Origin of the sequence: Stenotrophomonas mexicanensis, from assembly GCF_032911605.1 — a bacterium.
Lineage (GTDB): Bacteria > Pseudomonadota > Gammaproteobacteria > Xanthomonadales > Xanthomonadaceae > Stenotrophomonas > Stenotrophomonas maltophilia_A.
Map to the genome: position 1 here is coordinate 1 of NZ_JAWJTG010000038.1, position 45,739 is coordinate 45,739.

The window sequence follows — 45,739 nt, forward strand, 5'->3', positions numbered from 1 at the left end:
CACGCAAAAGCCCCTCCATGGTGCTCGATGGCGCCATCCATGGCGCCAACGGTCCCGTCCAGGGTGACCACGCCCCCTCTGGACGATTTCCGTGTGCGCGGCCGACGTGCGCCTGGCAGAGCAAGAAGCAGGCCCATGACTTCCGGGGTTCGGGCCGGGGCAGGGCGGCGGGCTACAATCGAAGGTTCCACTACCAGGGGCCGCTCCATGCGCTCGAACCTGCTTGCATTCTCCATCGTCGCCAGCCTCGGGCTGGCCCAGGTCGCCCATGCCGCTGAAGGCATGTGGGTGCCGCAGCAGCTGCCGGAAATCGCCGGCCCGCTGCAGAAGGCCGGCCTGAAGCTGTCCCCGGAACAGCTGGCCAACCTGACCGGCGACCCGATGGGCGCCGTCGTTGCCCTCGGCGGCTGCACCGCCAGCTTCGTCTCGCCGCAGGGCCTGGTGGTCACCAACCACCACTGCGCCTACGGCGCCATCCAGCTGAATTCGACCGCGCAGAAGAACCTGATCAAGGACGGCTTCAATGCGCCGACCCTGAAGGACGAACTGAGTGCCGGCCCGAACGCCCGCGTGTTCGTGCTCGACCAGATCACCGACGTCACCGCCCAGGCCAAGGCCGCCATTGCTGGCGCCGGCAACGATCCGCTGGCCCGCAGCCGCGCGCTGGACGCCTTCGACAAGGCCCAGGTCGCCGCCTGTGAAGCCGATGCCGGCTTCCGCTGCCGCCTGTACAGCTTCTCCGGCGGCAATACCTACCGCCTGTTCCGCAACATGGAAATCAAGGATGTGCGCCTGGTCTACGCGCCCCCGGGCAGCGTCGGCAAGTTCGGTGGCGACGTCGACAACTGGATGTGGCCGCGCCACACCGGCGACTTCTCGTTCTACCGGGCCTATGTGGGCAAGGACGGCAAGCCGGCCGCCTTCGCTGCCGACAACGTGCCGTACCAGCCCAAGCACTTCCTGAAGTTCGCCGACCAGCCGCTGGGCGCCGACGACTTCGTGATGGTGGCCGGCTACCCGGGCCGCACCAACCGCTATGCACTGGCCGGTGAGTTCAACGAAACCGCCAGCTTCACCTACCCGACCATCGCCAAGCACTACAACGCAGTGCTGAAAATGATCGCCGACGCCGGCAAGGCCGACGCCGACGTCAAGGTGAAGTACGCAGCGACCGCCGCCAGCATGAACAACGTGGCCAAGAACTACCTGGGCCAGCTGGAAGGCTTCAAGCGCATCGACGCCGCCGGCCAGAAGCAGGCTGAAGAAGCCGCCGTGCTGGCCTGGCTGAAGAAGCAGGGTGCTGCCGGCAAGCCGGCCCTGGCCGCCCACGCGCAGCTGCTCAAGCATCTGGATACCAGCAAGTCGACCCGCGAACGCGACCTGTTCGTCGGCCAGTTCAACAACACCTCGGCCGTCGGCGCGGCGATCACCCTGTATCGCCTGTCGATCGAGCGCAGCAAGCCGGATGCCGAACGCGAAGCCGGTTACCAGGAACGCGACCTGACCACCATCGAAGGTGGCCTGAAGCAGATGGACCGTCGCTACGTGGCAAAGATGGACCAGCAGCTGCAGACCTACTGGCTGGACCAGTACGTGGCCCTGCCGGCCGCGCAGCGCGACAACGAAGTGCTGAACAAGTGGCTGGCCGGCAGCGATGCCGCTGCGGTCAAGTCGCTGGTGAACAAGCTGGGCGGCACCGAGCTGGGCAGCCTGGACAATCGCCTGAAGTGGTTCAAGGCCGACCGTGCCGCGTTTGAAGCCAGCAGCGATCCGGCCATCCAGTACGCCGTGGCCGTCATGCCGGCACTGCTGAAGCAGGAAGAGCAGAAGAAGATCCGCGAAGGCGAATCACTGACCGCCCGCCCGCTGTACCTGCAGGCCGTGGCCGACTACAAGAAGAGCCAGGGCGAGTTCGTCTATCCGGATGCCAACCTGTCGCTGCGCATCACCTTCGGCAACGTCATGGGCTATGGCAAGGACGGTGTGAAGTACACCCCGTTCACCACCCTGGAAGGCGTGGCGGCGAAGGAAACCGGTGAAGATCCGTTCGATTCGCCGAAGGCGCTGCTCGATGCGGTCAAGGCCAAGCGTTACGGCGGCCTGGAAGACAAGCGCCTTGGTTCGGTGCCGGTGAACTTCCTGTCCAACCTGGACATCACCGGCGGCAACTCCGGTTCGCCGGTGCTGGATGCCAACGGCAAGCTGGTCGGCCTGGCCTTCGATGGCAACTGGGAATCGGTCAGCTCCAACTGGGTGTTCGACCCGGTGATGACCCGCATGATCGCCGTCGACAGCCGCTACATGCAGTGGATCATGCAGGAAGTGGCGCCGGCGCCGCAGCTGCTGAAGGAACTGAACCTGGTCAAGTAAGGTTCGCGGTTCCGGGCGGTCCCTCCACGCATGGCGTGGATCTACTGCCTGTACCGAGGGTAGTGCCGGCCGCTGGCCGGCAACCTCGACCAGATAGCCGGAGTTTCCGAAACCCCGCGACCCACGTCGCGGGGTTTTTTCATGCCCGGCCCGGCCCGGTGCGCCGAACAGGTATCATCCCTGTTCCGCGTACTTCACAGGATGTGAACGAAACGCGGAAACCTCCTCCCCCCAGGACCCCTTGCACGCATGCGCATCCTGCTTGCCCGCCACGGCGAAACGCCGTGGAACGCCGAAGGCCGCTACCAGGGCCAGATCGATATTCCGCTTTCGCCGATCGGTGAAGCCCAGGCCCAGGCACTGGGTGCCCGCCTGGCCTCGGTGGACATCACCCGTGCCGTCGCCTCGCCGCTGTCGCGCGCCCAGCGCACCGCGCAGCTGGCGCTTGGCGCCGCGCGTGCCGACATGCTGCTGACCGAGCCGGAGCTGCAGGAAATCGCCCACGGTGAGTGGGAAGGCCTGCTCGCCAGCGAGATCAACGAAAAGGATCCGTCGCGCCTGCAGGCCTGGCGCGAGGAGCCCGATACCGTGCTGATGCCCGGTGGCGAATCGCTGCGCCTGGTGCTGGAACGCAGCTGGCGTGGCCTGGCCCGTGCCACCGAAGGCCTCGGCGAGCACGACACCCTGCTGGTGGTTGCGCACGATGCGGTCAACCGCGTGATCCTGTGCAAGGTGCTGGGCCTGCCGATTTCCCGCCTGTGGACCTTCCGCCAGGCGCCGACCACGCTCAACCTGCTCGAAGGCGCCGACCTGGACAGCCTGGAAGTGGTGCGCCTGAACGACTGCGCCCACCACACGCCGTTCTTCGGCGAAGCCAAGCACCGCGCACTCTGACCCGCCACACCGAACCACCTGTACCTGCTGGAAGCACTGCCGTGACGAACACCCCGACCACCCTGGCCGATTGGCTGGATTACATTGAACGCCAGCACCCGGCGACCATCGACATGGGCCTGGAGCGCTTGCGCGCCGTGGCCACGGCGATGGGTCTTGGCGCGCCGGCCGGGCGCACCATCGTGGTCGGTGGCACCAACGGCAAAGGCTCCACCGTGGCCTTCATCGAGGCCATCGGCCGTGCTGCCGGTTGGAAGGTGGGTGCCTACACCTCGCCGCATCTGCTGCGCTACAACGAACGTGTGCGCATCGATGGCCAGGATGTCGACGATGCGGCGCTGGTTGCTGCGTTCAATGCCGTCGAAGCGGCACGCGGCGACACCACGCTGACCTATTTCGAGTACGGCACGCTCGCTGCTTTGCAGCTGTTCGCCGACGCCGGGCTGGACCTGGCGGTTCTGGAAGTGGGCCTGGGTGGCCGCCTCGATGCGGTCAACATCGTCGACGCCGACGTGGCAGTGATCACCACCGTGGACATCGACCATGCCGAGTGGCTGGGCGAGGACCGCGAAGCGATCGGCGCCGAGAAGGCCGGCATCATCCGCGGCTGGAAGCCGGTGATCCTGGGCGAGACCGATCCGCCGTCCAGCGTGCTGGCGCGTGCCTATCTGGTCGGTGCCAACGCGATCCGCGGCGGCAGCGATTACTTCTACGAGCCGATCGACGCCCAGCGCTGGCGCTGGCGCGACGTCGGCCTGCGCATGGAGCTGCCGACCCCGGCGCTGGCCGGCCCGATCCAGCTGGCCAATGCCGGTGCTGCCATCGCCGCCCTGCGCGCGCTGGACAAGCCGGTGCCGCGTGCGGCGTGGGCTGCCGGTATCGCAGCAGCGCGTATCTCCGGCCGCATGCAGGCATTGGAGCGCGACGGCGTGCAGATCCGCGTGGACGTGGGCCACAACCCACAGGCGGCGGGCCAGCTGGCGCGTGCGCTGAAGGCCGAAGTGTCAGCCGGCCGCACCCTGGCGGTGTACGCCGCGTTGCAGGACAAGGACGCGGCGGGTGTGGTGCAGGCCCTGCAGGACGTGGTGGGCGAGTGGACCCTGGCCGGGCTGGACGGTCCGCGTGGGCAGAGCGCCGCTCAGCTGCAGGCACGCCTGAGCGGTACGGTGGCGGCCAAGGCACCGCTGGCCGATAGCGTCGAACAGGCCCTGGCGCAGGTGCTGGCCCAGGCTGAGCGGGGTGATCGGGTGCTGGTGTTCGGCTCCTTCCATACCGCCGCTGCGGCCCTGCAGTGGCTGCGGGGCGACGCCTGATCCGCGTTCAGCCAACGCCGACGCCGGCCGGTCCGGCACCCGTATAATCGACGGCAATCTCCGGACAGTTGCCTGCCTCACGTGGATACGCCTCTGAAACAGCGTCTGATTGGTGCCATCGTGCTGGTGGCACTGGCCGTGATTTTCCTGCCGATGCTGGTCAAGGGACCCGCACCCGACAGCGGTGTCGCCAATGTGCCGATCGCCGCGCCGGATGCGCCGGCCGATGGCCAGTTCGAAACCCGTGAGCTGCCTCTGGTCGCCCCGGCCGGTGGTGCCACCGGCCTGCAGACCGGGCAGGCCAAGCCGCTGCAGGAGGCTGCCACGCCGGCTACGCCGCCGACCGTGGACACCTCGCCGGCAGTCGCCGCCGGCAACTATGCGGTCACCTTCGGTGCCTACGGCAGCAAGGCCGACGCCGATGCGGTGATCGCCTACCTGAAGCGCTCGCAGCTGCCGGGCTTCGCTGAAACGGCCACCATCAACGGCCGCCAGGCATGGCGCGTGCGCGTTGGACCTTACGCCGACCGTGCCCAGGCCGAAGCGGCCCGCCTGCAGGCGGTGAAGATCCGTGCGGATGTGAAGGCCGAAGTGATCACCCTGGACGCGGCGGCCGGCAGCAGTGCCCCGGTTGCGGCCACCCCGGCACCGGCTGCGCCGAGCGCCAGCACCCCGTCCGCAGCTGTTGCGCCCTCGGCCAGCGGCAACCCGGTCCGCAGCGAAAGCCTGCCGCCGAGCACGCCAACGGCGACCGCGCCGCCGGCCGCCAAGCCGGAACCGCCGAAGCCGGCGCCGAAGCCCGAACCGAAGCCGGAGGCCACCGCCAGCAAGCCGGCGACGGCGCCGACCACACCGGCAGCACCAGCTGCCAGCGGCGTCGGCTTTGCCGTGCAGCTGGGCGCGTTCGGTCAGGCCAACGATGCCAATGCCCTGCGCGACAAGGTTCGTGCCGCTGGTTTCAGCGCTTTCGTCGAGCAGGTGCGCACGGACAAGGGCACCCTGCATCGCGTCCGCGTCGGGCCGGTGGCCAACCGCGCTGACGCCGAGCAGCTGAAGGCGCAGGTCGCCGCCAAGGTCGGCGTGGCCGGCATGGTCCGACCGCACCCATGACCCACGCGCAGCCCCGTTGCCAGCGCCGCCGAAGGAGCGGGGCGCCATGATCGACGTGGTGCTGCTGATCGTGATCGCCGCCTCGACCCTGCTGGGGATGCTGCGCGGCTTCGTCGGAATCGTCATCGGCACCCTGTCGTGGCTGCTGGCCGCGTGGGCGGCCTTCGCCTTCGGCAATGATGCCGCCCACTGGTGGGCCGCTCCGGCGGCCCCCGGTGGCGAACACTTCGTCGGTGGCTACCTGGGGGTCGGCATCGGCGTGATGATCGTGGTCGCGGTCATCGGCATGGTCATCAAGGCCCTGGTCCACCGCAGCATGCTGACCAGCCTGGACCGCCTGCTGGGCGGGGTGCTGGGCGCGGTGCGAGGCGGCCTGATCGCCGCGGTCCTGCTGCTGCTGGGCAGCTTCACCCCGCTGACCGCCGAACCCTCGTGGCAGCGCTCGGCGGTGCGTCCGTTGCTGAACCCGACCGTGGCCTGGATGAACAGCAAACTGCCGCACTGGGAGGTTCCCGGGGCCGATCTGCTGCCCAAGGCCTTGCCGACCGACGCGCTGTCCCCATCTGCATTGATGGAGTTGGGCAAGAACGCAGGCGCCGGGTTGGGAAAGCCGGGCGCGGCAGGTGATAATGGCATCCTCAACCAGGTAGTGGCAGGCAGCGGATGGCTGCGGCCTGCGAAAGCGGAACAGGGCGATTCCTACGATCCGGCCGAAGTGCGCCCGGACGCTCCTGCACTGCCGGACAGTATCGAGCCGGGCGATCCGGCCAACGTCGACCGCGCGCGCGGCGACCACCGCGGCCAGGTACGGCCACCTTCCTTGTAACTGGGCACAGCCCAGCGGAGACCTCGCACCATGTGTGGCATCGTCGGAATCGTCGGCAACCAGAACGTCGCCGGGCAGTTGTATGACGGCTTGACCGTTCTCCAGCACCGTGGCCAGGATGCGGCGGGCATCGCCACCGCCAGCGGCAGCCGCCTGCGCGTGCAGAAGGCCACCGGCCTGGTCCGCGATGTGTTCGATGCCCGCACCATGTCCACCCTGGAAGGCAGCGTCGGCATCGCCCATGTGCGTTACCCGACCGCCGGTTCGGAAGGCATGGACGAGGCACAGCCCTTCTACGTCAATTCGCCGTACGGCATCGCGCTGGCCCACAACGGCAACCTGATCAACACCGAAGCGCTGCGCCAGCAGGTGTTCGAACAGGACCGCCGCAACGTCAACACCGATTCGGACAGCGAAGTGCTGCTGAACGTATTTGCCTATGAACTGGAGCAGCAGCGCCAGCTCAGCCCGGAAGCCGCGATCCGCGCGGTGGCTGGCGTGCACCGCCGCTGCAAGGGCGGCTATGCGGTGGTCAGCGTGGTGCTGGGCCTGGGCCTGGTCGCCTTCCGCGACCCGCATGGGATCCGTCCGCTGGTACTGGGCAAGCGCAGCCACGCCGAAGGTGACGAGTACATCGTCGCCTCCGAGTCGGCCGCGCTGGACGTGCTGGGCTTCCAGCGCGTGCGCGACGTGCAGCCGGGCGAAGCGCTGGTGATCACCGCGCGTGGCGAGCTGTTCTCGGAGATCTGCGCCGAGCCGGCCGAGCACACCCCGTGCATCTTCGAATACGTGTACTTCGCGCGCCCGGATTCGATGATCGACAACGTCTCGGTGCACAAGGCGCGCATGCGCATGGGCATCAAGCTGGGCGAGAAGATCCTGCGCCTGCGCCCGGACCACGACATCGACACCATCATCCCGATCCCGGATACCTCGCGCGATGCCGCGCTGGAGATCTCCAACGTGCTCGGGGTGAAGTACCGCGAAGGCTTCATCAAGAACCGCTACATCGGCCGCACCTTCATCATGCCGGGCCAGGGCGAACGCGTGAAGTCGGTGCGCCGCAAGCTCAACCCGATCCACCTGGAGTTCCGCAACCGCGTGGTGCTGCTGGTGGACGATTCGATCGTGCGCGGCACCACCAGCCAGCAGATCGTGCAGATGGCCCGTGATGCGGGCGCGCGCAAGGTCTACCTGGCCAGCGCGGCACCGCCGGTGCGCTACCCGAACATCTACGGCATCGACATGCCGGCGGCCGAAGAGCTGGTCGCGCACAACCGCACCGTGGAAGAGATCGAAGCCCACCTGGGCTGCGACTGGCTGATCTACCAGGACCTGGAAGACATGGAAGCGGCGGTGAGCGAGGGCAACCCGGCGCTGCGCAACTTCGATTCGTCCTGCTTCAACGGCCACTACCCGACGGGTATCGAGCCGGGCTACTTCGAGCGCATCCAGCAGCTGCGTTCGGACGACGCCAAGCACAAGCGCCGCGCCTGAGGTCCAGGCGTGGTCGATGTACCCGACGTTGGTGGCGACCTGCTGCGCGCTGCGCAGCAGTGCCTGGCCGAAGCCGACCCGCTGCGCAAGGTGGCGCTGACCCAGGCCTATGCCGCCGCGTTCCGTGCTGGCCGCCTGAAGGTGGCGGCCGATGCACCGCCGCCGGAGCCGATCCGCATGCCCGGCCGGCCGGCGCAGCTGGTGCTGGTGCATCCGCGTGAAGTGCCGCGGCGTGGACTGGGCGGTGTGGAAGGGCGTGCCGCCTTCATCCACGCCATCGCCCATATCGAACTCAACGCGATCGACCTGGCCTGGGATGCGGTATACCGCTTCCGTGGCCTGCCGTCGGCGTTCCATGCCGACTGGGTCAGCTGTGCCGACGACGAATCGCGGCACTTCATGCTGCTGCGCGAACGCCTGCAGGTGCATGGCCACGACTATGCCGATTTCCCAGCGCACAACGGCCTGTGGGAAATGTGCGAAAAGACCGCCCATGACGGCCTGGCACGCATGGCACTGGTGCCACGCGTGCTGGAGGCGCGCGGCCTGGACGTGACGCCCGGCATGATCGGGAAGCTGCGCAATGTCGGCGATGGCGAAACCGCCGATGTGCTGGAAGTGATCCTGCGCGAGGAAGTGGCGCACGTCGCTGCCGGTTCGCGCTGGTACCGCTGGTACTGCGACCGCGCCGCTGTCGAGCCGCGTGCGCGCTTCAAGGAACTGCTGGTGGAGTACGCCGGCGGCTACCTGCATGGGCCATTCAACATCGAAGCGCGCCTGCTGGCCGGGTTCGATGCGGATGAGCTGGCCAACCTGGTTGAACAGGCCGGCTGAAGAAAAGGGGACGGAGGGGATTAAGTCGTTTGTGCCACAAACGACTTAATCCCCTCCGTCCCCTTTTTTCATGCGTTCGGCAACACCACGCGCTTGCCATCCACCGTTGGCCGGTTGATGTAGAACAGGCCGGGACCCGGCCGGTACGGCAGTTCGCTGACGCCGGCATCGGCGGCGTAGGTCAGTGCGGTGTCGCCCAGTGCATCGAAGTTCCAGTGCGCCGACTGCATCAGGTAACGCCGTCGCAGCAGCGCCTCCTGTGTCTGCGTCAGTGGCTGTCCGGCCACCAGTCGGCGTGCGATCGGCTGCAGGGCGGACGGCAGCTCCCAGCCGGAAACTCCAGCGACATTGGCGGTCCATTGCACGCCAGCATCGATGGCCTGCTGCTGCATCACCTGCAGTGCGATCAGCTGGTAACGCCAGTCGATGCGCCGACGCAGCACCACCGCGGCGGTCACATACAGCAACGGCGACAACAGCACGCTGCGGCTGCCGGCGCGACGCTGCTGCTGCCACTGGTGCCAGACGTCCACCCAGATCTCCTTTTCACCCACGCCCAGCTGCTGCCGCCAGCGTTCGGCGTCGGCCTGCGTTTCGGCGTAGGCCGTGGTGGCCTGCAGCAACGCCAGTGGAGGGACCTGGTAGTCGGAAACCGCTGGGCGACGCAGCTGCTGCCTGCGCGGACGGCTGAGCAGCTTGGGCCCTTCTTCCAGCTGGTTGTAGCCACCGCCGATGTTGGCGTGCACGCCGGGCAGGGCGATCTCGGTGAACGTTGGCGCGACGCTGGTCAATGGATAGTGTTGGCGATGCTCGTCACGCGCGGCCAGTTGCACGACGCGTGCCGCGATGCCACTGCGCAGGGCGAGCTGCGGGTGTTCATCGGCGCGGCCACCATTGACTGCAACCACGGTGTCGAACAGTCCGATGAAGCGCAGCACCGGCGTGACGGCGGCGAAGTCCGCAGTGCAGGGCAGGCCGGCGCCCTGCAGCAGCTGGCGCCAGCGCGCGCTGTCCCAGGCCTGCAGCTGGTTTGCGATATCACGTGCCGCGGCAGCACCGCGCGAATAGCCGAACAGATCCAGCTGCACGCCACGCAGCGGTCGCTGCCAGCGCGCGGACAGCTCGGCCAGTGCCGCCGGCAGCAGCACCTGCAGCGCGCGCTGCACTTTCGCGCGAACGCCACTGGCACCGATGCCGAAGGCCAGTCCGATCAGATCGTCATCGGCATCATCGCGGGTCCCCACGCCCTCGACATAGATCGACAGCGAAGGAGCGGCCATCGCATCGCGGCGGCTGTCCGGATACAGCTGCTGCAGGCGAGCGATGTTGGTCAGGCCGTTGTCGTAGCTGCTGGTCAGCCGGCTCTGGTAGGTCGAATCATCATCCGCGCGCAGCTGCGCCGGGCGTGGCTGCGGAACCTGTGGGCGACCACGTGCCAGGTTGTGTGCGTTGTTGCGGGTGCCATCGAAGAACAGGCCGATCCGCAGCAAGCCGAAATCTTCGTCCGTGTCCTGCGATGGTGCCATGTGCATTCCCCGTCGTGGCTGCGTCACGGTAGCGCGAAAGCGGTGTATTGGCGAAGTGTAGTGACGCTTTTGACCTTACTTAACGCAGATGCGGTCAATCACAGTTCCTGATTTTCATTCCCATCTTCTATTGAATTCACACGACCCGCGCAGGCCAGATGGCCAGACCCGGTAGACCCGGGCGTGCTGCATCAACGCTGTTCACATCATTCAAGGAGCGACGCAATGTTGTCCAGATCGATTGGCAAAGCGGCAGGTGGCCTGGTGTTGGGTTTGTCGGTGGCAGCGGCCGCGCATGCGGCACCGTTGTTCGAGCCGGTGACGGTCATCAGCCGCGCATCGGCAAACAGTGAGCCCGCGCTGGGCAAGCTGCTGGCCACCCCGTCCACCGCGACGGTACAGGAAGTGCGTGTCGACGCTGCTGCCACTGCGCAGCCGCAGCTGGAGTTCGAACTGCTTGGCCAGCGCGTGCAGGCGGTGCGCAGCAAGGTGGAAGCCCTGCCCGATGGCGGCAGCATCTGGTACGGCCAGTTGCGCTCGCCGTCCGATCGGCTGACTGCCGCCACTTCGAATGGCCAGGATGATCCCGGTAACTCAGTGATCCTGGTGCGTTCGGGCAACACCCTCACCGGTTCGATCCGCAAGGACGGCAAGCTGTATCGCCTGCGCCCACTGGGCAACCGCCATGTACTGGTGGAAGTGGATGAATCGCGGATGCCGGCCGATCATCCGGCCGACTACAACCAGCTGCCGAAAATCCCGATGGGCAACAATGACCGCATCGGCATCGCGCAGGCCTCGTCCGGTACCCCGGCCACCATCCGCGTGCTGGTGGTGGCAACCAATGCAGCGGTAACGGCCTATGGCGGCAACATGCAGTCGCTGGTGCAGCTGGCGGTGGCCGAATCCAACCAGGGCTACGTCAACAGCAACGTGGGCATCACCCTGCAGCTGGCCGGCTATGAAACCACCAGTTACACCGAATCCGGCAACTTCACCACGGACCTGACCCGCTTCCGCAACACCAGCGACGGCTACATGGACAGCATCCACACCAGCCGCAACAACACTGCGGCCGATGTCGGCGTGCTGCTGATCAACAACACGAGCTACTGCGGGTTGGCCTCGGGCATCGGTTCGACGGCATCGACGGCGTTCGCGGCGGTGTACTGGGATTGCGCGACCGGCTACTACTCCTTCGCGCATGAGATCGGCCACCTGCAGAGTGCGCGGCACGATATCGCCAGTGATCCCAGCACGTCGCCCTATGCCTATGGGCACGGTTATCGCTACGAGCCGTCCTCCGGTTCGCGCTGGCGCACGATCATGGCTTATGACTGCTCGGCCGGCTGCCCGCGCCTGAACTACTGGTCCAACCCGAACATCAGCTACAACGGCATCCCGATGGGCAATGCCAGCACCGCCGACAACCAGCGCGTGCTGGTCAATACCAAGGCCACCATCGCGGCCTTCCGCTGAGGCCAACCGCCGACCGAGGTCGGCGTCTACCCGGGTGCGTTCACCTGCCCTGGTAGATGCCAACCTTGGTTGGCACCCCGCGATCCATCATTCGCGCGCGAGCGTATCCAGCGACCAGCCGCCGGCATCCACGCGCAGCACCGAACCCTGCTCGTACCAGTCACCCAGCACGATGCGGTTGCAGGCGCGGCCACCGGCCTGCAGCGTGTGCACCGCCGGGCGATGGGTGTGGCCGTGGATCATGGTGTCCACGCCATAGCGCACGAAGGTGGCATCGACTTCGGCGGGTGACACGTCGGTTACCGACTCGAACTGCGCACGATCATCCTGCTTCATTTCCGACTGGCGGGCCTGGCTGGCATCGCGTGCCTTCTGCGCGAAGGCGATGCGTGCGGCCAGCGGCTGCGACAGGAACTGCGCTTGGAACACCGGGTCGCGCGTCTGTGCACGGAACTGCTGGTAGGGGATGTCGTCCGTGCACAGCAGGTCGCCGTGCTGCAGCAGCACCGGGCGGCCGTACAGCTTGATCACGCACGGGTCGGGCAGGATGCGCAGGCCGGCACGGCGCGCATAGTCTTCGCCGAGCAGGAAGTCGCGGTTGCCGCGGATGAAGTACACCGGCACGCCGCTGTCGGAAAGTACCTTCAGCGCGTCGGCCACCGCATCGGCAGCAGGCGAGGGCGTGTCGTCGCCGATCCAGGCTTCGAACAGGTCGCCGAGGATGTACAGCGCATCGGCGCCGGGCGCCTGCTCGCGCAGGAAGCGCAGGAACAGGTCGGTGATCTCCGGACGGCTGGGGTCCAGGTGCAGGTCGGAAATGAACAACGTGGTCATGCAGGCATTCTAGGGCATCCACCGCCGGGCATGGCCCGGCGCTACCGAAGGGATCTGACCCCGGGGGCTACACCGGCAGCGGCAACCAGGCCAGGCTGGCCGATGCCAGCAGGATGGCAATGCCGGTGGCGGCCAGTACATCGGACGGGTAGTGCAGGCCCAGCACCACCCGCGACAGCGCGACGCCGAAGGTGAACGGCACCAGTAGCGGCGCCAGCCACGGGTAGTAGGCCAGCGCGACGATGGTGAACGACACCGCGTGCAGGGTGTGGCCGGAGGGGAAGCTGAACTCGTCCAGCGGCGCCACCCAGGCGCGGATGCGCAGATCGGCCGCATACGGGCGGGGACGCCGAGTCCAGCGCTTGAGGCCTTTGTAGAGCAGCAGTGCGGCCAGGCCGGTGGCGGCCATGTGCACCGATGCACGCAGTCCGTCGAAGCCGTCCAGCGCCACCAGCGCGCCCATCAGCACGTACCAGAACACGCCATCGCCGAGCCGGCTGATGACCGAGAACAGGCGACGCACGCGGCGACGCCGGCAGTAGTGGTTGGCCCGGCGGCAGAGCCGCGCCTCGCGGCCAGCCAGCAGCTCAAGCGGCGTGGTGCGCATGGCCGCTCCTCCGCGACTGGGCCAGCTCGGCCAGCAGGGCATCGAATTCGGCAACCACCTGCTGTGGATGCAGGCGCTTCATCGCACGCGCGGCGCTGCTGCCGAATTCGCGGCGCCGTGCATCATCGGCGGCCAGCTGCACCGCTGCCTCGATGAACTGCTCATCGTTTTCCACGGCCGCACCGTTCTCGCCATCACGCAGGTATTCGCGGGCCGCACCGTAGTCGAAAGCGACGGTGGCCAGGCCGCTGGCCATGCTTTCCAGGGTCACGTTGCCAAAGGTCTCGCTGCGGCTGGGGAACAGGAACAGGTCACCGCTGGCGAAATGCCTTGCCAGGGCTTCGCCGCGCTGGATGCCGCAGAAAATGAAATCGGGGTTTTCATGTGCCAGTTTTTCGCGGGCCGGACCATCACCCACCCAGACGAAGCGGGCCTTGGGCCGGATCTGCTGCAGGCGGCGGAAGGCTTTCACCGCCAGGCCAAGGTTTTTTTCCGCAGCGATGCGGCCGACATGGATCGCGACCAGGCCGTTGCCGTCCACGCCCCATTCCTCGCGCAGCGCCGGGTCGCGCCGGCCCGGATCGAACTGCTGGCTGTCGACCGCCCGTGCCAGCAGGCGTACGCGTTCGAAGCCCTGTTCACCGAGGAACTGCTGCAGCTCGCGGGTGGGCACCAGGGTTGCATCGGCCTGGTTGTGGAAGCGGCGCATCCAGCGCATCGCGGCGGCCTGCAGCCAGGCCACGCCGTAGTCGGGCAGGTACTCGTCGAAGCGGGTATGGAAACCACTGGCGACCGGAATGCCAAGGCGGCGCGCGGTGCGCAGCGCCGACCAGCCCAGCGGGCCTTCGGTGGCGATGTAGACCGCATCGGGACGCTGCTGCTGCCAGTGGCGGTTGAGCCTGATCGGTGCAGGCAGGCCAAAGCGCAGGCCGGGGTAGCGCGGCAGTGCGGCGCCCGGCACCAGCAGCGTGCCCGGTGCCGAGTCCAGTGCTTCGCTGGTCTGGCGTGGCCGGATCAGGTCGATGTCATGGCCGGAATTGCGCAGTCCCTGCTCCAGGCCCTGCACGGTGAGGGCAACGCCGTTCACTTCCGGCGGGTAGGTCTCGGTGACGATGGCATAGCGCATGGCGGGCCTCCGGGTTTCCGGCATGCTCGGGCCTGGCGATGTAGCCGATATGACCGCTTTGCGACCACGGGATGACGGTGGTCAGGTCCCTGTACGAAGCCACGGCCCCGAAGGGCCATGGCGGTCGTGCAGATGGCGGGGTGGATCAGAAGCGCTGCTGGTATTTCATGTAGATGAAACGACCGATGTCGAAGCCACCGTAGTAGGAGAAGTTGGCGCTCGGCTGGCTGTACATGGCCGGTCCCTGGCGGCCGAACACATTGTTGGCACCGATCGAGACGGTCGCATCCCATGGCAGGTTGTAGCGCGCCTGCACGTCGTGGAAGGTGACCGATCCGCGACGGTTGTAGTCACGGCTGCCACTGAACCACGGCGCGCGCTGGCCCGGGTGCGAGCACTCACCCGGATACGTGGCTGCATCCAGGCAACGCTCCTTGGCCGCGGAGAAATAGCGCAGGCCCCAGCTTAGGCCGAGGTTGCCACGCTCCCAGCCCAACGATGCGTTGGAGCGCACACGGAAGCCGATGCCGCCGTTGCTGGCGATGCCATTGCTGGGAATGGGCGGGGCATCCGCCTCGTTGGTGGTCCGTTCTTCCGCGGCGACCACATAGGTGGTCTTCCAGTCGGCGCTCAGCGTGCCCCAGGACGTTTCGATCTTGTGGCCGATCTCCAGGTCATAGCCTTCGGCCTGGCGGAACCCGCTGTTGCGGCTGCCATAGTTGAGCGTGTTGACGATGCCCAGTTCCGGGTCGCGGGTGAAACTGCCGCAGCGCTCGGCGATGCCCAGTTCGTAGCAGTCGCGGAGGATGTCGTTGGGATGGTCGGCGACGATGGTGTTGTCGATGCGGATCTTCCACCAGTCCAACGCAATGTTCAGTCCTTCGGCAAACGTCGGGCTCCAGACCAGGCCCAGCGTGCGGCTGGTCGAGGTTTCCGGCTTCAGGTCGGGATTGGAGCCGTTGGTGAAGGGCAGGGGCGTCTGCCCGCTGCTGCCGGTGATCGGCTCGTTGCCCTGGCCGAGCTGGCGGTAGCTGTCCGCGTTGGCGATGTCGGCGGCGCAGCGTGCACGTACCTCCGGGCTGCTGGCGGCGGCACCATAGACCGTATCGCAGGGATCACGGAAGCCGGTGGTGAAGGTCTGCGAGCCGCCGCCGTACAGATTCGAGATGGTCGGCGCACGGAAACCCTGGGCCCAGGTGCCACGGACCAGCAGCTGGTCGATCGGCTTCCACGAGATGCCGAACTTGCTGTTGAGGGTTCCGCCGAAGGTGGTGTAGTCCGAGTAGCGCGTTGCCATGTCCAGGGTCAGCTGGCGTGCACCGGGGAGGTCGCTCAGCACCGGCACGCTCAGCTCCAGATAGGCCTCGTCGACACGGTAGCCACCGCCGGTGGGGCCCGCCGCCAGATTAGTGGTGGCACCGGTCTGGGCCAGCGCATCGGGAATGAAGCGACCCTCCTCGCGGCGGCTCTCCACACCCAGGGCGAAGCCCAGTTCCCCGGCAGGCAGCGTGGCAAGGCCGCCACTGAGGCTGGCGAACAGGTTGCGGGTGGTGTTGCGGCCACGGGTGAGTTCCTCGGGGAACAGCCAGTCCTGCAGTTCGCCATTGCCGGTCAGGCCGTACGGGTCATCCTGGCCATACGGCACCAGTGGATTCCAGGGCTTGCAGCCGGCAATCGGTGCATCCGGTGTACCGCATTCCACCTTGCCGGTGGCCGGGTTGTAGAACGAAGGACCGGTGGAATCGGCAACGCGCTGCTTGTGCAGGTTGCCGGTGGCACGCTGCTCCAGCTCGCTGCGGTTGTACTGGTAGCCGGCTTCCCAATCGAAGTCGCGACCGGCGAACTGGAAGCTGCCTTCAAACGCTGCGACACCCTGCCAGGTGGTCAGTTCACTGGTGCTGACGCGTGGAATCTCCCAGGTTCGGCGGTTCCAGTGCACGTCGCTTGGGCGTTCATAGCCGTGGTGGCTGCCGAACGGATTGAACCAGCTGTCGGCGGACATCGGCGTGATGCCGGCCGCACCGGACTGGAACGGATAGCCGGCAATCTGGCGCGTGGTGGTGCGTCGGTTGTAGGCCAGCTGGGTGTTGAAGCGGATCTGGTCGTTCAGATCCATGCGTGCATCGACGAAGAGCGAATCGCGCTTGATCGGCGTCTGCACGTGCATCTGTTCATTGCTGTTGCTGACATCACCGGTGAACGGCGTGTTGTCACTGAGGTGGAAGCTGTCCGGCCCGCCCGGCTGGCTGCCGCGATCGAGCGAATAGCTGCAGCCACGGGCGCTGCTGCAGCCCGGGCCCTTGAAGCCGACGATGCGCCCCCACTGCCCGACCGTGGTCCAGCCATCGTCCGGATGACGATCGGTATAGGTGTAGGCGCTGAAGCCGCGGTCCTTCGCCCAAACGCCCTTTTCTTCGACATGCTCGGCGGCGACACTGATCGAAGCGCGGTCATTCGACCAGCCGGCAACCACGTCGTACTGGGTGCGGGCACCATCGCCTTCGCTGAACTGCCCGTGGTAGACGTTGGCGGTCACTCCCTGGACGTTGCGCCGGGTGATGATGTTGACCACGCCGGCCATCGCGTCGGAACCGTAGATGGCCGAGGCGCCGTCCTTCAGCACTTCCATGCGTTCCACGGCAGCGGCGGGAATGCTGGATATATCCTGGTAACCCGAAGTGGTCATGCCCAGGCGCTTGCCGTTGACCAGCACCAGGGTGCGCTGTGCGCCGAGGCCGCGCATGTCCACGTAGCTGCCGCCTGCGGCCTCGCCCGCACTGAGCGGGCTGGCACGGCTCAAGGCCGGGCTGCCGGTTGCGGTCAGGTTCTGCAGGATGTCGGCAACGGAATTGAAGCCCTGCCGTTCGATGTCGGCGCGGCTGATGGTCAGCACCGGCTGCGCGGTTTCCAGGTCGACCTGGCGGATGCGCGAACCGGTGATCTCGATACGGTCCAGCGTGGTGGCTTCCGGTGCGTGCTGGGCGAATGCGGGGGCGGCGAGTGCGGTGGTGGCCGTCATCGCCAGTGCACGACGGATCGCCAACCCGAGCTCGGGAATACGGATGGTCATGGGTCTCTCTCTCAGTCTTCGAAGTCTTCGGAACACAGCCAAGCGGGGCTGCGTCAACTCCACCGCGGCGGTGGATGTTCGAACCTAGTGAAGATGGATGGGGAGACGTATGGGCAAGCGACTAAAGCGCTGCAGACGGCCGTGACGCTTCTGCACAAAGCGGAAGCGAATCAATCGATTGCTCCAACCTGTGGCATCGCGGCGGACGCAGCGCAGAGGACCGTGTCCCTGATTGAACGCATCACGGTCAATGTGGAAAGCGACAGTCTGCGCGGAGGCAAAAAAAACCACGGCCCCGAAGGGCCGTGGTCGTCGAGCTTCAACAGCGCGGATGGATCAGAAGCGCTGCTGGTACTTCATGTACATGAAACGACCGATGTCGTAGCCACCGTAGTAGGAGAACGACGAGTTCGGCTTGCTGTACATCACCGGCGCTTCCTTGCCGAATACATTGTTCGCGCCCACCGAAACGGTGGCATCCCACGGCAGGTTGTAGCGGAACTGCACGTCGTGGAAGGTCACGGCACCGCGCTCGTTGTACGCGGTCGGCGACTTCAGCCACGGAGCCAGGAAGGTCGGATCGGAGCATTCGTCCGCATAACGCGAGGCGTTGAGGCAGCGCTCCTTCACACCGGAGTAGTAGCGTGCCGTCCAGCTGACGCCGAAGTCACCCACATCCCAGCCCAGCACCAGGTTCGAGCGCACGCGGAACGCAAGGCTGGTGGCGGTGCCGATGGTGTTGGCAACGCCGTTGATCGGCGTGATCGCTTCGCGGACATCGTTGGTGGAGCGGTAGACGTTCTTGCTGACGTAGGTGCTGGTCCAGCCTGCGCTCAGCTTGCCGTAGCTGGTGTCGACGCGGTAGCTGACATCCAGGTCGTAACCTTCGGTCTCGGCAAAGCCGGCATTGCGGTTGCCGAACTTCAGGCCGGTGACGATGCCGTTGGACGGGTCACGGCTGAAGCGGCTGCAGCGCGATTCGATGCCCTGCTCGTAGCAGTCCCTCAGGATCTGGTTCGGACTGTCACCGACGATGGTGTTGTCGATGCGGATCTTCCACCAGTCCAGCGCCACGTTGAGGTTGCTGAGGAAGGTCGGGCTCCACACCAGGCCCAGCGTCTTGCTGGTCGAGGTTTCCGGAACCAGCAGCGGGTTCGAACCGGACACGAACGGCGTCGGGGTCGCATCCTGCGCCGTGGTCACCGGGGCGTTGCCCTGCTTCAGCTGGCGGAAGTTGGCGGCATCGGCGATGTCACGTGCGCATCGCGCGCGGACTTCGGCACTCCCCTTGGCCGAGCCGAACACGGTGTCGCACGGATCGCTGAACTGCGCGAAGGTTTCCGAACCACCACCGTACAGGTCGTTGATGGTCGGGGCGCGGAAGCCTTCTGCCCAGGTACCACGGACCAGCAGCTGGTCGATCGGCTTCCACTTGAAGCCGAACTTGCTGTTGAGCGTGTTGCCGAAGGTGTTGTACTTGGAGTAACGGGTGGCGGCACTGAAGCTCAGCTCACGCGCACCGGGCAGGTCGGCCAGCACCGGCACGCTGAGCTCCAGGTAGGCTTCCTTCACGTTGTAGCTGCCACCGGTCGGGCCTGCGGCCAGGTTGGTGGTGGCGCCGGTCTGGGCCAGGGCATCGGGGGTGTAGCGGCCATCTTCCTTGCGGCTTTCCACGCCGAAAGCGAAGCCCAGGTCGCCGGCCGGCAGGGTCATGATGCTGCCGGACAGGTTGGCGAACGCGTTCTTGGTGGTGGTGCGGCCGGTGGTGCGTTCCGCCGGGAACAGCCAGGCCATCAGTTCTTCATTGCCGGTCAGCCCGTTCGGATCGTTCTTGCCGTAGGGCACCAGCGGGTTCCACGGCGTGCAGCCGCTGATCACCGCGCCCGGACGGCCACACATCACCTTGCCGGTGGCCGGATCCAGGAACGACGGACCCACAGCATCGCGCACGCGCTGCTTGTGCAGGTTGCCGGTGGCGGTAGCGGTCAGCTCGTTGCGGTTGTACTGGTAGCCCACGTCCCAGTCGAAGTAGCGCTGGCCGATCTCGAAGCTGCCATCCAGCGACACTACCGCACGGTAGGTCTTCAGTTCGCTGGTGCTCACACGCGGGATTTCCCAGGTGCGGCGGTTCCAGGCCACGTCGGTTGGCTTGGCATAGCCGTGCTGGTTGCCGAACGGATTGAAGTAGCTGTCCTTGGACATCAGGCCGGTGGCGGTCGGGTCGCCCGAGATGGACACCGAGCTGGACTGCAGGGGGTAGCCTGCAATCTGGCGCTCGGCTGAACGCTTGTTGTAGCCGAATTCGGTGCGCAGGTTGACCTGGTCGGTGATCTTGAAGCGACCGTCGAAGTACACCGAATCACGCTTGAGCGGATACATGACGTGCATCTGTTCGTTGGCGTTGCTGACGTCGCCGGTGAACGGGGTGGCATCGGTCAGGTGGTAGTTGGCCGGGTTGGTCGGGTCAGCACCACGGTTGAGCGAATAGCCGCAGCCGTCCTTGGTGTTGGTGCAGCCCGGGCCGCCCTTCAGGCCGGTGACTTGGCCCCACTGGCTCAGCGTGGTCCAGTTGGAGGCATCGTTCGGGTGGCGGTCGCTCACGCCGTACTTGCTGAACCAGCGGTCCTTGGCCCAGACGCTCTTTTCTTCGGAGTGCTCCAGTGCCAGGGTCAGCGACACGCGGTCATTGCTCCAGCCACCCACCACGTCGAAGCGATCGCGTGCGCCGTCACCTTCGCTGTACTGGCCGTGGTAGACGTTGGCGGTCACACCGTTGACGTTGGAACGGGTGATGATGTTGACCACGCCGGCCATCGCATCGGAACCGTAGATGGCCGACGCGCCATCCTTCAGCACTTCGATGCGCTCCACCGCCGACACCGGCAGCGAGGACACGTCCTGCAGGCCCGAGGTGCTGATGCCCAGGCGCTTGCCGTTCACCAGCACCAGGGTGCGCTGCGCGCCCAGGTTGCGCATGTCGATGTAGGTGCCGCCGGTGTTTTCGCCCGAGCTCAGTGCGTTTGCACGGCTGATCGCCGGGCTGCCCATGGCGGTCACGTTCTGCAGGATGTCGGCCACCGAGCTGAAGCCCTGGCGCTCGATGTCCAACCGGCTCAGTGCCAGGACCGGCTGAGCGGTCTCCACGTCCACCTGGCGGATGCGCGAGCCAGTGATCTCGATGCGATCCAGGGTGGTCGGCGCGGCGGTGCTGCCACTCTGGGCGAACGCAGGCAGGGCGGCCAGCGTCGCAGTGGTTGCCAGGGCGTAGCGGATGGCCTGCCCCAGGGGGGTGGTACGTGAAGTCATGACGAGCTCTCTCTCTCTCTCAGGTCGTGCAGGGACGCCAAAAGGGGCGTCGAAGAAATCGGCCGCCCACAAGCGGACCGATGACCCGATAGTAGTCTCGTTGGTTAATGCTCTGTAAAGAGGTCGTGTCGATTTGTACCAAGCTTCATCGTCAGATTTCACGAAAGCTCAACAAAAGCAGTCGCTTAGCTGTAACGCTGAATGCGCTCCCCCGACTTGATCTGCTGCGTCGCAGCAGGTCAACCGGGGGCGCATGCGCGAACCGTAACGGTGTGTGACCTTCTTTCCCTCGCGGGAAAGCGTGAGCCTCAGGCTACGAAGGGCCGGAACTGGATGCCCAGCCCGGCGATGCCGTCGGTCTCGCCGATCAGATCGGCGCGCAGCAGTGGCCGGGCATCAATGAAGGCCTGCGGCACGATCAACGACAGGCGGTTGTCGTCGGCGGTCAGTTCCAACGCCGGCAGTGGATCGTCCTCATGGGCACGATTGAGCAGCACCGCCAAGCGCAGCAGGGCGGCCAGCCGGCGAGCGGTCAGCAGCAGGCGCTCGGGCAGGGCGTCGAAGGCGGTCTTGGTCACGCTGCGGCGATGGCTGCGCACCAGCGCGGCCAGCATCTGCTGTTCCTGCCGCGAGAAGCCGGCGATATCCGAGTGTTCCAGCACGTAACTGCCATGCACGTGGTAGCCGCTGTGCGCGATCATCAGGCCCAGCTCGTGCAGGCGCGCGGCCCAGCCGAGCATGCGCGCGTCGTCGGCATCGAGCCGCCAGCGTTCCTGCACCTGTTCCAGCAGTGACAGCGCGGTGTCCTGCACACGGTCGGCCTGCACGGTATCGATGCCGTAGCGCTGGCTGAGCGCGGACACCGATTCATCGCGCAGATCGTTCTCGCCAGCGCGGCCGACGATGTCGTAGAGGATGCCTTCGCGCATCGCGGCCTTGCTGACCAGCAGCTTCTGTAGGCCCAGCGCCTGGAAGGCGGCCTCCAGCACCAGGATGCCGCCGGCAATGATCGGGCGGCGGTCGCTGGACAGTCCCGGCAACTGGATGTCGTCGATCTTCTTGGCCTTCAGCAGTTCGTCGCGCAGTTGCGGCAGGGCCTCGGCGGTAATCGCGCCCTTGCTCAGCTTCATCGTCGCGCAGATCTCGCTGATCGCCTTGTGCGTGCCCGAAGAACCCAGCGCTTCCTGCCAGCCCAGCGCGCGGTACTTGCTGGCGAAGGGCTGGAACTCGCGACCGATCTCGGCCAGCGCGTCCTTCCAGCGCTTCTTGCTCAGCTTGCCGCCGGGGAAGAAACGCCGGGTGCTGGCAATGCAGCCGGCCTGCAGGCTTTCGCGCTCCAGGGTCTGCATGCCCATGCCGATGATGAATTCGGTGGAGCCGCCGCCGATGTCGATGACCAGCCGGCGCTGGCCGGGCTTGGGCGGTTGTGCATGGGCCACGCCCAGGTAGATCAGGCGCGCTTCTTCGCGGCCGCTGACCACTTCGATGGCGTGCCCGAGCGCGGTTTCGGCGGGAACCAGGAACGACTGCGGTGAACGCAGCTGGCGCACGGTGTTGGTGGCCAGTGCGCGCACCCGGTGCGGCGGTACATTGCGGATGCGCTGGCCGAAGCGGGCCAGGCATTCCAGCGCGCGCTGCCGGGCAGCGGAGGAGAGCCCGCCTTTGCCGTCCAGGCCGTCGGCCATGCGCACGGTCTCGCGCAGGCGGTCGATCACCCGCAGCTGGCCGAGCGTGTAGCGCGCGATGACCATGTGGAAACTATTGGAGCCAAGGTCGATGGCGGCCAGCAGGTCGCCATCCTGCAATGCGGGCGGAGTCGTGGTGGTGTGCGGCATGGACGAATGTTAGCCGAAGGGGCGGTGTGCTCGTCACCGCGCGGCCTTCACATTTTGGAAGAGGGGAGTGCGGCAGGGCTGCGCCCTGCACCTGCCGAATCAACGGCAACGGCAACAGCCGAAGCAAAGGCTGGCTTCCTGTGGGCAGGCAGGGTGAGTCCGGCTGCGGGGGACGCTGCAAGTACGTCCATGTAAGCTCGGTCGCGCCATCCATGGCGCTCACGCCCCCGCAACCGGACCCAACCCGCCTTCGACAGTTCTCTGCGATCTGCCGGGACGGCGTTCTGCGCGGCTGTTGGTGGGTGTCGACCTTGGTCGACACGGTAGATCCACGCCATGCGTGGATGAATCCAAACGTGCCGACCAAGGTCGGCACCTACCGGGTCAGAGCCCCTGCATCAGTGCCATCTGCGCAGAATGCGGTGCCTCGTCGTGGGCGGGCGCACGCTTGTGGTAGATGCCGTCGGCATCCAGTTCCCAGGCATTGAGGTTGTCGTCCAGGTAGTTCTGCAGGACCTCGCGGTAGACCCGCTTGGCCAGCTCCGGGTCGAGGATCGGGAAGCAGGTCTCGACCCGGCGCAGCAGGTTGCGCTCCAGCCAGTCGGCGCTGGCGCAGTACATCTCCGGTGCGCCGTCGTTGCCGAACCAGTAGACGCGGCTGTGCTCCAGGAAGCGGCCGACGATCGAGCGCACGCGGATGTTGTCCGAGATGCCCGGCACACCCGGGCGCAGAGTGCAGGCGCCGCGGATGATCAGGTCGATCTGCACGCCGGCCTGCGAGGCGGCGTACAGCGCGCGCACCACCTGCGGTTCGTTCAGGGCGTTCATCTTGGCGATGATCCGCGCCGGGCGGCCGGCGGCGGCGATGCGCGTCTCGCGCTCGATGCGGCCGAGGATGCCGGTGTGCAGGGTGAAGGGCGACTGCAGCAGGCGCTTGAGCTTCATCTTCGAGGCCAGCCCGGACAGCTGCTGGAACAGCAGGTGCACATCGTTGCCGATGTCCGCATCGGCAGTGATCAGGCTGATGTCGGTGTACGCACGGGCGGTACCGCTGTGGTAGTTGCCGGTACCGAGGTGCACATAGCGGCGCAGCTTGCGGCCCTCGCGGCGCACGATCAGCAGCATCTTGGCGTGGGTCTTGTAGCCGACCACGCCATACACCACCTGCACGCCGGCCTCCTGCAGGCGATCAGCCAGGCCGAGGTTGGCTTCCTCGTCGAAGCGGGCGCGCAGTTCGACCACCACGGTCACGTCCTTGCCGTTGCGTGCGGCCTGGATCAGTGCATCGACAATCAGCGAATCCTTGCCGGTGCGGTACAGGGTCTGCTTGATCGCCAGCACGTTGGGATCGACCGCCGCCTGCCGGATCAGGTCCAGCACGGCGGTGAAGGCATCGAACGGGTGATGCAGCAGCAGGTCGTGGCGCGCCACTGTCTCGAAGATGCCGTCGCTGTCGCGCAGCGTGCGCGGGGTCATCGGCGGGTACTTCAGGTCCGGCTGTGCGATCAGGTCGTACAGCTGGATGATGCGGTTGAGGTTGACCGGGCCGTCGATGCGGTACACCGCGTTCTCGGTCAGGCCGAAGTTCTGCAGCAGGGTCCGCACGATGTCGCGCGGCATGTCCTGCGCGATTTCCAGGCGCACTGCCGGCCGGTAGCCGCGGTCGACCAGTTCGTCGCGCAGTGCCAGCGCCAGGTTCTCCACTTCCTCCTCGTCCACCACCAGCTCGGAGTTGCGGGTAACGCGGAACTGGTAGGCCCCCTGGACTTCCATGCCCGGGAACAGTTCATCGACGAACGTGGACAGCACCGAGGACAGGAACACGAAGTTCTGCGGACCGCCGAGTTTCTCCGGCAGCTGGATGATGCGCGGCAGCGAGCGCGGCGCACGCACGATGGCCAGGTGGCCGGCGCGGCCGAACGCGTCGGTGCCCTTCAGGACCACCACGATGTTCAGCGACTTGTTGAGGATCTTCGGGAACGGGTGCACCGGGTCCAGGCCCAGCGGCGACAGCACCGGCATGATCTCGTTGCGGAAGTACGCACGCAGCCAGCGCTTCTGGCGATCGGTCCAGGAATGGCGGCCGAGCACGCCGATGCCGGCCTCCATCAGCGCCGGGCGCAGCGTCTCGTTCCAGCAGCGGTACTGCTGGTCCACCAGTTCCGCGGCGCGGTCATGGATGGCGTTGAGGATGGCCTGCGGGCTCATCCCGTCCGGCGCCGGCGGCAGGCCGAATTCCTGCGCGTGGCGTACGGCGGCGGCGCGGATCTCGAAGAACTCGTCGAGGTTGGTGCAGGAGATGCACATGAAGCGCAGGCGCTCCAGCAGCGGCACCTGCGGGTCCATCGCCTGCGCCAGCACGCGGAAGTTGAAATCCAGCTGCGACAGCTCGCGGTTGATGTACAGCGCCGGGTCGCGCAACGGATCGTTGTCCGGGCTCACGGGGAGGGGGAGGGATCCGAGGCTGCTCATGGCGTCATTCTTCGATGGAGGTCAGGGGGGCGGACTCGCGCGGGCGCACGTGGTCGGCATCGAAATGGCAGGAGAACACCGAGCCCTTGCCGACCTCGCTTTCAATCTCCAGCCGTGCGTGGTGCAGGCCGAGGATGTGTTTGACGATGGACAGGCCCAGGCCGGTACCGCCGCTTTCGCGGGAGCGGCTGCTGGAGACACGGTAAAAACGTTCGGTCAGGCGCGGCAGGTGGGAGGCCGGGATGCCATAGCCGGAATCGCGCACCGCCAGCACGGCACCGTCGCCTTCGCGGCGGAACTCCACGGCGATGCGGCCACCGGCCGGCGTATAGCGCACCGCATTGGTGACCAGGTTGGAGAAGGCGCTGTGCAGTTCCTTGGTCGAGCCCTGCAGGTCAACGCCGGCCAGGTCGTCGATGCTGATCTGGTGGCGGCCCTGGCTGTGCGCTTCGGCTTCGCGGCGCAGGGTCGCCAGCATCGGTTGCATGGCCACGGTCTCTTCCTCGCTGTGTTCCTGCGATTCGAGGCGCGACAGGGTCAGCAGGTCTTCCACCAGCTGGGCCATGCGCTGGCTCTGCTTGCGCATTTCTTCCAGCATCGGTCCGGTTCCCGGGAAGTCCTCCGGGTCCATCATGTCCAGGTAGCCGTGCACCACGGTGAGCGGCGTGCGCAGTTCGTGTGAAACGTTGGCCACGAAATCGCGGCGCACCTGTTCCAGGCGCAGCAGCTTGCTGACGTCGCGGGCGATCAGCAGCCAGTAATCCGACGAATAGGGAATCAGGCGCAGGTTCAGGCGGATCGCCGGATCGACCGGCGAAGGCACGTCGAGGATCGGTTCGGCGTTACGGCCGCCGGCCAGCCAGTGCGCCAGCGGCATCGGCTGCAGGCGTTCAACCAGGGCTTCGCCGAGGTCGCCGGGGTGATGCAGGCCGAGCAGGGCGGTGGCCGCTTCGTTGAACCACTGCACGCGCTGGCTGTTGCGGTCCAGCACCACCACCGCATCGGGAAGTGCGGCGGCCGCAGCGCGATAGCTGCGCAGCATGTCCAGCAGGCGGCGCTTGCGCACGCGCATTTCCACCTGGTTGCGGTACAGCAGGCGGTCCAGCTCGTTCCAGACGCCGGTGCCTTCTTCGGCGGTATCCCAGCGCTGGCGCGCGGTCAGCCGCCGCAGCACGCTGCGCAGGCGCCAGTAATGCCATGCCAGCGTGGCCAGCGCGCCCAACGCGATGCACAACCACAGATGGCCCGTGAACCACCCCACCAGTCCGGCGAACAGCAGTACCGCGGCAACGGTGGCCAGGGTCTTCAACCAGGCAGAGCGGATGTGGCGGGGCATTGCGATCTCGTCGTTGAGGTGCGGCGGTTCACTGGGGTGAACCGAGGGTTATAGCAGAGTTGCCGGCGCCGGCACCCGCAGGTGCGTGGCGCCGGCACGACGAGACTCAGGTAGCAGTGGAGAAGCGGTAGCCGGCGCCGCGCACGGTCTGCACCATGTTTTCGGCATTGAACGGTTCCAGCGTCTTGCGCAGGCGGCGGATGTGCACGTCGATGGTGCGCTCCTCCACGTACACGCTGCCGCCCCACACATGGTCCAGCAGCTGGGCGCGGGTATAGACGCGCTCCGGGTGGGTCATGAAGAAGTGCAGCAGGCGGTATTCGGTCGGGCCGATCGGCACCGGCTGGTCGTTGGCGAACACGCGATGGGCGGCGCCGTCGATGCGGATCGGGCCGACCGCCACGCTGCCGTCCTCGTCGTCCTCGCGGGCGCGGCGCATCACCGCACGGATGCGCGCCAGCAGTTCGCGCGCCGAGAACGGCTTGACCACGTAGTCGTCGACGCCGGCTTCAAGGCCACCGACGCGGTCGTTCTCTTCGCCACGGGCGGTCAGCATGATGATCGGCACTTCGCGGGTCAGCGTTTCCTTGCGCCAGCGCCGGGCCAGGTCCAGGCCACTGGTGCCGGGCAGCATCCAGTCCAGCAGGATCAGGTCGGGGACGCGGTCGGCGATGGCGGTCTGGGCCTCACGGGCGTCGCCGGCGTGGACCGGTTCGTAATCGCCCTTGCGAAGGGCGAAGGCGACCATTTCACGGATCGCGGGCTCGTCATCGACGATCAGGATGCGTTTCTGCACGAGGACACCGTAGGGCTCGGTTACTGGAGTGGTGCCAGTAGACTACGGTTTGATGACATGTTTGTGACTACCAGGCCGGAACCAGCCTGGATTGCCATCGACCGGTCATGCAGCGCTCAGCGGCGGTCCAGATCCGGGTCCTGCACGCCCTGGCGGCGCAGCTCAAGCACGGTGGGAGTGATCGCTTCGATGCGCGCGTCCACCCGGGCCCGGCCGACATAGTCCAGTGCCGGGTTGCGCTTGAGCGCCTGCAGCTGCATCAGCGACTGTTCCGGGCGGCCGCTGAGGAAGGCCGCCTCGGCATAGGCCTCGCTGGCACGCACGCTGTCGCCGGCCAACTCGCTGGCGCGGGCGTACCGCTGCTGGAAGACCGGATCGTTACCGCTTTGCGACAGCAGGGGCCGCAGCATGGCCTGCGCGCGCTGGCCCGCCTCGCGGCTGCCCTGTTCGTTCAGGATCTCGGCATAGGTCAGCGCCACCGGACGGCTGTTGGGGTGCTGGCGCAGCAGCTGCTCGAAGCGGCTGTTGGCCTGGGCGGTCTGGCCTGCACGCGATTCGGCCTCGCCCAGCCCCAGAGCCAGCCACAGGTTGTCCGGGCGGGTCTGCAGCAGGCCTGCCAAGGTCTGCCGGGCCTGGGTGGCGCCGGCGCGACCGCTGCGCATCACCGCCAGCGCCTGGCCATAGCGCTGGGCATCGTTGAGGCCGTCCTTCTGACGCTTGGCCAGATCGGCATACTCGCGTTCCAGCTCGGGGGTGGAATCCGCGCTGAGCACGCGCAGGCGCTCGCGGGCCCAGTCGAAGTCGCCACTGGCGCCGCGGCTGAGCTGGCCCATCGGGATGCGCAGCACGCTGCTGGGCAGCAGCGGGTTGGTTCCGCGCAACAGGGGTTCGGCCAGGCTGGGATCGGCCGGGTCCACGCGCTCCCTGCGCTCGCCGCTGGGGGTGCTGGTGGTCAGCAGCACCGTGTCCTTCTTCATCTGGTCGGCGCGGGCCTTCGCCTCGCTGATGCGGGTGATGTTGACCGGATGGGTGCGCAGGAACTCGGGCACGCTGTAGCCACCCTCGTTGCCGCGCATCGCCGATGCCATCCGCTCGAAGAAGCCGGCCATGGCGTCCACGTCGTAACCGCTGCGCGACAGGGTGCGGATGCCGAGGCGATCGGCCTCGGACTCGTTGGACCGGGTGTAGTTGATCTGGCGCTGCTGCATCAGGCCCATGCCCGAGCTGATCGCGGCCATCGTCGCGTTGCCGGACGACGTGCTGTTGCTGGCCTGTGCGGCCACCACCGCCGCCAGCATGCCGAGCAGGATCGGGATCTGGTCGCGCTGGGCACGCTCGACCCCGCGCAGCACGTGCTGCTGGGTGACGTGCGCGATTTCGTGCGACAGCACCGCAGCCACCTCGTCTTCGCGCTCGGCGGTCAGCACCAGGCCGGCATTGACCCCGATATAGCCGCCCAGCGTGGCGAAGGCGTTGATCTGGCGGTCCTTCATCACGAAGAACGTGTAGGGCTGGCGAGGCTGGTCGCTGTTGGAGCCGAGCCGGGTACCCATGGTCTGCAGCCAGTCGTTGACCAGCGGGTCATCCAGCAGGTAGCCGTAGTTGCGCAGCTCGCGCAGCATCATCGCGCCGTACTCGGCCTGGCGGGCCGGGGTCAGCAGCTCGCCGGCCGAGGAGCCGATGTCGGGCAGCTTCTCCTGGGCCTGGGCCAGCGGCATGGCCAGGGCCAGGGTGACGGCGGTAGTCAGCAGCAGGGCTCGCAAGCAGTGGGTCCTCGGGCAGGGCGCGCCAAGCGTGGCAGGGTGGGGGGCAACCATTCGTTAATCCACAGTGTTGCGGCCGTGGCGTGGAAATTCCAGCGCACCGGTACCATATGTAGACCGTCGATCCATCGTGGAGTTTCCCGTGACAGCCCAGACCGCCGGCGGTGCCCCCGCCATCACCATCTATTCCACCGCCGTCTGCCCGTACTGCGTGGCCGCCAAGAACTTCCTGAAGAGCAAGGGCCAGCAGTGGACCGAGGTCCGCATCGACCTGGACCCGGTCGAGCGCGAGAAGATGATGGCACTGACCCGCCGTACCAGCGTGCCGCAGATCTTCGTCGGCGACGTCCACGTGGGCGGCTACGACGACATGATGGCCCTGCACCGTGAAGGCAAGCTCGAGCCGCTGCTGGTCGGGCAGGGCCAGGCATGAGCGCGGCCGACGACGGCAGCAAGGACCGCATCGCCGAGTTCACCGACTTCCGCAAGCGCATGAACGAGCGGATCCTGGGCGAGCCGAACCAGGTGGTGCGCCGCTTCTTCGCGCTGGACACGCAGACCTACCAGGCCGGCGCGCTGGATGTGAAGACCAAGGAACTGCTGGGCCTGGTGGCCTCGATGGTGCTGCGCTGCGACGACTGCATCAGCTACCACGTGGCCCAGTGCAAGGACGCCGGGGTGACCCGAGAAGAGTTCTTCGAGACCTTCTCGGTCGGCCTGGTGGTGGGCGGTTCCATCGTGATCCCGCACCTGCGCCGCGCGGTCGACTTCCTCGACCAGCTCGAAGGCGGCGCCGCCGCCCCGGAAGCGCACGCGCACTGAACCTGACGGGCGCCGGGAACCGGGGTCTGCGGCCCTCCCGGTAGTGCCGGCCGCTGGCCGGCATCCCGTGAACCCCACATGGCCGAGGTTGCCGGCCAGCGGCCGGCACTACCGGACGTGCGGGGCGCCTTCCCCGTGATCCCACAGCCCAGGAGCCCCCTTGTTGTTCAAGGGGGCGCGCCGACAGGCGCGGGGATAAGGTGGGATGCGCGGGCAATTCTGCCTGAGCCGGGCACTGGGACCATGGTCTATTTGGGACCTCGGCCCCGGCTCAGGCATAATTGCCGGTGAAACTTCCTTTGCGCCGGCGTTTCCGGGCACGTCCGGACGGCGTTTTTCCCCCTGTTCGGAACATCGATCAATGACGCAGAAAATTACGGTCATCCGCGGCGACGGCATTGGCCCGGAAATCATGGACGCTACCCTGTTCGTGCTCGACCAGCTCAAGACTGGCCTGGAGTACGAAGACGCCGACGCCGGCCTGGTGGCCCTGGAAAAGCACGGCGACCTGATGCCGGCGGTGACCCTGGAATCGATCGCGCGCAACAAGGTCGCGCTGAAGAGCCCGCTGACCACCCCGGTCGGTGGTGGCTTCACCTCGATCAACGTCAGCCTGCGCCGTCACTTCGACCTGTACGCCAATGTGCGTCCGGCCCACACCTTCCCGAACACCAAGTCGCGTTTCGACAACGTCGACCTGATCACCGTGCGTGAGAATACCGAAGGTGCCTACCTGGCCGAAGGCCAGGAAGTGTCGGCCGACGGCGAGACCGCCTTCTCCGGCACCCGCATCACCCGCAAGGGCTCCGAGCGCATCGTGCGCTACGCCTTCGAGCTGGCCAAGAGCACCGGCCGCAAGAAGGTCACCGCCGTACACAAGGCCAACATCATCAAGTCGACCTCGGGCCTGTTCCTGAATGTCGCCCGTGAAGTGGCTGCGCAGTACCCGGACATCGAATTCCAGGAAATGATCGTCGACAACTGCTGCATGCAGCTGGTGATGCGTCCGGAACAGTTCGACGTGATCGTCACCACCAACCTGTTCGGCGACATCATCTCCGACCTGTGCGCCGGCCTCGTCGGCGGCCTGGGCCTGGCCCCGGGTGCCAACATCGGCAAGGACGCGGCGATCTTCGAAGCCGTGCACGGCACTGCGCCGGACATCGCTGGCCAGGGCAAGGCCAATCCGTGCGCGCTGCTGCTGGCAGCGGCGCAGATGCTGGACCATGTCGGCCAGCCGGAAAATGCCGAGCGCCTGCGCAAGGCCATCGTGGCGACCATGGAAGCCAAGGATTCGCTGACCGGCGACCTGGGCGGCACCGGCACCACCATGAGCTTTGCCCAGGCCATCGCCAGCCGCCTGTAAGCGGCCGGCGTTCCTTGACGGAACCACAGCGGGGCGCCTTCGGGCGCCCCGTTGCGTTGTGGGTCGGCTCGGTAGATCCACGCCATGCGTGGATGGCGGGGCTTTGGTCCGCAGCCACCCATGGGGTGGCTCTACAGGGGATCGTCTGTGCGAAATTTGCACAGATCATGTGCTTTTACATGGCTGGTTCGTGCGCCGTCCGCTCCGCATCATGTGCCCACTTTCCACCGCACAGGAGCTTGAACATGAACCTCACCGCCTTTGGTCTGGCCAGCCTGATCGGCATGGCCACCGTTACCCCCGTCACCGCTGCCGAACCGGCCCATCCCACCATCCGCCACATGGCTGGTGCACCCGTTGTGGCTTCGCTGGATGCGGCGAAGACCGCCGTGCTGGTGATCGACTTCCAGAACGAATACTTCGACGGCAGCGCTGCGCCGGGCTTCGCCGGTGGCCGCATGGTCATCCCCGATGGCGTGGCCGCACTGCGGCAGGCGAAGCGGGTGGTCGAGTTCGCCGATGCCCACGGCATCCGCGTGATCCATGTGCAGCACGTGTTGCCGGCGGGTGCGCCGCTGTTCGCGCAGGGCAGCGTCAATGCCGCCTTCCATCGCGACCTGCAGCCGCGCAAGGGCGAGACCGTGGTGCAGAAGGACAACGTCAGCGTGTTCGCCGGTGACTCGGCCGCAGTGCTCGACCAGGTGCTGAAGGATGCCGGCATCGACACCCTGATCGTCACCGGCCTGCAGACCCATGCCTGCGTGGCAGGTGCCGCCCGCGATGCCGCAGCGGCACCGCGTGGCTACCGCGTCATCGTGTCGTCCGATGCAACTGCCAGCCGTGATCTGGATCTTGCCGGAGGCCAGCGCATCGGTCATCGCGCGCTGCATGACGCCTCGCTGGCGCAGATTGAGGACACCTTCGGCGATGTCATGGCGACTGACGCGATCCTGGCACTGCCGGTGCGCAAGGCCGGCGACGGCGCTTGATAAGCTGACGGGGCCCGCACGCCGCGGGCCCCGCCACCTGGAGCCGCCCGCCGATGGACCATTTCGCCGCCCTGCGTGCGCTGCGCGCCATCGTCGATGCAGGCAGTTTCACCGCCGCCGCCGAACGACTGGGTACCACCCATTCGGCGATGTCACGGCAACTGCGGCAGCTGGAAGAACATCTGCAGGTTCGACTGCTCGATCGCAACAGCCGCAGGCTGTCACTGACCGAAGCCGGTCGCGACTACTACCGCGAGGCGGCAGCGCTGCTGGATCGCCTGCAGGAGGCGGATGACCGCGCACGCGCAGGGCAGGCACAGCCCAGCGGCACCGTGCGGATCAGCGTGCCGCAGGTGGTCGCCAGCCAGGAGCTGCCGCATTGGTTGCCGTCGTTCCTGCAGCGCTATCCACAGGTCACGCTGGATCTTTCCGCCGACGACCAGCTGGTTGATGTGGTCGGGGGCGGCTTCGACCTGGCGCTGCGCATCGCGCCTTCCTTGCCGGACAGCCAGCTGGTCGCGCGCGAGCTGGCCAGCTGCCCACGCATCCTGGTCGCCGCACCGGCCTATCTGGCGCGGCACGGTCTGCCCCGGCAGGCTTCGGACCTCGCACAGCACACGCTGCTGGGTTTCAGTCCCACAGCGGCGATGTCGCCCTGGCAGCTGCAGGGGCCACGCGGTGCCGCCGCGAGCATCGAGGCGGGGCAGCGCCTGCGGGTGGATGCGACGCCAGCGTTGTATGCCGCTGCGTTGGCTGGCATGGGCATCAGCCTGTTCACTGCGCTGACCGTGCAGGAGGACCTGCGTGCCGGCCGCCTGATCCGTGTGCTGCCCGCCTGGCACGCCGGACAGCGGCGCTACTTCGCGCTGTATCCGCACGCGCGGGCGTTGGCGCCGAAGGTGCGCGCGCTGGTCGAGCACCTTGCGGCGCACTACGCTGCACAGGTGGGCGCGGCAGGGTAGTCGCGCGGCTGCAACCGGGGTGGTGATGGAGTCGGTGTATCTGCTGGTCGCGTTGGGCGCGATCGTCGCCGGATTCGTGCAGGGCCTGTCCGGCTTCGCCTTCGGCATGGTGGCGATGTCGTTCTGGGCGTGGGGACTGGAGCCGCGGCTGGCGGCGACGCTTTCGGTGTTTGGTGCGCTGGTCGGGCAGCTGGTCGCAGTGTTCACCGTGCGCCGCGGTTTCAACCTGCGCCTGCTGCTGCCGTTCGTGCTGGGTGGGCTGGCCGGCATTCCGCTGGGCGTGACGGTGCTGCCACGGCTGGACATGGACTGGTTCAAGGCGCTGCTGGGTGGCTTCCTGGCGCTGTGGTGCCCGGTGATGCTGATGGCGCGCTCGTTGCCTCCGGTCCGCGTCGGCGGCCGTATCGGTGATGCGATTGCTGGCATGGCCGGTGGCGTGCTCAGTGGCATCGGCGGCTTTGCCGGGCCGGTGCCGACGTTGTGGAGCACCCTGCGAGGCTTCGGCAAGGACGAGCAGCGCGCGGTCATCCAGAACTTCAACCTGGCGATGCTGGCGGTGACCATGGCCACCTATGTCGGCAGCGGCCTGGTGAGCCGGCAGATGTTGCCGTACTTCGCCATCGTGGCACCGGCCATGCTGGTACCGACCCTGCTGGGCGCGCGGGTCTACATCGGCATCAGCGAGGCACGCTTCCGGCAGGTCGTGCTGGGCCTGCTGACCGCGTCAGGCATCGCGTTGCTGGCGTCGTCGCTGCCGGTACTGCTGGCGCGCTGAGGGAAGAACGACAAAGGGCGCCACGAAGGGCGCCCTTTGTCGTCTATGGCATGTTGCGGCTCAGCGCTGCTGGATCTTCGACAGCAGGCGCAGGAACTCCACATACAGCCAGACCAGGGTCACCATCAGGCCGAATGCGCCATACCACTCCATGTACTTCGGTGCGCGCTGGGCCACCCCGGATTCGATGAAGTCGAAATCCAGCACCAGGTTCAACGCGGCCACGACGACCACGAACAGGCTGAAGGCGATGCCCAGCCAGCTGGAGTCGTGGATCACCGGCACGTCGATGTTGAAGAAGCCCAGCACGAACGAGGCCAGGTAGAGCAGGGCGATGCCGCCGGTCGCTGCGACCACGCCCATCTTGAAGTTCTCGGTGGCCTTGATCAGGCCGCTGCGGTACGCGAACAGCAGCGCGAACAGTGTGCCGAAGGTCAGCAGCACGGCCTGGAACACGATGCCCGGGAACTTGGCGTTGAACACGGCCGAGATGGCGCCGAGGAACAGGCCTTCCACCAACGCGTACATCGGTGCGGTGACCGGCGACCACTCCTTCTTGAACACGGTGATCAGTGCCAGCACCAGGCCACCGATGGCGCCGCCCATGGCATACAGCTTGGCGCCGGCCATGACCTGGCCGTAGTCATCGATGGTCTGGTTCCAGGCGAAGGCGGCGGTCAGCACGGTCAACAGCAGCAGGAAGCCGGTCTTGTTGACGGTGCCGTTGAGGGTCATGGCCTGGTCGGGGCTGGTCACCACCGAGCCACTGGCAAGGTCGAGGAAGGTGGACTCGGAAAGAGCCGGGTTGCCGCTGCGCATGCGCGTTCTCCGTGCGAATGAAGGTCAGGACGGCCATCCGGCCGATGGTCGCGAGCATAGCCGATGACTGCTTCCGGCGCTGTGGCAGGCGTCAGGCCTGCACATCCCGCGTTGACAGTTCGCGATGCGCTTGGCGACAATGGCGAGCTCCCCGGGCCCGGCCCGAGGGGATTGCAAGATCGGGGTATAGCGCAGTCTGGTAGCGCGCCTGCTTTGGGAGCAGGATGTCGGGGGTTCGAATCCCTCTACCCCGACCAATCCCACGCCATGTCGGATTGGACACCGTTCGGTCTGGGCGCCCGTAGCTCAACTGGATAGAGCACCGGCCTTCTAAGCCGGCGGTTACAGGTTCGATTCCTGTCGGGCGCGCCATTGGAATCAATGGCTTACTGAATTCAGCTCCGTTTTGACTCGGCGTCTCCGTGAGTGTGGCGGCTTGGTCGTAGCGGAACGGGCAACGAAAAAGGCCAGCGCACTGCGCTGGCCTTTTTTCTTTGTGTCGCGGTGCGGTGGGTTACATCTGTTCCAGCTCGCCTACCCGGACCTTGCCGCCGCCGCAGTTGCCGTAGCAGCCGCCGCCGATCGGGCCGCTGCCACCACCGCCACCGCCGCCGCCGCCACCACCACCGCCGCCGCCACCCTGGGAGTTGGGCGGAAGAACGGTCGAGATGACTTCACCGGAATCGAATTTCCCGTTTCGCCAGGTGTAGTTGACGCAGGAAATGCCGTTGCAGACGGTCAGGACGTCGCCTGACTGGACTCGGGTCTGGGCTGTCCACACGGTTGTCCGCCCGTCGTTGAGCTTTGCAACCTCTTGGGAAAGCTGCTGGTTGGTCACCGGGTCCGGATAGGGGGTTGCCAGCGTGCACCCGGCGGTGCAGTTGATGACGCCAGGAAGCTTTTTCGCTTGAACACTCCCTGCCGCCATGAACAGCAGGACGCCTGCAACGGCGGGGATGGAGCTTCTACCAAGCGAAGGGATAATCCCAATCAGTCTAGCTTTCACAATATGTCCTTATCGTGGGATGCAACAGTTCTTGAAGATCTCGTTGGATGACAGGCGGGCTGTTTCTTTCTGTTGGCTGCTCAGGTTTTTCTCACGGGTTGCAATGTCATTGGTTGTGGCGAATCGCGGGTCCAGTCTGTTGAGGACGCGGGTGTATGCCAGGGCGGCGACAGGATCTGCAGGAACGATGCCGCCGTAGGTGTAGGCCATTGCCATGTCGCTGATGACGTTGACGTTCCCCTGTGCTTCCAGCTCGCGCAGATACCCGGTGGCTGTTTCCTTCCATGCCTCAAGCTTCGCCGGGTCACGGATGGCGTCATCAAGCGAACCGATGGCCTTCTCTGGAGAGAGTGAGTAGGCGCGCATCGCTTCCTGCGAGCCCATGGCGGCGGCTTTCGAGAGCCAATCGGCGTGATAGATGTCCTGATCCAGAGCGAGTGACTCGCACTCCTTGAGGATTCGCTCGGATCTTTCCAGGAACCAGTTGCCCGACCCGACGCTGGCAGCTGAATCGGCCAGCTTGTCAGCGCGATCGGAAATGAAGGTCTGGCATTGCTCGACGGTCCGATAGATTTCGTAGGTCGCCGTGGCATCTCCAGATTCGGAGCGCTGCATCAGTTGCTTGACGTGGGCGAGCGCGTCACCAGCAGGGCGGAATTCATTTGCCCTGACGATTTCGTAGGCTTTCGGTCCCACTGCCTTGTACGAGCCCCGAGGAATCTTGTTCTCGCTTTCAAGCGTCTGTGCGGCCGTTGCGCGTGATGCTGGAAGCTGCTCTCCATGAGCAGGCGTGCCTTGCTGGCTTCCGCTGCTGTCGGATTCCTGCGGTGTGGTGCCAGCCGTCTCCTGCTGCCGATAGCTGGAGACTGCAACGGCTGCCACTGCCAGTGCCGCTGCCAGCGTGACGAATCCGATTAGCCGCTTTCTCATTTACTGATCTCACCTTCGTTGCAGGAACCGGCATGGTTGCAAACGCGAGCGCCGCGTTCCATGTCAGCAGCTAACGTTGCATGAACAGATCTCCCCCATTCGCATTCCGGATTTGTTCACGATTCATTCACTTTGTGTTCACTCGGCGAAAGCGGGCGAGGCGGGCAGGCGCGAGTCAGGCGAAGCGGGTGGCGGGCTGCTTCCAGGCGTTGTTCGACGCGATCGATGCGCGGACCTCAACGTCGAGGAACGCGATGGCACGCGGCATCTGGTCATTTCCAGGCGCATGCGGCTTGTCGGCGGTTTGATGTTGCCGATGGATCGCGGTGCCTCATCTTCTCTGCCGAAGATCAACGCCCGAGCAATGAGGTGCGTCGTCGATCACTTGCCGCGTTTCCGGCAATGCGGAATCGTTCAACGCGATGCTCCAAATGGGCAGCCGCCCTCTGATCCACCGTGCACCAGGCGTGGTGTGGTGACTGCCGACGCAGCAGTGGCATCGTTGGGTTGAACAAGGGGTGGGGGAGAACGGCAAGCCTTGGCCCTGCCCCTGCACATCAATGTGAAGAAGTGCTTGCAATTCCTTCGCGACTCCCGGAAAATGCCGGACTCGCTTCAGGGGGCGGACTTCTGGTTCCACCCGGTAGCAAAGCATCAAGGTCCAGCGTCAGTCTCATCGGCGATGGAGCGAAAGTTTCAGTGGTGGCTGTAGCTCAGTTGGTTAGAGTACCGGATTGTGATTCCGGTGGTCGGGGGTTCGAATCCCCTCAGCCACCCCACTGTTTCAACCGCATCGGCGCAGCCGAAACGGTATTGCAATAAACAGAAAGCACGCTACAATGTGCGTCTGAGTTTCACGGGCCGTTAGCTCAGTTGGTAGAGCAGTTGACTCTTAATCAATAGGTCCAAGGTTCGAATCCTTGACGGCCCACCAAGACAGAAGCCACCTGGTATCCCAGGTGGCTTTTTTCTTTTAAGTGTGACTCCCATCGTTCCGATGGCTCACAGGTTGCAGAGCCTCACCTGGCCGTGGATCTGCAACGCAGCGGGACCGCAGTGCTGGTTTCAACGATGTTGAAAAAAGTGCTTGCACCCACCGAGCGGATCGGGTCATAATTCGCGCCCCGATTTCGGGCTGTTAGCTCAGTTGGTAGAGCAGTTGACTCTTAATCAATAGGTCCAAGGTTCGAATCCTTGACAGCCCACCAGACGAAAGCCACTTGGTTCGCCAAGTGGCTTTTTTCTTGTCTGTGCGCCGGGTTGGGCGTGCGGATGTCTATGCGCTGGCTGGTGTGGAGCCCCCTTGAGTCAAGGGGGCGCGGCAAAGCCGCGGGGATGTGGGGGCTGATGAAGTGGGGCCCGCGGTTTGCCGCGCAAAGCGTGGGGCTGCGGCGCGAATGCGCGGCAGCTTCCCACTTGGTTCGCCAAGTGGCTTTTTTCTTGCCTGCACGCCGGGTGGCATTTCATCTACTGAAACGGCGCATGGCGTGGATCTACTGAAGCGATGCTGAAATCAGGGGCATACGCGTCATCAGTGTTTTCAATGCTGTGCGCTGCTTCTCACCGCATCCTTCCTGCATCGCACCCAATGGATCTTCCGCGCCGAAGGCGCATGCACGAAGGAAGATGTTGATGGCTGATATCAATCGATTGCACCGCACGCTGTGGGTTCCCTTCGCGTTGATGGCGCTGGCTGCCTGCGCGCCGGCCAATGATCCCGCGAAGACCGTTGAACGCGATGCGGGCACGGAGAGCACTCCGGCGCGCCCGGTGGGTGACGCCATGCAGATGCAGCCGGCTCAGCCTGCGGAAGCGGAGGTCCTGCCTGACGCGGTGGATGTGCAGCGCAATGCGGACGGTTCGGTGGATGTGCGCAAGGTAATGCCTGAGTCGGTGGCCCTGCGCCGTACCGACGACGGGGGCGTGGAGATCCGCAAGGGGGAGGCGCCCGCCGAACATGCAGGCATGGCACCGGCCCGCGCTGTACCGCAGCAGTAAGCCGCAGTCGTCCTGGCGGGCGGTGCGCCCGCCGGGGCGGCAGCGATGCAGGGGGCGCGGCCATCGCGGCAGATTCAGTTTTGTGCAGGCCTTCCGCTTCCTGCCCCCGCCTGCGACAATGAACGCCTGAGCCGGCCACGCGAAAGTGGCGGAATTGGTAGACGCCCTGGATTTAGGTTCCAGTGCCGCAAGGCGTGGGGGTTCGAGTCCCCCCTTTCGCACCAGTGCCGGCCTGTCCCCGCCCTGATTGGGCCATCTGCGCCCCCTTGACCGGCACGCGCTGGCAGTGCAGGCCGAATTGGGCGAAACTAAAGGGCTGCGGCAAGCAGGCGCGTCCCAGACGTCGTGTCCTTACAACCGTTTCATCCCAATCATCGAGCCGGGGGCGTGGGCCACCGGTGGCAGGAGTCAACATGCAAGCTTCGATCGAATCCACCGGCAACCTGGAACGCCGCCTGAGCTTCTCGCTGCCGGAAGAGCGTCTGCAGAGCCACATCGTCGGCCGCCTGGGCGAAATCGCCCGTACCACCCGCATCAAGGGTTTCCGTCCGGGCAAGGTGCCGGCCAAGGTGATCGAGCAGCGCTTCGGCGCGCAGGTCCGTGGCGAGGCGCTGGACGGCCTGCTGCGCGAAACCTTCGATGCCGCCGTGCGTGAGCACGACCTGCGCATCGTCGGCAGCCCGCGCATCGACAAGGGCGACGAGGGTGAATTCTCCTTCGTGGCCACCGTGGAAGTGGTGCCGGACTTCGGCGACATCGACGTCAGCAAGCTGACCGTCGTGCGCCACAGCGCCGAGATCACCGACGCCGACATCGACCAGATGATCGAAAACCTGCAGAACCAGCGTCGTACCTGGGCCCCGGTCAGCCGTGGCGCGCAGGACGGTGACCTGGTCGCGGTGGAAACCTGGTCGCAGGCCGGCGAAGAGCGCCTGCCGGCCGAAGGCACCGAGAAGGGTTCGATCGTGCTCGGCCAGGGCATGATGTTCGACACCATCGAAAAGGGCCTGGTCGGCCTGGCCAAGGGCGAAGAAAAGACCCTGGACGTCGAGTTCCCGGCTGACTGGCGCGTGCCGGTGCTGGCCGGCAAGACCGTGCAGGTCACCGTCAAGGTCGCCGAAGTGTCCGAGCCGGTTGTGCCGGCGGTCGACGAAGCCTTCATCAAGAGCTTCGGCGTGAAGGGCGGCGACGTCGAGCAGTTCCGCAGCGACATCCGCGCCAACCTGGAGCGCGAGCTGAAGGGCGCTCTGATGAACCGCCTGCGCCGCGAAGTGGGCGAGCAGCTGATCGCCGCCTACTCGTCGGTGGAAATGCCGCCGCGCCTGGTCGAGAACGAAGCCCGCGCCATGCTGGCCCAGCAGGTCGAGCAGATCCGCCGCAACGGCCAGAACGTCGGCGAGATCCCGGCCGATGCCCACGAAGGCTTCAAGGAAGCGGCCGCCAAGCGCGTGCTGGTCGGCCTGCTGGTCGGTGAAGTGGCCCGCATCAACGACCTGCGCCTGGAAGCCAAGCGCCTGAACGAAACGATGCGTCTGATCGCTTCGACCTACGAAGAGCCGGAACAGGTCATTGAGATGTACCGCAACGACCCCCAGCTGATGTCTGGCCTGCAGAACCGTGTGATGGAAGAGCAGGTGATCGACTGGATCGCCGAGCGTGCCCAGCACACCGAAGAGAAGCTGTCGTTCCAGGACGCGATCCGCCAGTAAGCCCGGGCGGATCACCGGATGCCCCGCGCCTTTGCCGGCGCGGGGTTGTTGCCCCCCAAGATAGGTACCTCACGTAATGGACAACCGAACCAAAGCCCTGAACCTGGTTCCGATGGTGGTCGAGCAGACCAGCCGCGGCGAGCGTGCCTACGACATCTATTCGCGCCTGTTGAAGGAGCGCCTGATCTTCCTCGTGGGCCCGATCGACGATCACATGGCCAACGTGGTGGTGGCGCAGTTGCTGTTCCTGGAGTCGGAGAACCCGGAAAAGGACATCAACATCTACATCAACTCGCCGGGTGGCGTGGTCACCGCCGGCATGGCGATCTACGACACCATGCAGTACATCAAGCCGAATGTGAGCACCACCTGCATCGGCCAGGCCGCCTCGATGGGCGCCCTGCTGCTGGCCGCGGGCGAAGCTGGCAAGCGCTATGCGCTGCCGAACTCGCGCGTGATGATCCACCAGCCGCTGGGTGGCTACCAGGGCCAGGCCACCGACATCGACATCCACGCGCGTGAGATCCTGACCCTGCGTTCGCGCCTGAACGAGGTGCTGGCCAAGCACACCGGCCAGTCGCTGGAGACGATCGCCCGCGACACCGAGCGCGACAACTTCAAGAGCGCCTTCGAGGCGCAGGCCTATGGTCTGGTCGACCAGGTCCTGGAGCGTCGTCCGGACGAGTCGATCCAGGCCGGCTGACCGGCCATCACGGGGCCAGGGAGGCCCCGTTCCTGCAGGGTCGGGCGGGACTGGTGTCCCCTCGGCCCTGTGCTATTCTCGAATCGAACCCCCGTTCAGCGGGTGGGGTAACTGGGTAAGCGAAGCATGAGCGAAGACCGCCAAGGTCGTTCCACGGACACCGGCAAGATCCTCTACTGCTCTTTCTGCGGCAAGAGCCAGCATGAAGTGCGCAAGCTGATTGCGGGTCCGAGCGTATTCATCTGCGATGAGTGCGTGGAGCTGTGCAACGACATCATCCGTGAGGAACTTGAGGAAAAGGCGCAGTCGGCGCGCAGTTCGCTGCCCAAGCCGCGCGAGATCCTCGAGGTCCTCGACCAGTACGTGATCGGCCAGAACCGCGCCAAGCGCACCTTGGCCGTGGCCGTGTACAACCACTACAAGCGCATCGAGAGCCGGCAGAAGAACGACGACGTCGAACTGGCGAAGTCGAACATCCTGCTGGTCGGCCCGACCGGTTCGGGCAAGACGCTGCTGGCCGAGACCCTGGCCCGCCTGCTCAACGTGCCGTTCACCATGGCCGACGCCACCACGCTGACCGAAGCCGGTTACGTGGGCGAGGACGTGGAGAACATCATCCAGAAGCTGCTGCAGAAGTGCGACTACGACGTCGAGAAGGCGCAGCAGGGCATCGTCTACATCGATGAAATCGACAAGATCTCGCGCAAGAGCGAGAACCCGTCGATCACCCGCGATGTGTCCGGCGAAGGCGTGCAGCAGGCCCTGCTGAAGCTGATCGAAGGCACCGTGGCCAGCGTTCCGCCGCAGGGCGGCCGCAAGCACCCGCAGCAGGAATTCCTGCAGGTGGACACCAAGAACATCCTGTTCATCTGCGGCGGCGCGTTCGCCGGGCTGGACAAGGTGATCCAGGCCCGTTCCACCGACGTCGGCAGCATCGGCTTCGGCGCCAAGGTGAAGAGCAGCGAGCGCAAGCAGGAAGTGGGCAAGGTGCTGGCCGAAGTCGAGCCGGAAGACCTGATCAAGTTCGGCCTGATCCCCGAGTTCGTTGGCCGCCTGCCGGTGGTGGCGACCCTGGAGGAGCTGGACGAGCCGGCCCTGATCAGGATCCTGACCGAGCCGAAGAACGCCATCACCAAGCAGTTCAAGAAGCTGTTCGAGATGGAGAACGTCGAGCTGGAGTTCCGTCCGGACGCGTTGTCGGCCATCGCCAGGAAGGCGCTCAAGCGCAAGACCGGTGCACGCGGCCTGCGCACCATCGTCGAATCGGTCCTGCTGGACACCATGTACGACCTGCCGTCGCAGGAAAACGTCAGCAAGGTGGTGGTGGACGAGTCGGTGATCGAGCACAAGTCCGAGCCGTACCTGATCTACCAGACCCCGGCGGCCCCTGAACAGAAGGCCGCAGGCGCCGAGTGATCCTTCCAGGTTGTTGATTGGAAAGGATTTTCAAGGAATGCCTTGCATCTGAAAGCCGATGGCCCCATAACGGGGCCATCGGCTTTTTTTGTCTCCGGAAGATGCCCTCCCGGAGGCGGTTTTCCCCTTCCCTGGAGCCCCCATGGCCCGTTCCCCAAGTGAAACCCTCGACCTGCCGGTCCTGCCGCTGCGCGACGTAGTGGTGTTCCCGCACATGGTCATCCCGCTGTTCGTCGGCCGTGACAAGTCCATGCACGCGCTCGAACAGGCAATGGAATCGGACAAGCGCATCCTGCTGCTGGCGCAGAAGTCGGCCGAGACCGACGACCCGCATGCGGCCGACCTCTACCAGGTCGGTACGCTGGCGCAGGTGCTGCAGCTGCTGAAGCTGCCCGACGGCACCATCAAGGTGCTGGTCGAAGGCCTGTCGCGCGTGCAGGTCACCCACGTCGACGAGCGTAACGGTTCGCTGCACGGCCAGGCCGTGGAGATCGACGCCACCGACGAGCGCGAAGCACGCGAGGTGGAGGCGATCGCCCGCTCGCTGATGTCGCTGTTCGAGCAGTACGTGAAGACCAATCGCAAGCTGCCGCCGGAGCTGCTGCAGACGTTGTCGGGCATCGATGAGCCGGCCCGCCTGGCCGACACCATCGCCGCGCACATCAGCGTGCGCCTGGCCGACAAGCAGCGCCTGCTGGAAACGCTGGCCGTCGGTGACCGCCTGGAGATGCTGGTCGGCCTGGTCGATGGTGAGATCGACGTGCAGCAGATGGAAAAGCGCATCCGTGGCCGCGTGAAGTCGCAGATGGAAAAGAGCCAGCGCGAGTACTACCTCAACGAGCAGATGAAGGCCATCCAGAAGGAACTGGGTGACCTGGACGATGCACCGGGCGAGCTGGAAGAGCTGGCCCGCAAGATCGCCGAAGCCGGCATGCCGAAGGCGGTTGAAGCCAAGGCACGCAATGAACTGAACAAGCTCAAGCAGATGTCGCCGATGTCGGCCGAAGCGGCGGTCGTGCGCAACTACCTGGAGTGGTTGCTGGGCGTGCCGTGGAAGAAGCGCAGCAAGGTGCGCAAGGACCTGAAGGCCGCACAGGACACCCTCGACGCCGACCACTACGGCCTGGAGAAGGTCAAGGAGCGCATCCTTGAATACCTGGCGGTGCAGTCGCGCGTGAAGCAGATGAAGGGCCCGATCCTGTGCCTGGTCGGGCCGCCGGGCGTGGGCAAGACCTCGCTCGGCCAGTCCATCGCCAAGGCTACCAACCGCAAGTTCGTGCGCATGTCGCTGGGCGGCGTTCGCGATGAAGCCGAGATCCGTGGCCACCGTCGTACCTACGTTGGTTCGATGCCGGGCCGCATCGTGCAGAACCTCAACAAGGTCGGCAGCAAGAACCCGCTGTTCGTGCTCGACGAGATCGACAAGATGTCGATGGACTTCCGTGGCGATCCGTCGTCGGCGCTGCTGGAAGTGCTCGACCCGGAGCAGAACAACGCGTTCAACGACCACTACCTGGAAGTGGACCTGGACCTGTCCGAAGTGATGTTCGTGGCCACCTCGAACTCGCTCAATATTCCCGGCCCGCTGCTGGACCGTATGGAAGTGATCCGCATCCCCGGCTACACCGAGGACGAGAAGCTCAACATCGCCACCCGCTACCTGGTGCCGAAGCAGATCAAGGCCAACGGCCTGCAGCCGGAAGAACTGGAGATCGGCAGCGATGCGATCCAGGACATCGTGCGCTACTACACGCGCGAATCGGGCGTGCGCAACCTGGAACGCGAGATCGCCAAGATCTGCCGCAAGGTGGTGAAGGAGATCGCGCTGGCCGGCCCGCAGCCGGTGAAGGCGAAGAAGGGCGCGAAGAAGTCCAAGGCGCTGGTGAGCGTGTCCAGCAAGAACCTGGACAAGTACCTGGGTGTGCGTCGCTTCGATTTCGGCCGCGCCGAGGAAGAGAACGAGATCGGCCTGGTCACCGGCCTGGCGTGGACCGAAGTCGGTGGCGATCTGCTGCAGATCGAATCGACGCTGGTGCCGGGCAAGGGCCAGCTGATCCTGACCGGCCAGCTCGGCAACGTGATGAAGGAATCGGCGTCGGCGGCGTTGTCGGTGGTGCGTTCGCGCGCGGTCGGCTTCGGCATCGACAGCGACTTCCTGCAGAAGCACGACGTGCACCTGCATGTGCCCGATGGTGCCACGCCGAAGGACGGACCGAGTGCCGGTGCGGCAATGGTCACCTCGCTGGTGTCGATGCTGACCAAGGTGCCGGTGCGTGCCGACGTGGCGATGACCGGTGAGATCACCCTGCGTGGTCGTGTCACCGCCATCGGTGGCTTGAAGGAGAAACTGCTGGCCGCACTGCGCGGTGGTATCCGCACGGTCATCATTCCGGAAGAGAACCGCAAGGACCTTGCAGACATTCCGGCCAACGTCACCCGCGATCTGGAGATCGTGCCGGTGAAGTACATCGAAGAAGTCCTGGACCTGGCGCTGGAGCGCCCGCTGGCACCGAAGAAGGCGCGCAAGAGTGCGCAGCGTGTCACGGTGCGCAGCAAGGCCAAACCGAGTGGAAGCGCGCGCGTCAAGCATTGACGCGCGCTGTCCGATGGCCCGAAACCCGCGTCGTTGCTGGCTTTCCAGCTTGCGTGGGGGTAGGGCCACTGGTATAAAAGCAGCACTCGCGAATGAGTGATCGCTGTCAGCGATGACTGAATCGGCGAACCGTTTCCACATGGCGGCCGCATGCAGAAGGCGTGCGGTTGCTTCCCTGTCGAATAAGCGGAACCCACCGCCAAAGGAGTTGTAGAGAATGAACAAGACCGAATTGATCGATGCCGTTGCTGAAGCTGCCGACCTGACCAAGGCCGAGTCCAGCCGCGCTGTCGATGCCGTCGTTGCTGCCGTCACCAAGGCGCTGAAGGACGGCGATGCGGTCACCCTGGTTGGCTTCGGTACCTTCCAGGTCCGCGACCGTGCTGCCCGCACCGGCCGCAACCCGAAGACCGGCGACACCATCAAGATCGCTGCTTCGAAGAATCCGTCGTTCAAGGCTGGTAAGGCCCTGAAGGATGCTGTAAACTAAGCGGCTCGCTGGGGTGCTTAGCTCAGCGGTAGAGCGTCTCCTTTACACGGAGAGGGTCGGGGGTTCGAAACCCTCAGCACCCACCACAGCACCGCGGTAAAAGTTTGAGTGTGGAGCGGTAGTTCAGCTGGTTAGAATGCTGGCCTGTCACGCCGGAGGTCGCGGGT

Annotated in this window: 34 protein-coding genes and 7 tRNA genes; 27 read left to right on the forward strand and 14 right to left on the reverse strand. The window is 65.8% G+C overall.

Annotated elements, in window-relative coordinates:
* Nucleotides 1–207 precede the first annotated feature (207 nt).
* The 7 genes from R1L06_RS15430 to R1L06_RS15460 all read left to right on the forward strand — a co-directional run bounded on the left by R1L06_RS15430 (nt 208) and on the right by R1L06_RS15460 (nt 8,844).
* The gene (locus R1L06_RS15430; RefSeq protein WP_317218146.1) at nt 208–2,370 is read left to right on the forward strand and encodes a S46 family peptidase; all 2,163 of its coding nucleotides are present in this window, start codon (nt 208–210) and stop codon (nt 2,368–2,370) included.
* Nucleotides 2,371–2,619: 249 nt separating this feature from the next.
* Nucleotides 2,620–3,264: a histidine phosphatase family protein gene (locus tag R1L06_RS15435; protein WP_010483945.1), complete on the forward strand. Its 645-nt coding sequence runs from the start codon at nt 2,620–2,622 to the stop codon at nt 3,262–3,264.
* 41 nt (nt 3,265–3,305) lie between these two features.
* Nucleotides 3,306–4,577, forward strand: a complete 1,272-nt coding sequence (gene folC / locus R1L06_RS15440) for a bifunctional tetrahydrofolate synthase/dihydrofolate synthase (protein ID WP_317218147.1) — start codon at nt 3,306–3,308, stop codon at nt 4,575–4,577.
* 81 nt (nt 4,578–4,658) lie between these two features.
* Nucleotides 4,659–5,687, forward strand: a complete 1,029-nt coding sequence (locus R1L06_RS15445) for an SPOR domain-containing protein (RefSeq protein ID WP_049400927.1) — start codon at nt 4,659–4,661, stop codon at nt 5,685–5,687.
* A 46-nt stretch (nt 5,688–5,733) separates the two neighbouring features.
* Nucleotides 5,734–6,513: a CvpA family protein gene (locus R1L06_RS15450; protein ID WP_049400926.1), complete on the forward strand. Its 780-nt coding sequence runs from the start codon at nt 5,734–5,736 to the stop codon at nt 6,511–6,513.
* 30 nt (nt 6,514–6,543) lie between these two features.
* Nucleotides 6,544–8,010 carry an amidophosphoribosyltransferase gene (gene purF, locus R1L06_RS15455; protein ID WP_032129068.1) on the forward strand — a complete coding sequence of 489 codons (1,467 nt, stop codon included), beginning with the start codon at nt 6,544–6,546 and terminating at the stop codon, nt 8,008–8,010.
* A 9-nt stretch (nt 8,011–8,019) separates the two neighbouring features.
* On the forward strand, nt 8,020–8,844 hold the full coding sequence (locus R1L06_RS15460) for a ferritin-like domain-containing protein (protein WP_317218148.1): 825 nt from the start codon (nt 8,020–8,022) through the stop codon (nt 8,842–8,844).
* A gap of 68 nt (nt 8,845–8,912) precedes the next feature.
* Here the strand turns inward: R1L06_RS15460 and R1L06_RS15465 are convergent, their stop codons facing one another.
* Entirely contained in the window at nt 8,913–10,370 is a 1,458-nt protein-coding gene (locus R1L06_RS15465; protein ID WP_317218149.1) for a T6SS phospholipase effector Tle1-like catalytic domain-containing protein, read from the reverse strand.
* A gap of 225 nt (nt 10,371–10,595) precedes the next feature.
* Here R1L06_RS15465 and R1L06_RS15470 point away from each other — a divergent pair, with 225 nt between their 5' ends.
* Complete coding sequence (locus tag R1L06_RS15470) at nt 10,596–11,849, forward strand: zinc-dependent metalloprotease (RefSeq protein WP_049400924.1); 1,254 nt, start codon at nt 10,596–10,598, stop codon at nt 11,847–11,849.
* A gap of 87 nt (nt 11,850–11,936) precedes the next feature.
* On the opposite strand, the gene lpxH is transcribed toward R1L06_RS15470, so the two are convergent.
* From lpxH to R1L06_RS15520, 10 genes are all read right to left on the reverse strand, one after another.
* Nucleotides 11,937–12,683, reverse strand: coding sequence for a UDP-2,3-diacylglucosamine diphosphatase (gene lpxH / locus R1L06_RS15475; protein ID WP_317218150.1), 747 nt, complete (start codon nt 12,681–12,683; stop codon nt 11,937–11,939).
* 67 nt (nt 12,684–12,750) lie between these two features.
* The gene (locus R1L06_RS15480) at nt 12,751–13,290 is read right to left on the reverse strand and encodes a phosphatase PAP2 family protein (RefSeq protein ID WP_049400923.1); all 540 of its coding nucleotides are present in this window, start codon (nt 13,288–13,290) and stop codon (nt 12,751–12,753) included.
* Entirely contained in the window at nt 13,271–14,416 is a 1,146-nt protein-coding gene (locus R1L06_RS15485; protein WP_032129074.1) for a glycosyltransferase family 4 protein, read from the reverse strand. The genes R1L06_RS15480 and R1L06_RS15485 overlap by 20 nt, the downstream gene beginning before the upstream one ends.
* Before the next feature lie 145 nt (nt 14,417–14,561).
* Nucleotides 14,562–17,486: a TonB-dependent receptor domain-containing protein gene (locus R1L06_RS15490; protein ID WP_317218151.1), complete on the reverse strand. Its 2,925-nt coding sequence runs from the start codon at nt 17,484–17,486 to the stop codon at nt 14,562–14,564.
* Nucleotides 17,487–17,822: 336 nt separating this feature from the next.
* The gene (locus R1L06_RS15495; RefSeq protein ID WP_317218152.1) at nt 17,823–20,792 is read right to left on the reverse strand and encodes a TonB-dependent receptor domain-containing protein; all 2,970 of its coding nucleotides are present in this window, start codon (nt 20,790–20,792) and stop codon (nt 17,823–17,825) included.
* A 308-nt stretch (nt 20,793–21,100) separates the two neighbouring features.
* Nucleotides 21,101–22,627, reverse strand: a complete 1,527-nt coding sequence (ppx, locus tag R1L06_RS15500) for an exopolyphosphatase (RefSeq protein ID WP_010483920.1) — start codon at nt 22,625–22,627, stop codon at nt 21,101–21,103.
* 384 nt (nt 22,628–23,011) lie between these two features.
* Complete coding sequence (gene ppk1 / locus R1L06_RS15505) at nt 23,012–25,099, reverse strand: polyphosphate kinase 1 (RefSeq protein ID WP_049400920.1); 2,088 nt, start codon at nt 25,097–25,099, stop codon at nt 23,012–23,014.
* 4 nt (nt 25,100–25,103) lie between these two features.
* The gene (gene phoR / locus R1L06_RS15510) at nt 25,104–26,435 is read right to left on the reverse strand and encodes a phosphate regulon sensor histidine kinase PhoR (RefSeq protein WP_032129078.1); all 1,332 of its coding nucleotides are present in this window, start codon (nt 26,433–26,435) and stop codon (nt 25,104–25,106) included.
* Between the two features lie 106 nt (nt 26,436–26,541).
* The gene (phoB, locus tag R1L06_RS15515) at nt 26,542–27,231 is read right to left on the reverse strand and encodes a phosphate regulon transcriptional regulator PhoB (protein WP_005408258.1); all 690 of its coding nucleotides are present in this window, start codon (nt 27,229–27,231) and stop codon (nt 26,542–26,544) included.
* 116 nt (nt 27,232–27,347) lie between these two features.
* Complete coding sequence (locus tag R1L06_RS15520) at nt 27,348–28,994, reverse strand: M48 family metalloprotease (RefSeq protein WP_032129079.1); 1,647 nt, start codon at nt 28,992–28,994, stop codon at nt 27,348–27,350.
* Nucleotides 28,995–29,136: 142 nt separating this feature from the next.
* Here R1L06_RS15520 and grxC point away from each other — a divergent pair, with 142 nt between their 5' ends.
* The 6 genes from grxC to R1L06_RS15550 all read left to right on the forward strand — a co-directional run bounded on the left by grxC (nt 29,137) and on the right by R1L06_RS15550 (nt 33,908).
* Nucleotides 29,137–29,427, forward strand: coding sequence for a glutaredoxin 3 (gene grxC / locus R1L06_RS15525; RefSeq protein WP_317218153.1), 291 nt, complete (start codon nt 29,137–29,139; stop codon nt 29,425–29,427).
* Entirely contained in the window at nt 29,424–29,816 is a 393-nt protein-coding gene (locus tag R1L06_RS15530) for a carboxymuconolactone decarboxylase family protein (RefSeq protein WP_004146041.1), read from the forward strand. Before grxC ends, R1L06_RS15530 begins: the two co-directional genes overlap by 4 nt.
* 361 nt (nt 29,817–30,177) lie before the next feature.
* Nucleotides 30,178–31,182: an isocitrate dehydrogenase gene (locus R1L06_RS15535; RefSeq protein WP_032129081.1), complete on the forward strand. Its 1,005-nt coding sequence runs from the start codon at nt 30,178–30,180 to the stop codon at nt 31,180–31,182.
* Between the two features lie 245 nt (nt 31,183–31,427).
* A complete protein-coding gene (locus tag R1L06_RS15540; RefSeq protein ID WP_049400917.1) occupies nt 31,428–32,171 on the forward strand; it encodes a cysteine hydrolase family protein in 744 nt (247 codons plus the stop codon).
* A gap of 53 nt (nt 32,172–32,224) precedes the next feature.
* Nucleotides 32,225–33,133 (forward strand): LysR family transcriptional regulator, encoded by a 909-nt coding sequence (locus R1L06_RS15545; protein WP_100437398.1) that lies wholly within the window; start codon nt 32,225–32,227, stop codon nt 33,131–33,133.
* A gap of 25 nt (nt 33,134–33,158) precedes the next feature.
* Entirely contained in the window at nt 33,159–33,908 is a 750-nt protein-coding gene (locus R1L06_RS15550) for a sulfite exporter TauE/SafE family protein (protein WP_032129085.1), read from the forward strand.
* Nucleotides 33,909–33,968: 60 nt separating this feature from the next.
* On the opposite strand, the gene R1L06_RS15555 is transcribed toward R1L06_RS15550, so the two are convergent.
* Nucleotides 33,969–34,727, reverse strand: coding sequence for a Bax inhibitor-1/YccA family protein (locus R1L06_RS15555; RefSeq protein WP_317218154.1), 759 nt, complete (start codon nt 34,725–34,727; stop codon nt 33,969–33,971).
* Between the two features lie 180 nt (nt 34,728–34,907).
* Between R1L06_RS15555 and R1L06_RS15560 the strand changes: the two genes are divergently transcribed.
* Both R1L06_RS15560 and R1L06_RS15565 read left to right on the forward strand, forming a co-directional pair.
* Nucleotides 34,908–34,984 (forward strand) — tRNA-Pro (locus R1L06_RS15560).
* A gap of 38 nt (nt 34,985–35,022) precedes the next feature.
* A tRNA-Arg gene (locus tag R1L06_RS15565) sits at nt 35,023–35,099 on the forward strand.
* Between the two features lie 142 nt (nt 35,100–35,241).
* On the opposite strand, the gene R1L06_RS15570 is transcribed toward R1L06_RS15565, so the two are convergent.
* Together R1L06_RS15570 and R1L06_RS15575 are read right to left on the reverse strand one after the other, a co-directional pair.
* Nucleotides 35,242–35,733 carry a hypothetical protein gene (locus tag R1L06_RS15570; protein WP_317218155.1) on the reverse strand — a complete coding sequence of 164 codons (492 nt, stop codon included), beginning with the start codon at nt 35,731–35,733 and terminating at the stop codon, nt 35,242–35,244.
* A gap of 9 nt (nt 35,734–35,742) precedes the next feature.
* Nucleotides 35,743–36,663, reverse strand: a complete 921-nt coding sequence (locus tag R1L06_RS15575; protein ID WP_317218156.1) for a hypothetical protein — start codon at nt 36,661–36,663, stop codon at nt 35,743–35,745.
* 702 nt (nt 36,664–37,365) lie between these two features.
* Between R1L06_RS15575 and R1L06_RS15580 the strand changes: the two genes are divergently transcribed.
* The 11 genes from R1L06_RS15580 (at nt 37,366) to R1L06_RS15630 (ending at nt 45,658) form a co-directional block, all read left to right on the forward strand.
* Nucleotides 37,366–37,442: transfer RNA gene (locus R1L06_RS15580), tRNA-His, on the forward strand.
* Nucleotides 37,443–37,521: 79 nt separating this feature from the next.
* Nucleotides 37,522–37,597: transfer RNA gene (locus R1L06_RS15585), tRNA-Lys, on the forward strand.
* Between the two features lie 198 nt (nt 37,598–37,795).
* Nucleotides 37,796–37,871: transfer RNA gene (locus R1L06_RS15590), tRNA-Lys, on the forward strand.
* Nucleotides 37,872–38,295: 424 nt separating this feature from the next.
* A complete protein-coding gene (locus R1L06_RS15595) occupies nt 38,296–38,661 on the forward strand; it encodes a hypothetical protein (RefSeq protein ID WP_317218157.1) in 366 nt (121 codons plus the stop codon).
* 139 nt (nt 38,662–38,800) lie between these two features.
* Nucleotides 38,801–38,885: transfer RNA gene (locus tag R1L06_RS15600), tRNA-Leu, on the forward strand.
* Between the two features lie 189 nt (nt 38,886–39,074).
* Complete coding sequence (tig, locus tag R1L06_RS15605; RefSeq protein WP_049400909.1) at nt 39,075–40,370, forward strand: trigger factor; 1,296 nt, start codon at nt 39,075–39,077, stop codon at nt 40,368–40,370.
* 76 nt (nt 40,371–40,446) lie between these two features.
* A complete protein-coding gene (clpP, locus tag R1L06_RS15610) occupies nt 40,447–41,073 on the forward strand; it encodes an ATP-dependent Clp endopeptidase proteolytic subunit ClpP (RefSeq protein WP_004146318.1) in 627 nt (208 codons plus the stop codon).
* 126 nt (nt 41,074–41,199) lie between these two features.
* Complete coding sequence (clpX, locus tag R1L06_RS15615) at nt 41,200–42,489, forward strand: ATP-dependent Clp protease ATP-binding subunit ClpX (RefSeq protein WP_032129320.1); 1,290 nt, start codon at nt 41,200–41,202, stop codon at nt 42,487–42,489.
* A gap of 142 nt (nt 42,490–42,631) precedes the next feature.
* Nucleotides 42,632–45,082: an endopeptidase La gene (gene lon / locus R1L06_RS15620; RefSeq protein ID WP_032129321.1), complete on the forward strand. Its 2,451-nt coding sequence runs from the start codon at nt 42,632–42,634 to the stop codon at nt 45,080–45,082.
* A gap of 217 nt (nt 45,083–45,299) precedes the next feature.
* Complete coding sequence (gene hbs, locus R1L06_RS15625; RefSeq protein WP_004146343.1) at nt 45,300–45,572, forward strand: non-specific DNA-binding protein Hbs; 273 nt, start codon at nt 45,300–45,302, stop codon at nt 45,570–45,572.
* An 11-nt stretch (nt 45,573–45,583) separates the two neighbouring features.
* Nucleotides 45,584–45,658: transfer RNA gene (locus R1L06_RS15630), tRNA-Val, on the forward strand.
* Nucleotides 45,659–45,739 lie beyond the last annotated feature (81 nt).

Bases quoted from the DNA above. Each gene is read 5' to 3' on its own strand.
- R1L06_RS15450 (WP_049400926.1), top strand. From the start codon at position 5,734: ATGATCGACGTGGTGCTGCTGATCGTGATCGCCGCCTCGACCCTGCTG.
- R1L06_RS15490 (WP_317218151.1), bottom strand. From the start codon at position 17,486: ATGACCATCCGTATTCCCGAGCTCGGGTTGGCGATCCGTCGTGCACTG.
- phoR (WP_032129078.1), bottom strand. From the start codon at position 26,435: ATGCCCCGCCACATCCGCTCTGCCTGGTTGAAGACCCTGGCCACCGTT.
- hbs (WP_004146343.1), top strand. From the start codon at position 45,300: ATGAACAAGACCGAATTGATCGATGCCGTTGCTGAAGCTGCCGACCTG.
- lon (WP_032129321.1), top strand. From the start codon at position 42,632: ATGGCCCGTTCCCCAAGTGAAACCCTCGACCTGCCGGTCCTGCCGCTG.
- R1L06_RS15540 (WP_049400917.1), top strand. From the start codon at position 31,428: ATGAACCTCACCGCCTTTGGTCTGGCCAGCCTGATCGGCATGGCCACC.
- R1L06_RS15480 (WP_049400923.1), bottom strand. From the start codon at position 13,290: ATGCGCACCACGCCGCTTGAGCTGCTGGCTGGCCGCGAGGCGCGGCTC.
- purF (WP_032129068.1), top strand. From the start codon at position 6,544: ATGTGTGGCATCGTCGGAATCGTCGGCAACCAGAACGTCGCCGGGCAG.
- ppx (WP_010483920.1), bottom strand. From the start codon at position 22,627: ATGCCGCACACCACCACGACTCCGCCCGCATTGCAGGATGGCGACCTG.
- R1L06_RS15495 (WP_317218152.1), bottom strand. From the start codon at position 20,792: ATGACTTCACGTACCACCCCCCTGGGGCAGGCCATCCGCTACGCCCTG.
- clpX (WP_032129320.1), top strand. From the start codon at position 41,200: ATGAGCGAAGACCGCCAAGGTCGTTCCACGGACACCGGCAAGATCCTC.
- R1L06_RS15545 (WP_100437398.1), top strand. From the start codon at position 32,225: ATGGACCATTTCGCCGCCCTGCGTGCGCTGCGCGCCATCGTCGATGCA.
- R1L06_RS15530 (WP_004146041.1), top strand. From the start codon at position 29,424: ATGAGCGCGGCCGACGACGGCAGCAAGGACCGCATCGCCGAGTTCACC.
- R1L06_RS15465 (WP_317218149.1), bottom strand. From the start codon at position 10,370: ATGGCACCATCGCAGGACACGGACGAAGATTTCGGCTTGCTGCGGATC.
- R1L06_RS15470 (WP_049400924.1), top strand. From the start codon at position 10,596: ATGTTGTCCAGATCGATTGGCAAAGCGGCAGGTGGCCTGGTGTTGGGT.
- R1L06_RS15535 (WP_032129081.1), top strand. From the start codon at position 30,178: ATGACGCAGAAAATTACGGTCATCCGCGGCGACGGCATTGGCCCGGAA.
- R1L06_RS15550 (WP_032129085.1), top strand. From the start codon at position 33,159: ATGGAGTCGGTGTATCTGCTGGTCGCGTTGGGCGCGATCGTCGCCGGA.
- ppk1 (WP_049400920.1), bottom strand. From the start codon at position 25,099: ATGAGCAGCCTCGGATCCCTCCCCCTCCCCGTGAGCCCGGACAACGAT.
- lpxH (WP_317218150.1), bottom strand. From the start codon at position 12,683: ATGACCACGTTGTTCATTTCCGACCTGCACCTGGACCCCAGCCGTCCG.
- clpP (WP_004146318.1), top strand. From the start codon at position 40,447: ATGGACAACCGAACCAAAGCCCTGAACCTGGTTCCGATGGTGGTCGAG.
- R1L06_RS15435 (WP_010483945.1), top strand. From the start codon at position 2,620: ATGCGCATCCTGCTTGCCCGCCACGGCGAAACGCCGTGGAACGCCGAA.
- R1L06_RS15430 (WP_317218146.1), top strand. From the start codon at position 208: ATGCGCTCGAACCTGCTTGCATTCTCCATCGTCGCCAGCCTCGGGCTG.
- R1L06_RS15555 (WP_317218154.1), bottom strand. From the start codon at position 34,727: ATGCGCAGCGGCAACCCGGCTCTTTCCGAGTCCACCTTCCTCGACCTT.
- R1L06_RS15595 (WP_317218157.1), top strand. From the start codon at position 38,296: ATGGCTGATATCAATCGATTGCACCGCACGCTGTGGGTTCCCTTCGCG.
- tig (WP_049400909.1), top strand. From the start codon at position 39,075: ATGCAAGCTTCGATCGAATCCACCGGCAACCTGGAACGCCGCCTGAGC.
- R1L06_RS15485 (WP_032129074.1), bottom strand. From the start codon at position 14,416: ATGCGCTATGCCATCGTCACCGAGACCTACCCGCCGGAAGTGAACGGC.
- R1L06_RS15575 (WP_317218156.1), bottom strand. From the start codon at position 36,663: ATGAGAAAGCGGCTAATCGGATTCGTCACGCTGGCAGCGGCACTGGCA.